Raw genomic sequence first — 44,552 nt, 5'->3', positions numbered from 1 at the left:
ACGAGATTTAGAAATGAGATGATTTATGCCGGGCTTAGGGATGTTTTCTTTGAAAAGCTGAACGAGTTCAAGATTACTCACAGGCGCTTTAGATAATATTAACTTTCATTTGTTAACTTGGGGACCTGTCAGATTTCCTATAAATATTTCATATTGCTTACAAAATAGAAATAACAAAGTTACCAATATAATAACTCCAAATGCTTTTGTCTGTCAAGCAAAATGAACTTTTACGAGATTTTTTGTCAAAAAAAGCAGAGGGTTTATAATTTAGACCACACACACTTTCAATTTGGATATTTGCATTTCAGAAAGGGGCATTACAATGGCTGTAAGGTTAAATGGAAATGACTTTGATATCGTGGCAAAGGGAGTGGTTTTCGACAAAGACGGCACGCTTACTCAAGGGATGAAAGTATGGAAAAGAATTTTCGAAAAGCAGATGGAAGTGGCAGAAGAAATGAATTTGAATATAGAAAACGAGGCGAAAAGGATATTCGGTGTGGGCATCGAAAAATCGTACATTCCACTCGCGATCGCTTATTCTTCCGAAGAAAAGATTCTTTTGGCGGCTTCCATTTGGATTTCTCACAAGATTCCCTGGGATAAGTGTAGAGAATTGGCAACACAAATAGTTGAAAGGGCTCTGGAGAAAATGACGGATAAGGAGCTTTTTGAACCAGTTGGAGGAGCTCCAAAAGCTGTGAAAATCATTTCTAAATTTGTTCCTGTTGCCATTGCAACCTCTGACTCTCGTGAAAACGTGGAACGTTTGCTTAAAACTTGGAATTTGGTAGAAGATGTTGACTACGTGATCACTTCGCAAGACGTGAAAGCTGGAAAGCCCGCGCCTTTCATGTTGCAAAGAGTGTGTGATTTTTTCAAACTAAAATGTTCAGAAGTGGTTATGATTGGAGATAACGCCGTAGATGTGGAAATGGCTAAAAAGGCGGGAACAAAGGTCATAGCTGTTGGCAATAATTTAGAAGGATCTGATGGATGGATTGAAAACTTCAACAATCTTGAGATTTCAAAGTTTTGAATTTTTCTCTTACACGCGCCAAATGTCAAGCGGAAAGGGGAGATAAAAGAATGGATTTCTTAAGTAAAAGATTATCGCTTGGAATTTTTCCAACGCCCATTGAACCGATGAAGGAAATATCAAAAGAGTTAGGTGTGAATTTGTTTTTAAAACGTGATGACTTGGATGAATTTTTAGGATCAGGTAATAAAGTCAGAAAGCTTGAATTTCTTTTATACGAAGCGAAAAATGAATCATGTGATGTTGTCTTAACCGCAGGTGGCATGCAGTCTAACCATTGTCGAGCCACGGCGTATTTTTCAAAAAGACTCGGAATGGATGTTGAACTCTTTCTTTTTGGTCAAAGTGAAATACAAGGAAATCTTTTAATAGACAGATTGTTAGGTGCAAGGGTTAATCCTATAACACACGATGAATACGATCATATCATGGATGTAATGAATGAAAGGGCCAATGAATTGAAAAATTCAGGAAAGAGGGCTTATATCATTCCGCCTGGAGGTTCGAACGCCACAGGATTACTTGGATATGCAAAGATGGTTGAAGAGCTAAAAATGTGGGAAGAAAGAAACATGTCTTTTGATTACGTGATTTGTGCAACCGGCACAGCCGGGACAATAGGTGGTTTAGAACTTGGAAAACAAATCTACGGGGATGATTTTAAAGTTTTGGGAATAAACGTTACTAAAACCAATGCCTCACAGCTAGAAGAGAAAATGAAAAGTCTTATGAAAGACTTTAATTCTAAATATGGAACGAATTTCAGGCTTGAAGTTCCAAAAGTTGTGGATGGATATGTGGGACAAGATTACGCCATTCCGTCCGATGAAGATTTTGAAGTGATAAGAAAATTAGCGCTAAAAGAGCACGTGATATTAGATCCTGTTTACACAGCCAAAGCTTTTAAAGGTATGGAAGACCTCATCAAAAGGGGAGAAATTCCCCAAAATTCAAATGTTCTTTTCATTCACACAGGTGGAACATTTGGAATTTTCGCTTTTGCAAACCAATTAAAAGATTATCTGGAGGGGTAAGATGAAACTCTTAGAAAAGTACAAAGATCTTTTGCCCATAAGTTCAAAAACTCCCATTATAAGCTTGGGAGAGGGTTTTACCCCGCTTATTGAAACAAAGCATCTGGGGAAAATGTTTGGAATAGATCTTTTTTTGAAGTACGAAGGCACAAATCCGACTGGTTCGTTTAAAGACAGAGGGATGGTCATGGCCATTGCCAAAGCGTTGGAAGAGGGCGCAAGAAGCGTCATATGTGCTTCAACTGGAAACACGTCCGCCTCGGCCGCCGCTTACGCCGCTGCTTTTGATCTAAAGGCCGTGGTCGTTATTCCCGCGGGAAAGATAGCAATGGGTAAATTGGCACAAGCCATGATATACGGCGCAAAAGTCATTCAAGTAGATGGTAATTTCGATGATTGTTTGAACATCGTAAAAAAGGTGAGCGAAGACTATCCTGTCGTTCTGGTAAATTCTTTAAATCCAAACAGGTTGGAAGGACAAAAGACGGCTGCGTTTGAAATTGTAGATGTTCTAGGACGATCTCCGGATTATCATTTTTTGCCAGTTGGAAACGCGGGCAACATAACGGCCTACTGGATGGGATACACTCAATACCACAAAGTTGGAAGAATTTCTTCTCTTCCAAAGATGATGGGATTTCAGGCCGAAGGTGCGGCACCCATAGTGAAAGGGTATGTTGTTGAAAAACCAGAAACTATAGCTACCGCCATACGAATAGGAAATCCGGCAAGTTGGAAAAAAGCTGAAAAGGCAAGAGACGAATCGCATGGAATTATAGACATGGTAAGCGATGAAGAAATATTAAACGCTCAAAGAATGATAGCTTCAGAAGAGGGCATTTTTTGCGAGCCAGCGTCGGCATCGTCTGTTGCTGGAATTGTTAAAATGGCAAAAAAAGGACTTTTCAAAGGGGGAGAAGTAGTTGTGGCAACGCTCACTGGCAATGGACTGAAGGATCCAGACGCGGTTTTGAACGCCACTCCCAACATCGTGACAATTCCAAACGATGTGAAGGCGTTGGTGAAAGAAGTGGGATTTTGAAAAAGATAACGGTTTCGGTGCCCGCAACGGTTGCAAACCTTGGAAGTGGTTTTGACACTCTTGGAGTAGCTTTGGAATTGAGAAATCATCTTTCTATACAAGAAAGCGATGAATTTGTCGTTGTTCAGAAAGGAGAAAAAGTCAATGGAAACGACTTGGTTGTAGATATCATAAAAGAATACTTGAAAACTCATGGCTATCGTAAAAATGTGAGAATAGAAAAGAAAAATTCGATACCAATGAAGAAGGGGCTCGGTTCCAGTTCTGCTGCCATCGTTTCAGCTCTAGGAGCGAGCATGCTTTTTTTAGATGAATTTGATAAAAACAGACTTTTCGAAATGGCGGTTAAAATGGAAGGGCACCCAGATAACGTGGCACCAGCAGTTTTTGGAGGCTTGCGTGTAAGTGGAATGATCAACAACAGAAGTGTTTCTTTGCCGGTAAAAATTCCCTTTAACGTTGTGGAAGTTTTCATCCCTCCTTGTGAAATATCAACAGCTAAAGCGAGAAAAATACTGCCACAAAGTGTCTCTCTATCCGATGCCATTTTCAACATTCAAAGAGTTTCAATGCTTTTGGCTGCGGCCTTTAACGATGAAGTCGATAAATCTTACTTTGATGACAGAATTCACCAAAAGGTCAGACTTTCCTTGTGTGATGAGGTGAAAGATTTTTTTGAAGAGATCTATTCAAAAATTCCAAATCCCGTTTTTTTGTGTGGCTCTGGACCAACAATTGGAGTAATCGGACGAAGTAATATTTCTTCCCTATACATGTGGAAAAAACTTTCACTAAAGGTATCAAAAGAAGGTTTCAAAGTAGAAGGTTAAATCTTTGCGAATAGCGGAAAATTCCAAAGCGTTAGACGCAAGAAGAAAGTTCGTTGTTTTTTCAGGTTTGTGATGGAATTTTGAAAAACCATCTTAATCCCTTTGCAAAAGGGTTAGGATGTATGCAAACTAAACCAACGTTAAATTCGAATAAGAACCCAAAAAAATCATATACCTTTGATTATGAAGAGCTTTTCTTCCGAAAGTCCTCCTTTTTGGAGAGATAGCGATACATTCGAAAATCCGTTGGATATTTAAGATAATAATGTTGATGATACTCCTCGGCTGGGTAGAATTTTCCGAGCGGTAAGATTTTGGTTGCTATTGGCTTGTCGAAGATCATGGATTTTTCCAATTTTTCTTTCGATCTTTCGGCGAGCAGGCGTTGCTTCTCGGTTGAATAGAATATGGCGGTTGTGTATTGAGAGCCTCTATCTAAGAATTGCCCGTTTTCATCTGTTGGATCTATGTTTTCCCAAAAGATTTCGAGCAATTCTTCATAGGAAATCACATCCGCATCGTACCTCAACATCACCGCCTCACGATGTCCTGTGGAACCGGTTGAAACCTCTTCATATATGGGATTTTGCGTTGTTCCACCTGTGTAGCCAACTTTTATTTCGATAATTCCTTCGATCTTTGAAAAGGCGTATTCCATCCCCCAAAAGCAACCGCCTGCGAAAACGGCAATTTCTTCTTTCAATTTTTCCTCCTTTGGTTTACAATATTTTTTATGTATAAATTAGGTTTACCACGTAATATAAACATATTATTAGGTATATATAGGTAAACCACAATCAAATGCCCCTTCTGCATAAAAATCTTCTTCGTCTGGTGCGAGTTCTTTAAGCAGTCTAAGGAATTCTCCGGCGTGCACGCGCTCTTCATCTGCTATATCCCTTAAAACGTTTTGAGCTAGTTTGTTATTTGTGGACTCAGCAAGCTGTGTGTAAAGCTGGAGCGTTTCTTATTTAGCTGCGATCATGAACCTTATAGCCCTTACAAATTCTTCATCGGTAAGCATTTTGCCACTTTTAAGACCTGAAAATGGATTTTCAAATCGGCATAACATTCACCTCCTATTCGCTAATTCCATTATACTCCTTTTAAAGGCTTATACTTCCGATACCAGAAGCTACTTCCGGTACCGGAAGTGATATAATGAACACGAACAAAAAAGAGCCGAAAGTAAGAATGATGACGAATTCAGGTGATAATAATGTTGTTCGATCTTAAGCCTAAAAAGCGAAAAATCGATCTTTTCGATAGAAAAGAAGAGCTTGAAGGGGTGATGGAAGCATTCAAAAAGTTTCCAATCATCCTTATAACAGGCTTACGAAGGGTGGGGAAATCCTCTTTGATACGCGTTTCGATCGCGGAATCAAAATATTCCTCAATTTCTCTGGACGGCAGGCTTCTTTTCATGAATTCTGGCGGAAATATTCGAAAGATGCATCTTGTCAACCAAATTGAAAAAGAGTTGGCGAATTTTTCCAAATCTGAAAAACTGCGTAAATCTCTTAAAACCCTAAAAGGCATATCCATAAATGGTAATTCCGTCTCTTTAGATTGGAAAGAGATAGACATTCTCTCTCTTTTAGAAAGAATAGAGAATTTTGCAGAAAAAAACCGCTCTTACGTTATTCTCTTCTTCGATGAAGCGCAATATTTCAAACATTACGGTTCCAGAGGTGGAAAGGATCTTTTAGCACTCTTCTCGTACGTCTACGAAAATTTTGAACGAATAAGAATCGTCTTGACTGGTTCGGAAGTTGGTTTGCTTCACGATTTTTTGAGCGCGAACGATTACGATTCACCGCTTTATGGCAGAGTTTTAAAAGAGGTGCAACTACAACCTTTTTCAAAAGAGCTATCTATTCTCTTTCTGAAAAGGGGCTTTGACGAGTTAAAAATAAAAGTGGATTTTGATTTGGAAAAAGCGGTAGACATCCTTGGTGGGCTTCCCGGATACTTAGTTCAGTTCGGAGTAAGGTATTCGGAAAAGCGCGATTTTGACACGGCAATGGATGAGACGCTGAAGACCATCACAGGCATGATAAAAGGAGAGTTAGAAGAGCTCAACGGAAAAAGCCGCCGATACGTAAAGGCGTTGAAATACATAGCAAGTGGGGCAGATACATGGTCTAAGATCAAGAACACGTTCACCGCCAATGGCGATATAATTTCAGATTCACGGTTGTTCGAAATTTTGACCAATCTTGAAAAGATGTGTTGGGTGAAAAAGGAAAAAGGAGAAAAGGTAATTTACATCGTTGTCGATCCGATGGTGAGACATGTTGTTTTGTCAAAATATTGAATGGTCTCTTGTGTTGTAACTTATATTTATCGAACATTCATCCGTGAGTGCTTCGCTTTCTCAACACATTCGTGTGTTTCCCAACCTCGTTTTATGAGTCATCAGATGGAGAGTTCATAAGTGTTGGTTTGCGTTTCAAATTGGCATAAAGAACTTTCATTGAGCAAGTTGTTTTCCGATTAATTTCTTAAGACGCATAAGCAAGATTGAGATGGTAAATGTTGAATGGTGAGTGGTGAAAAAGTGACAAGGAAAGATCAAAAAAGTGGAAGCGTTTAAACGGCCCTCAGAGCGGAGAAAACACCATTTCATATAATTTTATACATGAAAAAGGAGAAAATTGTCTTAAAATCGATTTTTTGAATTTTGGACCGTTTTTTCCTGGCCTTTAAGTAAGCTGAATGGGGTGGAAACTTCTTTTTTCATCAAAATGAGACGAAAAATCCTCAAAAAATGCCTTCAAGAAAAGTTCCGAACGATCGATTTTTTTCATTTTTTACAAATTCAAAAAATTCCTTTGTTCATAAGGCTTTAGAGTGCTATAATTTTGGTGTGTGAATTTAACACAATTGCATTGTGTTAAATTCAGAGAAGGTGGATGTGATCGTAAAATCGAAAAAAGGAGAACGCTTTTTTCGAAAAACGGATATAATATCCCGAATCAAAAAAATACAAAAATATGGAAAGGACATTGAACATGAAATACAACTTCGATGAATACGTTGAAAGAAGAAACACAAAAAGCGTTAAATGGGATGGAATGGAAGAAGTATTCGGAACAGAAGACGCGTTACCCATGTGGGTGGCAGATATGGATTTTCTATCACCGCCAGAAGTCGTGAACGCTTTGATCGAAAGGGCAAAACATGGTGTTTACGGCTACACCTTGAAGGATGAAGGTTTTTATGATTCTTTTATTAAATGGGTTAAAAAGAGACATAGCTGGGAAATAAAAAGAAAATGGATAGTGGCAACGCCGGGAGTCGTCTCCGCAATTTCTTTGGCGATATTGGCTTTCACGAAGCCGTCAGATGAGATAATCTTGCAACCACCCGTATACTATCCCTTTTTCCGCGTTGTTTCAGGATTGGGCAGGAAGATCGTTTACAATCCGTTAAAATTCGAAAATGGAAGGTACACGATGGATTTCGACGATCTTGAAAGAAAGATAAACGGTAAGACGAAGATGCTTATACTCTGTAGCCCGCAAAATCCCACAGGCAGGGTATGGACTGAAGAAGAATTGAGCAAATTGGGAAATATATGCAAGAGAAACGATATTCTCATCGCTTCAGATGAAATACACGCTGACATAGTTTACAAAGAGTACAAACACACTCCAATTGCTTCCTTGAGCGACTTTGCAAACAACACGATAACCTTCATGGCACCTAGCAAAACGTTCAACATCGCTGGCTTGAACACCGCCATGACCATAATTCCAAATGAAGAACTACTGAAAAGTTTTTCCATGATGCTGGAAAATATAGGTCTCGGTATAGGAAACGTTTTTGGCATAACGGCGAGTCAAGCCGCCTACGAAAATGGGGAAGAATGGTTGGAAGCACTCTTGGATTACTTGAAAGAAAATCTGGAATTTTTGAAATCGTTTGTCGCGGAACGAATGCCACAAGTGAAGGTTGTGGAGCCGGAAGGCACCTATTTGGTGTGGCTGGATTTCCGTTCTCTGAATATGAGTGATGAAGAGTTGAGAACGTTCATGCTGGAAAAGGCCAAAGTCGCTCTGGACGATGGGTACATTTTCGGGCCTGGTGGAAGTGGCTTTCAAAGAATAAATATCGCAACACCGAGAATAATTCTAAAGCAAGGATTGGAAAGGATCGAAAAGTCGATCAAATCTTTAGGATATTGAGAGATGATTGGCTTTGAAGAGTAGACCTTACCTTCTTTTTGATGCTGGTGGGACTTTAATTTTTCCGAAATTTGACTGGATTTTGTCCTTAATTTCAAAAAAGGGAATAGAGGTAAGCATTTCCGAAGTTTTTAAAAAATTTTCACAGATGTACTATAAAATTGACGAAGCTCTAAAGGAAAAAAGAACCCCTTATGATGGCTTTGACATTGTAAAAGAGTGGTTAGCAAGTTTAAACCTTCCTGAGAGTATTCTCAATGAATTGGTTTCGAAGATAATCGAGGAAGATGAGAAAAATGGATTGTGGACTTACACATTTGATGGAATCAAAATAGCTCTAGAAATTATGAAAAAGAACGGATACCATATGTCGGTAATCTCAAATTCAGACGGTAGAGTTGAAAAGATGCTTGAAACTGCGGGACTAAGAGAATACTTTGACAGGGTTTACGATTCGTATCTGGTTGGCGTTTCGAAACCAGATAAGGGAATATTTGAATTGGCGCTTAAAGAGCTTTCACTAAAACCTCAAGACGCTCTGTTCGTCGGTGATATGTTTTACATAGATGTGCTTGGTGCCAATTCGTGCGATATACCCGCTTTACATATCGACCCATTTGGATATTACGAAAAGTGGGAAGGTGCAAGAATCAAAGGCGTCAAAGAGCTTCCCAATTTGCTTGAAAGAATTGATATGAAAGATAAAAGCTTCTTTCCGTTTAAATGAAATTATGTGGGGGAAAAGACATGAGGGAAGTTAATCCTATAAAGGATATTAAGAAAATACGACGTGTGAAGCGCCTTATGAAAAAAGATGGAAATTACCGCGATCTTCTCATGTTCACGTTGGGTATAAACGCCGGTTTAAGAATATCCGATATCTTGAACATGAAATGGAAAGACTTGCTCATGAAAGACGGAAGAGTAAAAGACGAGGTAAGGGTTAAGGAGAAAAAAACCGGTAAAACCAAGATTTTCCCTTTGAATGGAGCGGTTAAAAGAGCGATAGAAGCCTACATTGGAAATTCGAAGAACATTGAATATGGTTCCTACGTTTTTTTAAGCAGAAAAAGAACAAAAGAAGGTAAACCCCGGCCTATCAGCAGAGTTGCCGCATGGCAATCGATAAACAAATACTGTAAAATGGCTGGCATAGAGCAAAATGTGGGCACTCATACCTTGCGAAAAACATTTGGTTATCACCAATACAAAAACGGCACGGATATAGCCATGTTACAAAAAATGCTGAATCACTCAAGCCCCCAGGTAACTTTAAGGTACATAGGAATAGAACGGGAAAAACTCAACGCGCGTTACAAAGCGGTTGAACTATAGTTTACTAGGTAAATATGGGTAATAAAACATTTTATATTAGTTTACCATACTTGAGAAGTATACTAAACATGATAGATATATGCATAGATGTTCTTTTCATTTTTTGTGAACTACGCGCAAGTTGGATTATGAGAAAATTTTTTAAAACTTCTATCGTTCTTCTTAGGTTGAGTGCTTTTTTGTCAAATATTTTCATATGAATTCGCGGATTGACAGTGTTCTTACTAACAATTACATAAAGAATAAAATAAAGTTTAACTTTCTTGACTTAAAGATTTTGTTTTAGATTCTTTTGTAAAAAATGTAATTTATATGATAAAATATCATCACCTCCGAGTTAAAATTCTAAAGGTTTACATTCTGCAAAACCCATGAATTTTTAACCAATGGGTTGGAGGGGAAACTTTCCGGCCTCCCGTGTTTGGAAAGGAGAGTACTCTTTTCAAGGGGGTAATACGTGTGAGCTACACGGGCAAGCTTCTGAGGGTGAATCTCACTGACAAAACTTCGAAAGTTGAACAAATCGATGAGAAACTCTTTAAACTTTATCTTGGAGGACGTGGGTTGGCATCTAAATTTTTAATGGATGAAATCGATCCCAAAATCGATCCGCTTTCTCCGGAAAACAAACTCATCTTCGCAACCGGCCTTCTAACGGGCACCACCGCTCCAACGGGTGGAAGATATATGGTCGTCACTAAAGGGCCACTAACGGGGACGATTGCATCAAGCAACTCCGGTGGTTTTTTCGGTGCGGAGTTGAAATTTGCAGGCTACGACATGTTGATAATCGAAGGAAGGGCTGACAAACCGGTTTATATTTCCATCATGAACGGAGATGTTGAAATAAAAGACGCGTCTCATCTTTGGGGAAAAGACACGTATTTCACCACAGATACGATTCTAAAAGAAGTGGGAGATGAAAGGGCAAAAGTTTCCTGTATAGGCCCCGCCGGTGAAAATTTGGTCCTGATTTCTTCAATTATAAATGATAAGGGAAGAGCTGCCGGCAGAACCGGTGTTGGAGCGGTTATGGGAAGTAAGATGCTGAAAGCCATCGTTGTAAGGGGAAATAAAAGGCCGGAAGTGAAAGACAAAGGCCAGTTCTCCGAAGTCGTGAGAGAAAAGATAACGACGTTGCGTTCCAATGGCATAACGGGCGAAGGCCTTCCGAAACTTGGAACGAAAGTCCTTGACAGCATAATAAACGCAAATGGCTTGTACCCAACGAGAAATTTCAATAAAGGTACGTACGAATACGTCGAAGAGGTAAACGGCGAGGCTTTAGTCGAAAAAGGATATCTCATAAGAAACAAAGCGTGCTTTGGATGTCCTATAGCGTGTGGAAGGGTTGTAACCTTGCCAACCGGTGAAGAGGGAGAAGGTCCAGAGTACGAAAGTGGTTGGGCATTTGGTGCCGACTGTGGCGTTTCTGATCTCGTTTCCATAACAGAAGCGAACTTCCTTTGCAACAAACTTGGGCTCGATACAATTTCAACAGGTTCCACAATCGCTTGTGCCATGGAACTGTATGAAAAGGGGTATTTGAAAGATGAAGAGATAGGAAACGCGACAAAGCCGCGTTTTGGAAGCTCCGAAGCCATCGTCTATTACACGAAAGCGATAGCGTACCGTGAAGGGCTTGGCGATAAATTGGCAGAAGGCTCATACAGATTTGCTCAAGCGCATGGGCACCCAGAGCTCTCAATGAGCGTTAAAAAACAGGAAATACCTGCTTACGATCCAAGGGGAGCGCAGGGGCATGCCTTGGAATACGCCACTTCAAACAGGGGCGCTTGCCATGTAAGAGGTTACATGATTTCACCGGAAATTCTTGGCGTTCCAGAGAAATTGGAAACGCAGAAGCTTGAAGGAAAAGCGCAATGGGTAAAAACATTCCAGGATCTGACATCCGTCATAGATTCAGCTGGATTGTGTCTTTTCACTTCTTTCGCACTTGGTGGAGACGATTACGCCGATTTGATAAACGCGGCAACCGGTTACAACTTGAGTACAGAAGAAATGATGAAAATCGGCGAAAGAATATGGAATTTGGAAAGAATCTTCAATCTTGAAGCCGGCCTTGATCCAAAAGAGGATACCCTACCAAAAAGATTTTTGGAAGACCCGCTTCCGGACGGCCCACAAAAAGGCGCAACCGTCAAGCTAAGCGTGTTAATTCCAGAATACTACAAAGTAAGAGGATGGGACGAAAATGGAATTCCCACCGAAGAGAAGAGAAAAGAGTTGGGACTTTGAAGTTACACGTTGAATTTTACTCAACGCTCCGACTTGATTTGAAGATAAAGAAATTGGAATACGAAAGCGATAGAGAATTGACGGTGGAGCAGTTGCTCCACCGCCTTTCACTGGATGTAAATTCAGCGATATACGGTAAACTCGTAAGAGGTGGTCAACCCATAAAGGGAACCAACATCCTTATAAACGGCAAGAGCTTTTGGCATCTTAATCTGCTTGACACGCCTCTTCATGATGGAGACAAAGTGCAAATATTCCCTCCTGCGGCGGGTGGATGATGAGCTATTCGAAATACTTCGCAAGACAAATTCCAGTTATAGGAAGAACATGCCAGGAAAGGTTGAAAAAATCCAGCGTTCTGATTGCAGGGATGGGTGGTTTAGGCTCAACCGTTGCCACCATTTTGACGAGAAATGGCATACCCAGCTTGTACGTTGTGGATGATGATGTGGTGGATGAAACCAACATACATCGTCAAATTTTGTACAACATCGAAGATGTTGGAAAGAAAAAGGTTGAGATTGCGAAACAACGGTTGGAAAAAACAGGCTTCTCAACGGAAATCCATCCCATTTTCCAAAAGGTTGAAAAGAACTTTCGCATTCCAAAAGTGGACGTCGTGATCGATTGCTTTGACAACGCCCGTTCTAAAACATTGCTGAGTGAACTGGTGGCAAAAGAGTCCATACCTTTTGTACACGCTGGCGTGAATGGATACGTTGGCCAGATTTTAACGTTAAAGAATAAAACCTTATCCGATGTGCTTTCCTTTCCGGAAGATGTGAAAGAAACGCCAGCACTTTTGCAAGTGATCTCTCTGGTGGCTTCCATCCAAGCAATGGAAGTGGTAAATCTCATATGTGAAAAGCCTAACAATTTAATTGGGAAGATACTTTTCGTTGACTTGCTTGATTACGATTTCGAGGTGGTAAACGTTGAAAACGTATAAATTCAATCTCAGAGATGCAGAGGTAACATTAAAACCTGATAACGACATAGAAAAAGTGTACATAGAGCTTTCTTCGGATTGCAATCTGCACTGTGAGATGTGTTTCAGAAATTCGTTTGAGGAAAAATTTGGAAAGATGGATTTGAAGACTTTTTACAACATTTTTGACGGCCTTAAAGATATGAAAAAGATAAAAGAAATCATTTTCGGTGGGATTGGAGAGCCTTTAACAAACCCAAACTTCAAGGAGATGGCAAAGTTCGTAAAAGAAAAAGGCTACAAACTCTTGCTGGAATCTAACGGCTACCTCATAACCGATGAGATGCTGGATTTCTTTTTTTCCATATCGTTGGACGAATTCATATTTTCGGCAGAGCCGGGAACGGCTGGCCACGGCGCTTATTCGTGGATATTGAACCTCACCAAAAAGATCTCCGATCGCATCGCGCGTGAAAAGCTTGGAAAGCCGGTGGTAACCATTCAAACTGTGCTTTCCACGAAAAACGTTCACAACATAGAATCTTTTTTTCAAAAATTCGTCGACGCTGGTGCATCAAGATTCATACTTTCAAACATAATCCCAACATCTGAAAAAGAACTTTCGCTTCCGCTTTACATCAATCCAAAAACGGATATGGAGAATCGCATATCCAGAAAGATAACGGGAAAAATCAGCACGAATTTGCCATATTTTGAATTGAAAACGGAAAGGTATTGCAATTTCATACAAAACAATTCCGTGGTTGTACGCTGGGACGGTGAAGTTGCTCCGTGTTATAGGTTCTTGCACACTTACACGGAATACGTTTATGGATTGAAAAAGCAAATAAAAGCTGTGAGCTACGGGAACGTAAATGAAAAAAGCCTCTCGGAGATATGGAAGTCGGAAGATTTTTCGTACTTTCGCTTTAAAGTTAGACACGCGCTCTTTCCCTCGTGCACAGATTGCAGACTGAGAGATGGATGTGATTTTGTCACTTCTTCCGAATACGATTGTTGGGGGAATTCTCCATCGTGTGCCGATTGCCTTTGGTGGAGAAATTTGGTGATATGTCCTTGATTTGCGTATCGTAAAAAACGAAGCGCCAGCCATCAGTAAAAGCGGCGCTTCGTTTTTCGTAAAACCTTTTATATTTCAAGTGTGTCTCCACCCTTCATGACAACGCATTGCACACCTATCTTTTCAACTTCATTTTTAAAGTACTCTACATCGGCTTTTATAATGTCCCAGGTGTTGTAATGAATTGGAACGACTTTTTTTGGAAGGATGAACTTCACAGCCCTGATAGCATCCTTTTCATCCATTACAAAATTACCGCCAATTGGTAAAAACGCGACATCAACTTGTTCATCTTTTAAAAGTTGCATCTCAACGGTTAACCCGGTATCGCCCGCATGGTATAATTTTTTCCCGTCAGAATCTATTAAAACTCCAGCGGGCATGCCAGCGTAGATGATCTGGTCTCCCTCGCTTACAGATGAACCGTGAAAGGCCGGCGTTAATTTGATTCTACCAATATCAAATGTAAAAGCTCCTCCTATATGCATCGGATGCGTTTGAACGCCTTTGCTTTGAAGGTAGTTGCACAGCTCAAAGTTCGAAATAACGGTAGCGTTGTCTCTTTTTGCTATTTCGACCGTGTCACCTACATGATCACCATGACCATGTGTTACCACCACGTAGTCAATCTTTGGAAGCTCTTTAACGGATATGGGACTTTGAGGGTTTCCGGATATGAAAGGATCTATTATGAGACGCTTCCCTTTAGATTCGATCAGAACCACTGAATGGCCCAAGTATTTTACGTTCATTCAAAATCCCTCCTTTTTTCAATTTAATCATGAAACGGGGTATACAGTTACATCAGGAAACTCTTTTTCATTTTCATCGACTATGTCAAAATCAACTTTTATACGAGCCACATATTTCTTTTCCAGAAATTTCTTTGCCACTTGTGGAAAGATGGCGTAACTCAAAAGATCTTCTTCGCTCTGTGCCAACACGCCTATTTCTTCTCTTAACTTATCAAGAGCAGGTTCAAGAAGATCTGCGGGTCTAACGGTTATTGGCTTTTCATCGCCCAGAACTCTCTTCATAACATCCGGATCAATTGGAGCCGGTGGTTTTCCATACATACCCTTAACATATTTCTTTGTTTCGTTGGTAATTATCTTGTACCTTTCACCACTTAAAACGTTTAAAACCGCTTGAACTCCCACTACTTGACTGGTAGGAGTAACGAGAGGCGGGTATCCAAGCTCTTTCCTAACACGTGGCATTTCCTTCATGACATCATCATACCTGTTAAGAGCGTTCTGCGATTTCAATTGACTGACCAAGTTTGAAAGCATTCCCCCGGGCACCTGGGCTTCCAAAACTCTGGTATCTATTCCCTTTAAAGAAACATCCGTGTCTTTGTGATTTTCCCTTACCTTGGCAAAATGTTTGTTGATCATGGAAATCTTTTTCATATCCAATTCCACTTTTAAATCTTTCGCATCTCTCAACATAGTGGCAAATGGCTCCACTGCAGGTTGGCTTGTACCGTAGGCCAAAGCGCTTGTCGCTGTATCCACAATGTCAGCCCCTGCCTCTATTGCAGCGTAATAAGCCGCATCGGCAAGACCTGTAGTGAAATGGGAGTGAAGCTCAACTGGCAATGAAAATCTTTTTTTCAATTCTTTTACCATCTCATAAGCCATTGGGGCTGTTAAAAGCCCTGCCATATCTTTTATGCATATGGAATCAACGCCCATATCCACAAGTGATTTTGCGAATTCCATGTACTTTTCCACGGTGTGTACGGGACTCGTGGTGTAACTTATGGCTCCTTGAACGTAGGCTCCATACTTTTTCGCTATTTCAATGGATTTTTGAAGATTTCTCGGATCGTTTAAAGCATCAAAAACCCTTATCACATCTATACCGTCTTCGATCGCTTTTTTTATGAATAATTCCAACACGTCGTCAGGATAGTTGGAATATCCAAGAATGTTTTGTCCCCTTAAAAGCATTTGAAGTTTGGTGTTCTTAACTTTTTTTCTTATGGTTTTCAACCTTTCCCATGGATCTTCGTCCAGGTACCTCATGCAAGAATCAAAAGTGGCTCCTCCCCACATTTCAAATGCTCGATAACCAACTTCATCCATTTCTTCTAAAACCGGGACCATTTCGGAAGTTTTCATTCTTGTGGCAAGCAATGATTGGTGGGCATCTCTTAAGGTTGTATCCATGAATTCGATCTTCCTTGCCATCTTTTCACCACCACTTTTCAAAAAATTGTGAATTCAAAAACACACTTGATATTATACCATTCACTTCTTAAATCTTACTTCAAGGTGATATCATAGCTTTGAAATCGGAAAGAAAGGTGATCAAATGCCGTACGATGCGCTAATCGTTTCGAAGATAGTAAAAGAGATAAAGACCCCTACCTATCTTACAGGTGTCCATCAAGGGAAAAAAGGCACTGTAATTTTTTCTCTAAAAGAAAATGACTTGATTTTAGACGTGAACGTTTGGCCACACATTCACGTTAGCGAAAAGGCTGAAATATCAAAAGATAACCCAATTCCATTCGTTTCAATATTGCGTTCTCATTTGAAGGGTGGAATTCTCACCAAGGTTGAGCAAGTTAATTTTGACAGAGTGGTAAAATTCACCGTACAGGTAAAAAATCTCATTGGAGAGGTGGAAACATTTGAAATTTACCATGAAGTTACAGGCGCGTTTGGAAATTTGGTTTTGACAAAAAATGGAATGTGTGTGAGCGCTTTCAAAGAGGTAATATCCGAAAGAAGAATCATAAAAAAGGGTGTTAAGTATGAATTACCTCAAGAAAACAGAAAATACGTGGAAGAAATCGATTTGAATTCTTTTGAAGATCCTTCAGAGAAGCTATACGTTTTCCTGGTAAAAAACGTGAGAGGTTTATCAAAAAAGAGTGCCATAGAAATAACCAAGCGTGCCAACGTAAGCTTTGATAGCAGCTTAAAAGGGTTGGACATTAAAGAGAAAGAAAGGATACTCACAACCTTAAAAGCGGTATTTGAAGAATCAAAAACTGATGGCGCTTACGTTTCAGTTGAAAATGGGATTTCTAAGGATGTATTTGCATTCAAACCATATGGTGAAAAGAAACGTTTTGAAAGTGCTTCAATGGCCATCGAATGTTTGCTGAAAGAAAAGAGAGAGCATGGCATTTTTGAATCTAAAAAATCGGAACTCCTTAAAAGAGTAAGACATTTGGTCTCAAAAACGGAAGGCACTTTAGAAAAGATCAGAAAAGAACTCCTAAATGTGGAAAATGCTGAAGAATTCAGAAAATATGGCGAACTCATAGTTTCTCAGCTTTACTCTTTGCCAAAAAGGGCGAAATACGTTGACGTTACAGATTGGACGAATAATGAAAAGATACGTATAGAATTGGACCCTCGTTTAGACGTTTCAAAGAACGCAAATCATTTTTTCGAGATGTATTCAAAAATAAAGAAAAAAGAGGACGGAATCAAAAAAAGACTTAAAATAATGGAAAAAAGGTTGTTTTACTTTCAACAACTCCTGGACGATGTTCAAAATGCCTCTTCAATTGAAGAGATTTTTGAAATTGAAAATGAGTTGATCATCGGAGGTTTTTTAAAGAAGAAGAGAAAAAAGAGAATTAAAGCTTTAAAACATTCTAAACCTTTAGAAGTGATGTACAACGGTTTTAAGATATTGATAGGAAAAAACAACATTCAAAACGATCGCATAACGACAAAGATAGCCTCGAATGAAGATCTCTGGTTTCACGCTAGAGAAGTACCGGGCGCTCATGTAATAGTCGTAAGTGCAGGAAGGGAAATACCAGATGATGTTATAGAAATAGCGGCCTCTCTGGCCGCCGCACATTGCAGGTATAAAGATTCTCCCTGGGTTGATGTTGATTACACTAAAATAAAATACGTTTCCAAGCCCAAAGGAGCAAAACCCGGTTTCGTTCTGTACAAGAAGTTCAAAACCATCCGGGTAAAGCCTTACAAGGATTAGGTTTTTTCTTCTCTTGAATATGGTACGCCCAATGCGCTTGGGGCACCAAAGCGTTTTTTCATCTTTTCACTCGAAGTGAAAAGCATGACCAATACGGTAAAGAGATATGGGAACATTTTCATTATGTTTGGTGGAATTGGCGTTTGTGTAACTTGCAATCCAAACTGTAAAACGCTTATTCCGCCAAACAAGTAAGCGCCTAACATGGCAAGAAGGGGATCCCATATGGCAAAAATAACCAACACTACCGCTATCCAGCCCCTTCCAGCTGTCATGTTTTCAACCCACATTGAAGTGTACGCCAACGAAAGATACGCTCCTCCTAAACCAGCTAAGGCACCACCTATTATCGTGTATATGTACCTCGTGAGAGAAACGTTTATTCCCCTCGCATCGGCGGCGCCTGGCGCTTCTCCAACAGCGCGTAAGTTCATGCCGTATTTCGTCTTGTACAGATACCACCATATAAATGGTGCAAGCACGTATCCAACATATACCAAGGGGTCTCTGTTAAAGAGTATATTTCCAATGAAAGGTATATCGGCCAATAAAGGAATTTTCACGTTTACAAAGCTGACTGATTGTATTCCGACAAATCTTTGCCCCCAAAAGCCACTTAAACCAGCTCCCAAAAAGACAAGGGCAAGTCCGCTTACAACTTGATTCACCTTTAGAGTAATGGAAACAAAAGCGTGTAACGAAGCCAATATGGCCGCGGCTCCCATGGCCGCCACAACCGCAAGCCATAAATTTGATGTCGTGTACGATACGGCGAAACCCGTGAAAGCTCCGATTAACATCATACCCTCAACACCAAGGTTAAGTATTCCAGATCTTTCTGCCAATATCTCTCCAAGTGTTGCAAAGAGAAGAGGGGTTCCAGATCTTATTGCTCCAGCAAAGGTGGAAGTTAGTATATCATGACTCATGTTCTCACCCCTTTAAAGCTTATCTTGTAACGAAGCAAAGCCTCACCTGAAATAAGCGAAAACAAGACAAGACCTTCAAAAACGCTTACAAGTGAAAATGGAATCTGAAGGAAGAGCTGAATTTGTTGAGTTCCAACCAATAATCCTCCAAAAAGAAACGCGACCGCAATGGCTACAAATGGATTAAGGCGCGCCAACCACGCTACGATTATAGCCGTGTAACCGTAACCTGGAGAAAAATTCGGTTGTAAACGAAAGAGCACTCCACTCATCTGCATCATGCCACCCAGCCCAGATATAGCTCCACTTATTGCCAAAACGGCGATCGTCATCTTTCTGACGTTTATTCCAGAGTACTTCGCAGCGATGGGATTGTCACCGACAATATCCATATGAAAGCCAAATTTCGTTCTCTTTAAAAGGTAAAAGACGAAAAAAGAAGTCGCTATGGCCAAAAATATTCCAAGATTAAGACCATCAGATGTGTATTGAGGCAAAATCGCTGCCTTTGGAAATGTTGCCGTTATAGGAAAATTGTAACTTCCCTTTCCTTTCCAGGGACCGTACACCAGATAATTAACCCAATAAATCGCTATGTAATTGAGCATCAAAGTGCTGAGTATTTCATTGACTCCTAGTTTTGCCTTCATCCAGCCGGCCGCCGCTCCCCAAGCGCCGCCAAAACCTGCCGCGAAGGCTGCCAAAAGCGGGAGCATTAGCCACGGACTGGAGATACCTTTGAATAGGAAAAGAGCACCCCATGTTGCCGCAAAGGCTCCCATGTAAAATTGACCTTCGGCACCTATATTCCACAGTTTCATTTTAAATGCTATTAACACGCCAAGCGAGGTAAACAACAAGGGCATCATGGATATTAGCGTTTGCGTCAAGCCGGCGACTGTGCCAAACGGCCAAGAGGTGAGTTGAACGTAAGCATTTATCGGGTTTTTCCCCAAAGATAAAATTATGAGTCCGAGTATCGCTAAAGAAATCAAAACTGAAAAAACAGACATTAAAAACACAGAAAGTTTTGTTGGATCGTTTTTCCTTCTTTCTATCTTTAGCCTCATGCTATCCTACCCTTTCCTTTTTAATTCCAGCCATCATCAGACCAATTTCTTCAAGATGCTCCTCATCAGGTTCGCTGTAGCCAACTATTCTTCCTTCGTACAACACCGCGACTCTGTCTGAAAGGGTGAATATTTCTTCCAAATCTCCAGCTATTAAAAGAACAGCGGCTCCATTTTCTCTAGCTTTAATTAAAATCTTATAAACAGATTCCATGGCTCCAACATCCAATCCCCTTGTTGGATGAACCGCTATTATCAATTCTGGATTTAACGTTAATTCACGAGCTAAAACGATCTTTTGCATATTTCCACCTGAGAGATATTTAACGCTTAAATCAAGCGAAGAAGTGGCAACATCGTATTCTTTTACCAAAGCTTCAGCTGGCTTCTTTAACGAAATTGGATTAAAGAGATAAGGATTGAAATCTCCCTGTTTTGAAGTGAAAATCTTTAAAAATAGATTGTAATAAAGCGGTAAATTTCCGCACAGCGCTACACCTTTTCTATCTTGAGGAACATATGCAACTCCGTGATTTATACGACTATGAACGTCAAGTGGTTTTAACTTCATACCATCTATTTTGATTTCACCAGTGTAATCTCTTAAGCCATATATAGATTCAGCCAATTCCCTTTGACCATTACCCGCAACTCCAGCTATTCCAAGAATTTCTCCTTTATGCACTTCTAAACTCAATCCATTTACCGCAAATGGTCCTTTATCACTTCTCGAATACAAATTTTTCACGGAGAGTTTTAAATCCCCGGTCTTCGGAGGACTTTTTTCAACCCTTAAAACCACATCTCTTCCCACCATCTTTCTTGCGAGTATCTTTTCATCCGCTTCTTCTCTCAACAAAGTGTCCACAACTTTGCCATGGCGCATAACCGTTATCCTATCTGAAATTTCAAGTACTTCTTTTAACTTATGGCTTATGAATATCACCGACGCACCGTACTTAACCATTTCCTTTATCGTTTTAAAGAGCCCTTCTGCCTCTTGAGGAGTTAAGATTGCGGTGGGTTCATCAAGTATCATTATCTGGGAATTCATGTACAGCAATTTTAAAATTTCCACTCTTTGCTGTTCACCAGCGGATAACTGCCATATTCTGCTCTCAGGCTTCACATCCAGACCAAATTTCTTTGAAAGTTCTCTCAGTCTTTTCTTTATTACGTCTATTCTCGGAAAGAGATGAAATTCTTTAAGACCTAAAGCTACATTTTCAGCCACGCTAAATGATGGCACCAAGCTGAAATGCTGTTGAATCATTCCAATTCCATATTCAATTGCTTTGTGGGGAGACGTTATATTCGCCTTTTCACCGTTAACGTATATTTCCCCTTCGTCAGCTTTGTATATTCCATAGATGATGTTCATCAAGGTGCTTTTTCCCGCTCCGTTTTCTCCTAATAGCGCGTGAACCTCACCCTTTTTAAGGGTGAGGTTCACGTGATCATTTGCCAAAGTTCCTGGGAATCTTTTAACGATATTGGATAGTTCGAGAACGTTTTCACTCATGCTTTTCAACCTCTTACTTCTTTGGTATTTTTCCAACTACCCCTTTTACAAACCATTGAATGGAGAGAAGTTCACTATCGCTCATTATCTTTCCGGCAGGAACCCTTAACTTTCCGTTCTGATCGTATATTGGTCCTTCAAAGACGTGGAAGTCTCCACTCTTTATCTCGTTTGCCATAGCGTTAACGAGTTTTTTAACTCCATTTGGAACGAGTTTGCTCATTGGAGCAAGTCCTACCACTCCGTCTTTCATTCCACCCCAGTAAGATTCCGATTTCCACGTGCCATCAAGAACGCTCTTAACATTTGGTACGTAGAACGCATCCCAATGCCAAATAGGAGATGTTAGGTAAGCGTGAGGTCCAAATCTTCCCATATTTGGTGAATCGTACCCTATCGCGTAAACGCCTTTACTTTCAGCCGCCTGAACAGCAGCTGGAGAATCTTGATGCTGCGCTATAACGTCACAGCCAGAGTTTATAAGGGAAAGTGCGGCTTCTTTTTCAACTGGCGGATCGTACCATGAATACGTCCAAACCACGTGAACAGTTGCTTTTGGATTGACAGCTCTCACTCCAAGGGTAAATGCGTCAATTCCCCTTATAACTTCTGGTATAGCGTAAGCTGCCACAAATCCTATTTTGTTGGTTTTCGTCATAGCTCCTGCGATCAAGCCGGAAAGAAATCTTGGTTCGTACATTCTTCCAAAGTATTCTCCAAGATTTGGAGCCAGTTTGTAGCCTGCACACATTTCGTATATCGTGTTCGGATGACTCTTTGCAGATTGTACCATTTGATTCATGTATCCAAAGCTCGTTGCGTAGATGAGTTTGAATCCTCTTGAAGCCAACGAATTCAAAACGTTCAATGACGGTGCACCTTCTGGAACATTTTCAATGTAAGTGATTTGGACCTTATCTCCAAATGCCTTCTTTACCGCCACAACTCCACCTTCGTAATGAGCTTGTGTCCAACCGTTATCGTTGATTGGGCCGACGAAGACAAACGCGATCTTGAGAGGACCTGCGAAAGTAAACAGCCCTATGGCCAAAAGCATACTCACAATGACAAGAGTCTTAAATTTCATCCTAACCCCTCCTTAATAAAGTTTTAAATCAATCATTTTGGTATCTTACCAATTACTCCCTCAACAAACCAATCCATCGAAAGAAGATCCTGATCTGAAAGCGTTTGACCCGCAGCAACTTTGAGCTTTCCATTTTGATCGTATATTGGTCCATCGAAAACACGGAATTTGTGATCTTTCAATTCATTTTCCATTGCTTTAACAAGTTTTTTAACCTGTTCTGGAACGTTGTTGGTGACTGGAGCCAAACCAACTACACCATCGTCCAAACCGCCCCAGTACTTTTGTGACTTCCAGGTACCGCTCATTATTTTTTTGATATCGCTAACATAGAACTTCCCCCAGTTGAAAACCGCTGACGTAAGGTAGTAATGTGGCGCGAACTTTATCATGTCGGTATTGTAACCAATGGCGTAAACGTGGTGCTCTTCAGCGGCTTGCAAAGGTGCTGCCGAATCCGTTTCTGACTTTATCACGTCACAGCCAGCGTTTATAAGTGAAATTGCAGCTTCTTTTTCCGTGGCAGGATCGTACCAGCTGTTAACCCATACAACCTGAACCGTTGCTTTTGGGTTGACCATTCTTACCCCTATCGTGAATGCGTCTATTCCCCTTATAACTTCTGGTATTGGGTAAGCGGCAACGTATCCTATCTTTCCGTCCTTTGTCATTGCGCCGGCTATTAAGCCTGTTAAGAATTCCGCTTGGTATATTCTACCAAAGTAATCTCCCATGTTCGGAAGGGTTTTGTATCCAGAGCAGTTTTCAAATATTACCTTCGGAAATTGTTTAGCAACTTGAAATGTTTGATTCATGTAACTAAAGCTTGTTGTGTAAATAACGTTGAATCCCCTACTTGCAAGGCTCTTTAAAACGGTAATTGCTTCTGCACCTTCAGGGACACTTTCTATATATGTTACCTGTACTTTATTTCCAAACACCTTTTGCACATACTGTCTGCCCAAATCGTGTGCGTATGTCCAACCGGCGTCTCCGACCGGTCCTACGTAAATAAACGCCACTTTTAACGGAGATGCAATGGCCACCACCGCCACTAACATGACGGCTAAAAGTAAGAGTAACTTCTTCACAGAATCCACCCCTTTCTGCACTTTTATTTTTGGCCCATTAAGAAATGAGACCGTTATCTTTTGGTAAGTATTTTACCATAAAATTACCTAAAAATTATAATACTCAATAAAGAAAACACTTATTTTAACTTGATGTAAAATTATTGGAAAATACTTTCCGCTTCTTTAAACGAAGAACAAGCGCGTAGGCGATCGCTATTTTTATGGCATCTATCCAAACGAAAGGCAATACCCCCACTTCAAAAACACGTAAAGGGCTTTTCAGATAAAATAAAAGCACCAACGCTCCGAGTGCGTAAATCAACAAAAGAGAAAAAGACAAGAGCGTTATTTTCAAGATACCTTTTTTTCTCCACGCAAATGATGCCAAAAATGCGGCAAGTGGAAAAGAAAATAGGTATCCACCTGTGGGACCAAGCAAAATGGCGATACCTCCCTGAGCACCGGCAAAAACGGGAACACCGATGCTACCAAGCACCAAATACGCCAGAGAAACTTCTAAAGATTCCATGGGAGAAAGAAAAGCGGCCATGAAGAAGAAAGCGAAGACCTGAAGCGTTACGGGCACAGAACCTATGGGGATTGAAATGATTGAAAGAACCGAAATCAGTGCAAGCCATAGAGCCATTCTGGATAATTTAACGCTTTTCACTTCTCAATCACCAACCTTTGAAAATCCCTGTGTAGTTTTTTTTCCTTGTTTTCTTTAAAAAACAAACTGTAAAGATCTGTTGCTTTCACGTCTAAACTCATTTGCTCCCTTGCTAAAGGCACATTAACGCTTCGTTTATCAAGGAACTCATTGAATCTAGACAAATTCGAAATTAGTGGTATTGAACAACGATCCGAAATCTTTCTCAGCACTTTTCGCCCCCTTTCTTTGAATCCTAGCACCCTTAAATATTGTGGACCAAACTCATTTGAATCGAGTACCAAATCGCGTTTCACATCGAGCAGAGTGTAAAGTATTCTTCTTTTTATCCTTGTAAGCGTAAATCGCTTTGTTTTAACGGACGAAAGAAACGCTTCAAGCGATGGCTTATCAAGGTTATCCATCATCCTTTTTGCAATTCCTTCGTTAAAACCGTAAAGCGTTTCCATTCCATCTCTTGAGAGCATCAACATCTTTATCTTCGCAATTTCAAAAAAATTTTCCAAAAAAAGCGGTCCTCTTCCCTTTTTGAATTCTTCTTCTAATATATTCACAGAAAAGGAAGGCATGCCTTTCAATTCTCTCTTTTCAAATATGGCCCTTCTTATCGCGGTGGCACTTGGAATAGGACTTGCAATGCTATTCGAGTTGTAAGAAGCGCCAATTCTTCTTATTGTGCCAACTTTTATTTTAGAGTTTAATTTTTTTAAAGCGACTAAGTATTCCACACCCAGTATGTTATTTGATTGCTTTATCTCTTCAGAATTTACATCAGGTATAGATTCACAAATTGCGTACCTTCTTGCGTTTGGAAAAGAAAGTCCCTCCTTTAGATGTTTTTTCAACCTTTTACGGTATTCTTCCGGTTCATCAATAATCAAATCTGCTATTTTAGAAAGCGCACTTATGTTGTTGCTTTCTGAACCAAAAACCACATCTGTAATGATATTCATGGCATTTAATGTCCAAATCGAACCTGTGGCAAATCCGCTCGCATCTTGAATGGCGTAAATAGTTGGAATTTCGAAGACCACATCAACACCAGCTTTCAAAGCCATACGAGTGCGGGCAAATTTATCCACTATTGCCGGCTCTCCACGTTGCACAAAATTTCCGCTCATGACCGCAATCACGTAGTCAGCTTTGGTCATTTTTATTGCCGATTTTAAATGGTGTAAATGCCCGTTGTGGAGTGGATTGTATTCAACAATTATTCCAAGAACCTTCATTTCTTTTCCTTACTCCCAAGATAAACATCCAAAAGGTCTAAAAGAGAAAATGCAACCATTACTGCCGAGAAACCAAATATTATGAACCCTAATGTTATCAACAACGAACTTGTAGATATAGATTGGGCACCGAAAAATTCAATTCCAATCCAATTGGCTCCATAAGAAAGTATTTCAAATATTTCTAACGTGAGCGCTATGGAATTGGAAATAAAGGCAATGGTAGAAAGAACATATCCAACGTAATCATCTACCAGCCTCTTAACAGACGAAATTTGGATGGCCACTCCTCCTATTGCCATGGAGATCAAAATGGTGAGAATTACGCGAGAAAAATAGACGTAAGTTCCAAGAAGTTGAACAATAGATTGTGAAGTCAACAAAACAGTTCCAAAGGTGACAAGCAATATACCTGCCGTAAAAAGTTCAGTCTCTCCAACGAACAAATTCAAAAATGTCTTCCATCCTTTTAACTTTTCTTTTCGCACGATATCACCGTATTTCAAAATCCTTGTAATCGGTAAATGGGACTTCTACCTCTTCAACACTTTCAACTCTTGAAAGCGTTGGACCGCTTTTGAGGTAACGGCTAAACTCTCTGAGGTTTTCTTCGCTAGCTTGAGCAACAACTGTCACGCTTCCATCTACTTCATTTTGTACAAAGCCTTTTATTCCTAGAGTACGCGCCCAATGGTAAACGAATGCCCTAAAACCTACCCCTTGAACGAAGCCATGAATTCTGTACATCACAGTCTTAGTCATCTTAGTCATTAAGATCACCCCATAATCGTTTTTAGATCAGCCATCCTACTATCAAGCCTATTACTGCCCCTATTAAAGCCTCCTTTGGCGTATGACCAGATGAAATATCAAATTTTTCGCCTGTCATTTCTTGGAGTTTTTCAGCGTGGTGCCCAACTTCCCTTCTCAAATGAATGGCATCTGTTATCACAACGGCCGCGAAAATAAGTGCCACGGCAAATGCGGGTTTCGAGAATCCATTCCACTTTCCAATTGAAGTTGCGAGTCCTATAACCGTTGCAGTATGGGCGCTTGGCATTCCACCTGTGGAAGCGTAAAGATGAAAATTCCAATTTTTGTGCTTAAAGAAGTTTAAAAATAATTTAATTGTCTGTGCACTTACCCATGATACAATTGCGGCCCATATGTAAACATTTTCAAAAAAATCCTTAAGGTAATGCATTCAAAATCACCACTTGAATTTATGAAAGCCTTATTCTACTCGTTAGCTGGTTCTCTACTATTATCTCACCTTTTTCTTCTTTTACGAGCACGTAATTCAATTCCACCTTTTTATGGAATGTGATTCCACCAAATTTTCCCTTTGATCTTTCCACTAAAGGGCGCCATGTGCCAGTATTGGCGTAGTATCGAACTCCTTTCGGTGTGGGTATGACATAAAAGCCGGGCTGATGATTGTGACCAAACAAAATCAATTTGAGATTTGAATAATCGACTTCTGGGACTTTATTTGTGTATCCAGCCATATCTTTTTCTGAAAGCTTCCATTGCGGGTTCCATTGAGCATTTAACAATTTTTCCGCCCTTCTCTTTAGATAATTCGTATCCTTTATTTTGAAAATCATGTCCACGAAATTCACGATTTTTCTGCCAAAATCAAACCATCCAGACTTTTGAGTGAAAAAGTCGCTCATCCAATAAGTGTAAGGAAATTTCACTTTTATCCATGATTTTGCTTCTTCACTTTGAAAAGCCTTAGAAAAACTTTTCTTCCAGGCACTTGTAAGATCAACCGGTAATTTGTAAAGATACGTTATGTACTTGAGCCAATCCACGGCATGAGAAATCGGACGAACGTTATCGTAATCTCTTACCACTTCTTCAGGTAGGTTTAAAGAACGCAAAAAAGGTTCAAAATCATTCATAACGCGTCTTGTTATGTAATCTCCTATCGGTGGAATGAGCTTTTTCTTATCCGTTAAAACAAATGAATTACTCACATCGTATTGATTTCCGTGTTGGGCAAATATGCCGTTTTTTTCATCATAGTAATAAGGAGCTATTTTAACGTTTTCAGAGTCTATTTTCTTTAAGAATTCTCTTCTGAGAAGTTCGTTGGGAACCAAATAGTAATCATGGTTCCCAACGACGTATGTAACTTTGTGTTTGTGCGCGAATTTTTTCAAGCAATCAAAGAAGAGTTTGTGCTTTTCATAAATTGCCTCTATCACTTCTCCGTTAAGTGATTCACACACGACTGAAAAATCAACAAGACCAAGATTTCTTACAAAATTACTTTCCAGTATTTCTAAACCATCGCCTAATATTATCAACTCAGCTTTTGAATCCGCTTCATCTATTCTATCTAGAAGAAGTGAAAACTCTTCATCAAATGAAAAATCATCACTGGCAGTGCCATCTCCAACGTGCAAATCGCTTAAAAAGAGCTTTAACAAGCTTGATCACCTTGATAGCTCTTCTACAATGTGCGAAATTTCTTCTTTAGCTCGATTAAGGGTTAAAAGCGCATTTTCTTTTTCATCAAATTCCATGACCATTATGTAGAATTTCACTTTTGGTTCTGTTCCCGAAGGTCTGCAATAGAACATTAAATTCTTTCCAAACTCGAATTTCAAAACATTCGACGGTGGTACACCATCCACACCGTTAATGTAATCCGTCACTTTGGTTAATTCGTAATTGACCAGTTTTTGAGGAGGATTTTTTCTAAGTGAATCTACTATTGCCCTTATTTTTCCCATTCCTTCTTCCCCTTCAAAAACGGGCGCAATTTGAGTTTCAAAGTAGTAACCGTACTCTTTGTAAAGTTCTTCCAAAGCGTCTACCAAGGACATTCCCTTTTTCTTGTACTCCGATGCCATTTCGCACGTCAACATTATGGCTGTTGCGGAATCTTTGTCGTAGACGAAATCTCCTATGTTATAGCCGTAACTTTCTTCGTATGCGAAGATCACATGTTTGCCCGATGATCTCAGATCATCTGCCGCGTTGCATATCCACTTGAAGCCCGTCAAAACTTCAACGACGTCTACGCCAAAACTTTTTGCCACTTTTGTAAACATCTTAGAAGAAACTATAGATTCTATCGCAACCGGATTAGATGGCATACCGTTTTCAGAATACTTCTTTGCTATAAAATGAAGGAGCAAAATACCCATTTGATTTCCGTCTATCCTCACAAACTCACCGTTGTGTTTTACCATTACGCCCATTCTATCAGCGTCTGGATCCGAAGCAACAATTATGTCCGCGTCCATCTTTTTAGCGTCTTCCAATGAAAGTTTGAATGCTTTCGGATCTTCAGGATTGGGATATTCAACTGTTGGGAAATCTCCACTGGGTATTCCTTGTTCTTTTTGAATGTAAGGGTGAAACCCATCTCTTTCCAACAAGATTGGCACTATCTTTCCTCCGGTTCCGTGAAGAGGTGTGTAAACGATCTTCAGATCTGGATCTACACTGTTGAAAGATAAGGAAAGCGCTTTTTTAAAATACGCTTCATCCACTTCTTTTAAAACCATCGTGACAAGCCCTTTTGTTTTCGCTTCGTCCAATGGCATTCTTTTTATTTCGCCAAATGATTTTATGGCTTTGTATTCGTTGATTATTCCTTCATCGTGTGGAGGAATAACCTGGGCTCCATTTGACCAATACGCTTTGTATCCGTTATACTTTGGCAAATTATGACTTGCCGTTATCATAACACCAGCCGTGGCGTGAAAATATCTGACGGCAAATGAAAGAATAGGCGTTGGTCTGAACTCCTCAAAGAGGTAGGCTTTTATACCGTTAGCGGCAAATATTTCTGCCGTTTCTTGAGCAAACTCTTTTGACATATGCCTTGTATCGTAGGATATGACGACGCTTTTATCGCCATGAACACTCTTGTTTATGTAATTGGCAAATGCTTGCGATGCTCGACCAACAGTGTAAATGTTCATCCTATTATCGCCTAAACCTATTATTCCTCTCATTCCTCCGGTACCAAATTCAAGTTCTTTGTAAAATGCATCTTGAAGTTCTTCGTCACTTTCATTTTTCAATTTTTCTTTGTCTTCCGCCGATATTCCAGGATCATTCAGCCATCTTTCGTATCTTTCCCTCGCGATATTTTCCATATCTTAACACTCCTTTCGTTCAATGCTTGACATATATTGATATTATATTGTACAATAAAAATCGCGTGCGGGTGTGTAGCTCAGTGGGAGAGCGCTTCCTTCACACGGAAGAGGTCGTAGGTTCAATCCCTACCACACCCACCAATGATCGTAGCCACCTTAAAAGGGTGGCTTTTTTCGTGTTACAAGGCGTAGAGTGAATTATCAAAGAACGAATTTTTCCATTGTTTAATGACAAACAAGTATATCATAAACCCCACATATCACGCCGATGGTCGGTAATCAATGTGACGATTGAATTTGAAAAGTAACTCGCAATTCAGCAACACATTTGTGTTTATTAAACTGTGTGCGATGCGTTATTAATGTTATAATGCCTTTACAAAAGGCATAGAACATACCGAAAAAGCGAATCTATTCTGATATAACTTCGAAAAAAATTGTCTTTCATCGCGTACAACGTGAGTTAATGACTTTTCAACGATTATAGGTGGTGTACTTGGATGAAAATTGATGCTTTATCTGTTTGTGATATGATAAACCTCATGTACGATATGGAAACTTCTGAATTTTTAACAATGGTAATTCATTCCTTTGATGTGGCAAAAATATCAACTCTTATGATGAAAAGAATAGATCCGTCAGCTGAACTTATCAACATTTACATTACAGGTCTTTTTCATGATATAGGCCTCATAAGTTTGGCCGAAATAAAGCTCCCTGGGGCTCTATCAAAAATAAAATCTTCTCCTTCATCATGGGGCACTTCGTTTCAACTGGATAATTTTCTTAACGAGATAGACAATGATTCCATACACGGTATTATTTCTTATAAGATCCTTGAGAAGATGGATCTGCTTCCAAAAGAATACCTTTACGCGGTTTTAAATCATCATGTTCCACTTGGTGAGCTAGATGGAAGTGAACGTGAAATACTCCTGACCAACATCATAAACGTTTCCGATATCGTCTCGCGCACTCTTCGCGAAAATGTTGAAGGAAATTTGAGTGAATCTTTAATAGCTCTTGAAAAAGTCGTAGATGATTATCCCATGGTCAAAGATGTGAGAAAAGCGCTTAAAGATATTATAATCTCTCCATTGGAATTTGGATACATTCTAGATGATAAACCTCACAACGAGAAATTCTTCAAATGTAATGTTGAAATTGACATACAAAAGTACATGGAGTTCCTTAAAGCTGCAGTTTTAATGGTTGATCTTCGTTCTCCATTTACCGTAAGACACACATCTGGAGTTGCTAAACTTTCAAAAAATTTGGCTGAAGAGCTGTTAAAAACGGATTTTGATGGAGATATGATGTATATATCTGGCTTGATGCACGATATGGGAAAAATTAAAGCCCCACTTGATATTCTCCATAAACCAAGCAAATTGAACAAATATGAATACCTTGCAATGAAATTACATGCGGTTGAGACGTACAAAATGTTCTCAAAGTATCCAAAATTTGCAGAATTCACGGCCATTGCCTCACTTCATCATGAAAGACTGGATGGTTCTGGATACCCCTGGGGATTGAAAGCAAGGGATCTAAGTATGAGGGCAAGAATACTTCAAGTAGCCGATGTGTTTACGGCATTAACTGAAGAAAGGCCTTACCGAGGTAGACTCAGCTCATCGGAAGCCATCAGAATAATAGAAGACATGGTGAACAAAGGAAAATTGGATTCTGTTGTTTTTGAGACCTTACGCAGCATGGTTAAAAACGGATTTAAGCTTAAGCTATCCGATATAGTTATAATGGATTTTTTCGAGGAAATGGAAAACATTGAAGAAATTAAGGAAATTCTGCACTTAAATAGCCATTGAATAACTTTCTCATGTGAAAGTGAACAAATCGTCGTACTTCATTTCAAACTACCCACTATGGATTGATTTTTCTTGATGGCCATTATCCCTCAAATAAGGAAAAACGTTTCTAATATATGATATAATTGAAAAAAATGACAAGGGGTGAAGAACTTGTCTCGTTCTTTTTATGTCACAACTCCAATTTATTACATAAACTCAGATCCGCATATAGGATCCGCTTACACGACTATTGTTGCAGATGTGGTTGCGAGATACAAACGCATGATGGGATATGACACGTTTTTCCTGACAGGCACAGACGAACATGGTCAACATGTTTTAAGGGCCGCACAAAAAGCCGGAAAAGATCCCAAAGAATTCGCCGACGAGTTGGCATCAAGGTTTGTTAAGCTCTGGAAAGATTTAGGTATAACGAATGATGCTTTCATTCGAACTACCGATGATTTCCACATGAAAACAGTTCAAGATTTCTTTCAGAAGATGTACGACAAAGGAGACATATACCTTGGAAAATACGAAGGGTGGTATTGTGTTAACTGTGAAACTTTCTGGACGGAAAAAGATTTAGGTGAAGAGAAAGTTTGCCCTACTTGCCACCGCCCGTTAGAGCATATAGAAGAGGAAAATTACTTCTTCAAGCTTTCAAAGTACACGGAACCTCTTTTAAAACACTTCAAAGAGCATCCTGATTTCGTAGAGCCCGACTTCAGGAGAAATGAAATGCTTAAAATACTCGAAAGCGGTTTGGAGGATGTAAGCGTTTCCAGAACCTCTTTCGATTGGGGCGTGCCAATTCCTTTCGATCCGAAGCATGTTGTTTACGTGTGGTTTGATGCTCTCATAAACTACGTTTCCGCCATAGGATACGGTAGGAATGAGGAAATGTTCAACAAATATTGGCCGGCAGATGTTCATTTCATAGGAAAAGAGATAAACAGATTTCATTCCCTTATATGGCCCGCTATGCTCATGAGTGTTGGATTGCCGCTGCCGAAAAAGATCTTTGCCCATGGTTGGCTTACCGTAAACGGGGAAAAGATCTCCAAATCAAAAGGCAACGCTGTGGATCCAAGAATACTCATGAAAGCGTATGGAATAGATGCGTTGAAGTATTACCTTTTGAGAGATATCCAGTTTGGGCATGATGGTGATTTCTCGGAGGATAACCTTATAACAAGGATCAACGCGGATTTGGCAAATGATTTGGGAAATCTCGTGCACAGAACGCTGGCGATGATATCTCAAAACTTTGACTCTTTGCCAACGCCGAAAAATGAAGGCGAACATGATGAAGAGTTAAAAGACCTGACTTTAAAGACGATAGATGAATATTTCAAATTCATGGATACTTTTAAATTCACACAAGCCCTTGAAAGCATTTGGAAGCTTATAAGATTCGGAAACAAATACATCGACTTGACCGAGCCGTGGTTGTTAGCGCGCGATGAAAGCAAAAAAAATAGGTTAGCCACGGTGCTTTACAACCTTTCAGATGTTATAAGGAATGTGTCAATCATGCTTTCACCCATCTTGAGCAACACCAGCGAGGAAATATTCAAAAGGATGGGGCAAACGGCGAAAAGCATGGAAGATCTTGGTTGGCACAAAACGCTTTCAAACACGCCAATTAAAGTGGAAAAACCGCTATTTCCCCGAATAGATACAAAAAAATGGAAAAAGGTGATAATTATGACAGAAGAAAAGAAAGAAAACGTTGAAAAAGTTTCTGGCTCTTCAAAGCCTCAAGTAACGATAGATGACTTCGCAAAGCTGGATCTTCGCGTTGCCAGGATAGTGGCGGCTGAAAGAATTCCAAAATCGGAAAAGTTGTTAAAGCTCCAGCTTGAAGTTGGAGAGGAAAAAAGGCAAATAGTTGCCGGAATAGGAAAAGTGTACACTCCAGAATCTTTGATCGGTAGAGAGATAATAATCATATTCAACCTCAAGCCGGCAAAACTCATGGGTGTGGAATCAAATGGAATGTTAATGGCGGCAAAAGACGGAGAAAAACTCAGACTTTTAACCGTAGATGGGTATGTAGATTCAGGTGCCAAAATATCGTGAGGTGTGAAGAGTGAGTGAAGAAATAATCAAGAAATCGATTTCCGATGAACTCGTAGATTCTTACATAAATTATTCGATGAGCGTTATCATAGGTAGGGCCATCCCAGATGCGAGAGATGGCCTTAAACCTGTTCAAAGGCGAATTCTCTACGGAATGTATCAACTTGGTTTGAATTACAACGGTTCAACGAAGAAAAGTGCCAGAATAGTTGGAGAAGTCATGGGTAAGTACCATCCTCATGGCGATATGGCAATATACGACACGTTGGTAAGAATGTCACAGGATTTCACAATGCGTTATCCCCTCGTACATGGTCAGGGAAACTTTGGCTCTATAGATAGAGATCCACCCGCCGCTATGAGGTACACGGAAGCCAAACTTTCCAAGATGGCGGAAGAAATGCTTGCAGATATAGAAGAAAACACCGTCGACATGATTCCAAACTTCGATGAATCTCTTAAAGAGCCTGTGGTGCTTCCGGCTAAGATTCCTCAATTGCTCATGAACGGAGCCTCTGGTATCGCTGTCGGAATGTCAACTTCAATTCCACCACACAACCTGGGTGAATTGGTAGACATGATGGTGAAGATCATAGATAATCCCGATCTGAGTGTTGAAGAAGTTGCCAGGTTGTTGAAAGGTCCAGATTTCCCAACCGGCGGAATCATAATGGATAGTGGTGCCATCAGAAAGATATACGAAACGGGAAGAGGTTCTATAGTTGTAAGGAGCAAAACGCACTTTGAAGAGGTTAAAAACAGAACTCGCATAATAGTCACAGAAATTCCGTACGGTGTGTCTAAAGCTGGCTTGATAGAGAGCATCGCCGATTTCGCGAAAAATTCTAAGGAAAACTTCATAACCAACATTCGTGACGAATCAGACAGAAAAGGTTTGAGGATCATGATAGAGCTCGCAAGGTCTGCCAATCCAAACGTGGTGCTCAACAGGCTTTACAAGCACACGCCGTTGCAAGTGCATTTCGCAGCGAACATGCTCGTAATAGATCACGGAAGGCCACGCTTGATGAATTTGAAACAGTTAGCGCAGGCGTTCATAAACCATCGCTTTGAGGTTGTAAAGAGAAGAAGCGAGTACGAATTGGATAAATACTCGCGACGTGCGCATATAGTGGAAGGGCTTATAAAAGCTTCAAAAGCCATCTCCGCAGTTATAAGCGTGATAAGGGGAGCAAAAGATCCGGCAGAAGCCTCGGAAAAATTGCAGGAGGTTTTGGGTGTTTCTGAAGAGCAATCAAAGGCCATTTTAGACATGAAGCTCCAGCGTTTGACATCTCTTGAACATCACAAGTTGGACGACGAATACAACACCCTTATAGAAAAGATGGCAAAGTTGCAAACAACACTTGGGGATTCAAAGAAGATAATGGAAGAGGTAAAGAACGAGCTCTTGGAAATAAAACAAAAATACGCAGATGAAAGAAGAAGTGAGATCAAAGACGATTTAGAAGTCATAAACGTCGAAGATCTTTTAACGGACGATGAATTGGTCGTCACCGTTACCCATAACGGCTACATTTCATCGACGAAATTGGATACGTATAAAAGCCAAAATCGTGGAGGAAAGGGTAACTTCTCTTTGAGGACTCGTGAAGAGGATTACGTTGAACACGTCTTCATAACCACACGTTTAAGCTACACGATGTTCATAACAAACTTCGGGCGCGCTTATTTCATAAAGAATTACATGATTCCTGAAAGTAACAAAGGAACAAAGGGAAAGCTCATTTTGAATTATTTGAACCTATCTCAAGGAGAAAAAGTTAAATCAATACTTTCTCCAGGCACAAGTATAGACGCAACCAAAGATCTACTCATAGTGACAAAACGTGGCAGGATAAAACGCACATCGCTTGGTGAGATATCCATGAGAAGCAACGGCATATACGTGATAAAACTTGAAGAAGGCGACGAAATAGTAGATGCGGAGCTTTCAAATGTGGATGACAAAAAATCCATCGTGGCCCTCGCAACGTTAAAAGGTAAGATAATCTCTTTCAACGTGGAAGAAGTTAGAAGAATGGGTAGAACGGCCATGGGAGTTACTGGTATAAAACTTAGAGAAGATGACGTGGTCGTTTCAATGATAGTTTCAAATTCCAACGATGCCCAGGTGCTTACCATAACGGAAAACGGATATGGAAAAAGAACGAAATTTGAAGATTACAGAATTCAACATAGAGGCGGATACGGTGTCAAGAATTTGAAGATGACGGAAAAAACCGGTTTGATAGTTGGCGTTAAGCCCGTTAACGATGAAGATGAAATAATAGCCGTTACCGCCAATGGTAAAGCCATTCGATTTAAAGCAAGCGACGTTTCCATCACAAGTCGCGTGACCATGGGAGTAAAATGCGTAAGCCTAGATGATGAAGACAAAGTTGTGGCATTCGCCGTGGCCAAGGATTGATTTGAAATGAAGGTTGCTTGCGTAGTCGAATACGATGGAACAAATTTTCACGGTTCGCAATACCATCCAACGGTGCGCACGGTTCAGGGAGAACTCAACAAAGCCATAGAGGTCATATTCAAAAGGCATTTGAAAACGGATATGGCCGGAAGAACGGATGCGGGGGTACACGCGAATTACCAGGTGTTCTCCTTTGACAGGATAAATCCCCGCATGAGCGAAAAAAACGTAAAAGAAGCTTTGAATTCTGTATTACCGGAAGACATGAGGGTAAGAGATGTATGGTTCACAGCTGATAACTTCTCCCCAAGAGTGGCCGCCGTTAAAAGAATATACCAATATTTCATATACAACAGGAAAGAAAAGGATATATTTTTAAGAAAGAGGGCATGGTGGTTCCCGTACGAATTGGATATCGAAAAGATGAGGGAAGCTGCCAGCTATTTGGAAGGTTACCATGATTTCACGTCGTTCGTTTCCAAAGACAAACACGACGATAGGAGCCCGATGAGAATTATTTACAGAATAAGGATCATCAAAATTTCCAGGTTTATAATGGTAAGGGTAGAGGGAAAGTCTTATTTGAAAAGAATGGTTAGAAATATAGTTGGAACTTTGGTTAAAGTTGGAGTTGGAACGTGGAAACCTTCCTATGTGAAAGAACTTTTGGAAATGAAGGATAGAAGCAAAGCGGGGGCTACGGCTCCCGCACATGGTCTTTATCTTTACAAAGTACTGTTCGATGAGAAATTTTCCAAGGAGTGAGAGTTTGAAAAAAAGGCTTGACGAACTCTTGGTTGAGCGTGGCTTTTTTCATTCCCAAAGCCGGGCAAAGGCTGAAATTTTGGAAGGGAACGTCATTGTGAACGGTCAATTGGCCGATAAGGCTGGAAAAAAAGTCAACGATGATGTTGAAATTCAATTGAAGAAAAAGAGTCCCTACGTTTCTCGGGGAGCACATAAATTGTTAAAAGCCATAGAAGAGTTCAAAATAGATTTGAAAGGAAAGGTATGCGCCGATTTTGGAGCATCAACGGGTGGTTTTACGCAGGTTATGCTTGAAAATGGAGCACAAAAAGTTTACTCCGTTGATGTGGGATACGGTCAATTTTCATGGAAGCTAAGAAATGATCCGCGTGTGGTGGTAATGGAAAGAACAAACGCGCGTTTTTTGAAAAAAGAAGATTTCAGCGATGAAATAGACTTCATAAGTTGTGATCTTTCGTTTATATCTTTAAGACTCATCTTGCCCGTTGTAAAAGAGGTTCTCGTGAGTAAGGGTGAAAGCGTTTGTCTTGTTAAACCGCAATTTGAAGCCGGACGCGAAAATTTGAAAAAAGGCGTGGTAAGATCAAAAGAGGTTCATACGAACGTGCTGAATGGCGTGATAAGCTTCTCGCGCGGAATTGGCTTTTCTGTAAAGGGGTTAACTTTTTCCCCTATAAAAGGGCCTGCTGGAAATGTGGAATTCCTACTTCATCTTAAAAACACACAAGGAGAAGATGAAGAGGTGAAGCCAGAAGAAGTTGTGAAACGCGCGTGGGAAGCGTTACTGGAGGGATGAAAAATGTCATTTGTTGGCAAGTTGTTCGATCAAAACAAAAGATACATAAAGAGCTTTTCTAAAATAGTTGAAAAAGTAAACGCTTTGGAAGGACAGATGAAAAAGCTGAATGATTCGGATTTTCCGAAGAAAACCGAAGAATTCAAAGAAAGGTTATCCAAAGGCGAAACGCTAGATGAACTGATGCCCGAGGCATTCGCTTTGGCAAGAGAAGCGGCAAAAAGGGCGATAGGTTTAAGACCTTTCGATGTTCAAATTATGGGTGCCGTTGCTCTGCATAGAGGAATGGTTGCCGAAATGAAAACTGGCGAAGGCAAAACTCTTGTGGCAGTCATGCCGGCATACTTAAACGCTCTAAGCGGAAAAGGAGTTCACATCATAACCGTTAACGATTATTTGGCACGCAGGGATGCCGAATGGATGGGACCCGTATATGAAATGCTGGGACTGAAAGTTGGTGCCATTCAGTCGGAAATGAATCCGGATGAAAGAAGAGAAATGTACAATCGTGATGTGACTTACGGTACCAACAACGAAATGGGTTTTGATTATTTGAGGGACAATTTGGCGTACTTGCCCGAACAGCGTGTCCAAAGAGGTCATAATTATGCAATAGTTGATGAAGTGGACAGCGTCCTTATAGATGAAGCAAGGACTCCTTTGATAATTTCTGGGCCTGCCGGCACCTCTTCAAAGCTTTACAAGATGTTCGCATCACTGGCAAAAAAATTCTCCCCAGAAAGAGATTTCAAGATAGATGAAAAGTCAAAAACGGTGAGCCTTACTGAAGAGGGAATTAAAAAAGCAGAAAAGCTCTTAGGAATTAACAACCTTTACGATCCGCAGAATATAAATTACAACTTTCACCTTTTAAACGCTCTAAGAGCTTTGCACCTTTACAAAAGAGACGTTGACTACCTCGTGCGTAACGGTGAAGTTCTCATAGTGGACGAATTCACGGGACGTGTTTTGGAAGGAAGAAGATACAGTGAAGGTCTGCATCAAGCCATTGAGGCAAAAGAAGGGGTTAGGGTAAAAGAAGAAACCGTAACTTACGCCACGATAACGTTGCAGAATTACTTTCTTATGTATAAAAAACTCGCCGGAATGACCGGAACCGCTTACACTGAAAAAGAAGAATTCGATCAAATTTACAACATGGAAGTCGTAATTATTCCAACGAATAAGCCTGTTATACGTAAAGATATGAACGATCTTATCTTCAGGACGGAAAAAGAAAAATTCGATGCGATAGTGGAAGACATAGTTAAGAGGCATGAAAAAGGCCAACCTGTTCTCGTCGGTACCATTTCCATAGAAAAAAGTGAAAGGCTAAGCCAGATGCTGAAAAAGCGTGGCATTCCCCACGAGGTTTTAAACGCCAAGCATCCAGAAAGAGAAGCGGAAATAATAGCTAAAGCTGGGCAGAAGGGTGCAGTCACGATAGCCACCAACATGGCTGGCAGAGGAACCGACATAAAGCTTGGGGAAGGAGTTAAAGAGCTTGGAGGACTTTATGTTTTGGGCACGGAAAGGCATGAGGCTAGAAGAATAGATAACCAGTTAAGGGGTAGATGCGGGCGCCAGGGCGATCCTGGAGAAACTCGATTTTATCTTTCAACTGAAGATAATCTATTGAGAATATTTGGCGGAGATAAGATGAAAAGCCTTATGAATACATTGAAAATAGGTGAGGGAGAGCCAATTCAACATGGGATGCTGAGCAAGTTGATAGAGCAAGCCCAGAAAAAAGTTGAAGGTATGCATTTTTCAATACGAAAACATCTATTAGAACTCGATGCGGTTTTAGACAGACAAAGAAATGCCATTTACTCGCATAGAAATTGGATCCTTGACGGGACAGATGTGGAAAGTCACCTCATGGATATATTTGAAGATGTGGTGGATAGAAGGATCCAAAAATACTGTTACTCTAAGATAGCGGATGAATGGAATATAGAAGGCATGATAGAAGAACTAAAAGGCATCTTCCCATTCATAGATTTGAATAAAAATCCCATCGAATCAAGAGAAGATCTCAAAGAAGAGCTGATGAAATCGATCAAAGAAAATTACGAGTTGAAAGTTAAAGAAATAGGCGAAGAACAATTCGCCAACATAATAAAGTACGTCATGCTCAAAGTCATAGACGAAAGATGGAGAATGCACCTTCAAACCGTTGATCATCTTAAAGAATCCGTGAATTTGAGAGCTTACGGGCAGAAGGATCCGGTCATAGAGTTCAAAAAAGACAGCTACGAGTTGTTCGAAGAAATGGTAGACGGAATGTACGATGATATTTCCTCGATAGCGTTCAGAATAGTTGTTGTCGACGAACAAAAAGAAAGGGAAGAAGCGAAGAAGACGTTTGCCATCTTGCAAGCACAACACGATGAATTTTCTTCTCCTGTTGGAGGAAACGGTTCAAAAACATCTAATAAAGTGGGATCAAGTGGCAAAAAGAAGAGAATGAGAGTAAAGAGATAAAACTCGAATACACGCTTGAAATGCAAGAAGTTTAAAAACGCAAGGATGGTGATAGTTCTTGATCAGTTACGAATTAAGAACCAAGATAGAAGACGTCCAAAAAAGGTTTAATGAGATAAAGAAATTTTTTGATGAAGAAGAAATGAAAAAAGAGATAAAAGAGTTGGAAACGCAAAGCGCATCTCCCGATTTTTGGAATGATATGAAAAGTGCCCAAGAAACTTTGAAAAAACTGAATTTGATAAAGAAAAAATACGAAAAATTTCAGGTTATAAAATCAAAGATAGAAGAACTTGAAATTGGGATAGAGCTCTCAGAAGAGGGAGATGAGTTCGTAGAAAGTCTTGAAAAGGGAGCAGAAGAAGCGCAAAAACTTTTAGAGAGCTTTGAAATGCTAATGATGCTCAATGGAAAGTTTGACTCTTTGAATTGTTATTTGTCCATACACCCTGGAGCTGGTGGAACGGAATCTCACGACTGGGCGAACATGCTTTTAAGAATGTACACACGTTGGGCAGAAAAAAATGGTTTTGAAATAGAGGAAATAGACATACAACCAGGCGACGAAGCCGGGATAAACAGCGCAACCATCTTGATAAAGGGAGAAAACGCTTATGGGCTTTTAAAACATGAAAGAGGCGTTCACAGGCTTGTAAGAATTTCACCATTTGACGCTGCGAAAAGAAGGCACACTTCTTTTGCGTCCGTCAACGTCATCCCTGAATTCAAAGACGAAATAGAAGTTGAAATAAAAGATGAAGATTTGAAAATAGACACCTATCGTTCTTCAGGAGCGGGAGGGCAGCATGTTAACAGAACTGATTCCGCTGTCAGGATAACCCACTTGCCAACGGGTATAGTTGTAACCTGTCAAAACGAAAGGTCGCAAATTCAAAACAGAGAAGTCGCGATGAGAGTTTTAAAGGCAAGACTTTATCAACTGGAATTGGAGAAACGTCAGGAAAAACTTCAAAAAATTCAGGGTAATTTAAAAGAAATAGGTTGGGGAAGTCAAATAAGATCGTACGTGTTCCAGCCTTACACAATGGTTAAAGATCACCGCACCAATCACGAGACTGGCAACATACAAGCTGTTATGGATGGTGAGATAGACGACTTCATATATGCGGAACTTGTGTTCTTTGCAAAAAATAACATGGATTTTGATATTTGAGATTTTCTTTGCGATAACAGCTTTTAGCCTTCCAATTTACATATCCGTGCAAAATGGAATAAGCGAAAAGTACACGATAAACGTTAAAAGCTGGAGTGAAGAATTCTGGGATTCTCTGGAGAAAATGTGGGGGGTGTATCCAACACGCCCAATTTATATGATGATCGCAAAGGGGAATTTTGGCCCAGAGATGGGCTTCACTGTTTCCTATCCAGACAGTTTTCGCGTTCTGGTTGATATGAATTTTCCCTCTCAAACACGTGCAACAGTTGCACATGAACTGATGCACGTGTTTCAATTTGCCTGGATAAAAAGATACCATCATCTTATGCCGTTATGGGTTATGGAAGGATTGGCAACCTGGTACGGTGGAAAAGAGGGAACCTACACCAGTCCGCTTGGCGAAAATCCCTTTCTTTTTTGGAGTGTTGATCCTTTGAAATTAAAAAATTATCCAAACGATGAAGCGTCAAAAGGGGAGTATTACTCAGAAGTATACGCGCTGTTCAATGCCATGGATGAAAAATGCGATTTTGAAAAAAACCTTCCCGTCGTCTTGAACGATGTGCGAAATGGCAAGAGTTGGGAGGAAAGCTTTTCGGATGTGCTTGGAGAAAATTTCAATGAATTTTATTCAAAATGGAGAAGAGAAAATCTCTTCTTCATATCTTTGAAGTTCGCATCGTTTTGGGGAATATGGACAGGGCTTCCATTGATTTTAATAGTTTTATTTCTCTTGAAAAGGAGTAAGAAAGGTAAAAACGAGGAACGGATTGATGATATAACGTCTCTTGAACAAAAGTACGGAAAGGATTATTGGAAAGGTGGAGATTCTTGAAAAGAATTACCATACTGTGTGGGCAAGGCAGTAAGAGTTACGGTGAAAGGCTTACATACCTTCAAATGGTAGAAGTGTTAAAAGATAGGGATATAAAAGCCGATTTCCCTGTAACATTTAGAGAGGCTTTAAAATCTGTGATTTTTTCTGATGGAGTTATATTTGCCGGAAGACGCGTAGTGGAAAAAACGGATCCTCTTGATGTTTTATCCGTGGCTTTGGAATTTGGAAAGCCCATTTTCTTTTTTGGTGTAAGTCTTGGAGAAATGAGAAAAGAAGGGCTTAAGAGATTTTCAACGATACTTATGAGCTCTCTGGTAAAAGGATTTTTAACAGATCCTTCTTCAACAAGGTGGGCCAAATTTTGGGCAGGTGAAAGAATTAAAATGGGGACGGACATATCACACGTATACCTGCTTGAACATTTTGAAAGGGAAAAAAGTAAATTTGCCGTTTTTGCGCCACGGTTCAATGGCTCACTAAGAAAATACAAAGAACTTAGATGGTTACCCGCTTTGGACGCGAGAATAATAGTTACAAGTCCTGAAGATTCACGAGCGGCAGTAGATGTCTCAGAAAATTTGAAAACCGAAGATGTAGTGGTGGTTTCCAGACTTGAAGATATAATGGAAGTTATTTCCAATGCGAAATTTGTCATCTCAGAAAGATTTCATGTTTCTCTCACAGCGGAAAGTTTTGGAGTGCCTTTTATTCACGTTGGAAGAAGGGCTATGAGATATTTTGGAAATAAATTTGAGAGAAATTTTTCTCAACCTGATGAGGTGGAAATGGCACTTTCGTTTTCAAAAATCACGGATGAAATTCCATCTTATTACGCAGAATTCAACGAAAGGGTAAAAAAGAAATTCGAAGAAATGCTAAAAAGTTTAAATGATTTTTTTGTGAGATTGTGAGAGGAGGAATTGGTATGATTTCAGATCTTGTTTACCTAATGACAAGGATGTTTTCAATGAGAAGGTGGAATAATAAGCCAACTGTTGAACAAAATAGTGAAGCTTCGAACAGCGGTTTTATCCTCCAAACCGCACATCTTCTTGGCATGATGGAAAAAATCGATGGAAAAGATGTGGATTTCAAAAAATTGATCGTTCGTGGAGTGCTTAAAGATATGCCAAAATGCATACTCTCTGATATATCTCTGGAAACTAAGAGAACCATTCAAAGGCTTTCTCCTAATCTTTGGGAAGAAGTCTACAAAGGAGCGGTTGAAGACGTTATTCAAACGGTACCCGATGAATGGAAAGAGGAGTTTGAAGATGCCATTATAAATTCAAGAGACGACTCATTAGAGGGAAAGATCCTCGAAGCGGCTGACACTTACGCCGCTTTCGTTGAAGCGGATGTGAATAGCAGACTTTTTGGTGAGTATTTCTCCGAAATTAGAGATTCCATAATGGAAAAGATAGAAGAAATGAAAGTCGATTCTTTGAAAAAATTGCTTTCAAATGAAAATTTAAAGAAATACCTAACAAGGGTGAGAGGTCTTATGCATGCGGTACGCTGGAATCAACATTCTCGCACAGTCCCAACAACTGTTTCTGGTCACACACTCTTCGTCGTTTTTGTAGCCTATCTCTTGGCCCTTGAGGATGGAAAAGTTGACGTTTTAAATGTATTGGAAAGGGCACTTTTCCACGATGTTCCAGAAGCGCTTACGGGAGACATAATATCACCTACCAAGAGGCGTGTTGAAGGTTTTGAAGAGGTTATAGAAAAGGTTGAATCTAAGATGGTGCATGAAGATCTTTTGCCGTTGATTCCAGATGAAGTTGCACATCACTATGCTCCACTTATGTTAGAACCATTTGGAGGTGGAAGGGAAGGAAAAATAACTCGTGCGGCGGATTTGATAGGCAGCTTGATAGAATGTAAAATAGAGCTGGATAACGGCGTTCGAGCATCAATATTTGAAAAAGGTTACGCTGGTATAAAAAAACAACTGCTTGGTATGAATTTAGATGTCGTTAGGAATCTGATAGCAGAACTTTAAAATGGATAAATTTTAATGCACAAAAATATTTATCGAAACTGGGGGAAAGAAGGAAACATCCTGTGCCTCCAACTTTGTTATTTCGCACCTTGCATGGCGTCTTCATATGTTTTGACAGAAACTTCAAAAAAAGGGGGAAAGGGGAACATATTTGACATGCTAACACATCCGTATGTTTTCCAACCTCGTTTTTATGAGTCCACAGATGGAGAGTTCATAAGTGTTGGCAAGCGTTTCAAAGCTGGTAAAGACTTATCATAAAATAGCTTCGTTGCCACTTCTTATACAACTAGGATAAAATAACTTTGGCAATACTTTCCCACAAATGGACAAACTTTTCTCATTTGCAAAACAGCTCTTTCGCTTCTTCTCCTCCCAAGCCTGGGAGGAGAGGGCCAACGAAGTTGGAGAGGAGGGTTCATTTTCTACGTTTCTACATTGATTCCGCCAATTTCACAGAGTGCGAGGGGAGCAAGATTGCATAATTGCAATGTCTTTTTCGTTTTTCCGACCAAGACGAAGCCGTGAACAACGTTAGGTAACGGGGAGGGTTGATTAAAATACCATAAAAAACCTTGAAAAATTCAGTTTCATTTGAAGTGCTTCGACGCCCAAGTTATCACTTCGTTTCTACCCCCTACGCCGGCTTCGCCGTCACTTCCCCCATAAATGGGGGCAGACTCACCATGTAAAATTATTCCGTTGTCAAGTCGGGTGTTATAATTGATTTGCATGTT

The 44,552-nt window shown here is 40.1% G+C and carries 38 protein-coding genes, 1 tRNA gene, 1 pseudogene and 1 riboswitch; of the genes and pseudogenes, 24 read left to right on the top strand and 16 right to left on the bottom strand.

Features of this window, described 5'->3' with window-relative positions:
- The first annotated feature begins 325 nt into the window (after positions 1–325).
- The 4 genes from ACXJIN_RS00200 to thrB are packed head-to-tail and all read left to right on the top strand — an operon-like array spanning position 326 to position 3,948.
- Complete coding sequence (locus tag ACXJIN_RS00200; RefSeq protein WP_456398469.1) at positions 326–1,042, top strand: HAD family hydrolase; 717 nt, start codon at positions 326–328, stop codon at positions 1,040–1,042.
- A 50-nt stretch (positions 1,043–1,092) separates the two neighbouring features.
- A complete protein-coding gene (locus ACXJIN_RS00195) occupies positions 1,093–2,076 on the top strand; it encodes a 1-aminocyclopropane-1-carboxylate deaminase/D-cysteine desulfhydrase (RefSeq protein ID WP_456398467.1) in 984 nt (327 codons plus the stop codon).
- A gap of 1 nt (position 2,077) precedes the next feature.
- Complete coding sequence (thrC, locus tag ACXJIN_RS00190) at positions 2,078–3,118, top strand: threonine synthase (RefSeq protein ID WP_456398465.1); 1,041 nt, start codon at positions 2,078–2,080, stop codon at positions 3,116–3,118.
- A complete protein-coding gene (gene thrB, locus ACXJIN_RS00185) occupies positions 3,115–3,948 on the top strand; it encodes a homoserine kinase (protein ID WP_456398463.1) in 834 nt (277 codons plus the stop codon). Before thrC ends, thrB begins: the two co-directional genes overlap by 4 nt.
- Positions 3,949–4,129: 181 nt before the next feature.
- On the opposite strand, the gene msrA is transcribed toward thrB, so the two are convergent.
- Entirely contained in the window at positions 4,130–4,651 is a 522-nt protein-coding gene (gene msrA, locus ACXJIN_RS00180) for a peptide-methionine (S)-S-oxide reductase MsrA (RefSeq protein ID WP_456398461.1), read from the bottom strand.
- Between the two features lie 69 nt (positions 4,652–4,720).
- Positions 4,721–5,020 (bottom strand): annotated as a pseudogene (locus ACXJIN_RS00175) (ferritin family protein).
- 150 nt (positions 5,021–5,170) lie between these two features.
- Between ACXJIN_RS00175 and ACXJIN_RS00170 the strand changes: the two are divergent.
- The 8 genes from ACXJIN_RS00170 to ACXJIN_RS00135 all read left to right on the top strand — a co-directional run bounded on the left by ACXJIN_RS00170 (position 5,171) and on the right by ACXJIN_RS00135 (position 13,741).
- The gene (locus ACXJIN_RS00170; protein WP_456398459.1) at positions 5,171–6,265 is read left to right on the top strand and encodes an AAA family ATPase; all 1,095 of its coding nucleotides are present in this window, start codon (positions 5,171–5,173) and stop codon (positions 6,263–6,265) included.
- A 697-nt stretch (positions 6,266–6,962) separates the two neighbouring features.
- Positions 6,963–8,138: a MalY/PatB family protein gene (locus tag ACXJIN_RS00165; protein WP_456398457.1), complete on the top strand. Its 1,176-nt coding sequence runs from the start codon at positions 6,963–6,965 to the stop codon at positions 8,136–8,138.
- 13 nt (positions 8,139–8,151) lie between these two features.
- The gene (locus ACXJIN_RS00160; protein WP_456398456.1) at positions 8,152–8,865 is read left to right on the top strand and encodes an HAD family hydrolase; all 714 of its coding nucleotides are present in this window, start codon (positions 8,152–8,154) and stop codon (positions 8,863–8,865) included.
- 20 nt (positions 8,866–8,885) lie between these two features.
- Positions 8,886–9,473, top strand: coding sequence for a site-specific integrase (locus ACXJIN_RS00155; protein WP_456398454.1), 588 nt, complete (start codon positions 8,886–8,888; stop codon positions 9,471–9,473).
- Positions 9,474–9,791: 318 nt separating this feature from the next.
- Positions 9,792–9,921: riboswitch (molybdenum cofactor riboswitch) on the top strand.
- A gap of 11 nt (positions 9,922–9,932) precedes the next feature.
- Complete coding sequence (locus tag ACXJIN_RS00150) at positions 9,933–11,732, top strand: aldehyde ferredoxin oxidoreductase family protein (protein WP_456398452.1); 1,800 nt, start codon at positions 9,933–9,935, stop codon at positions 11,730–11,732.
- On the top strand, positions 11,729–12,010 hold the full coding sequence (locus ACXJIN_RS00145) for a MoaD/ThiS family protein (protein ID WP_456398451.1): 282 nt from the start codon (positions 11,729–11,731) through the stop codon (positions 12,008–12,010). Before ACXJIN_RS00150 ends, ACXJIN_RS00145 begins: the two co-directional genes overlap by 4 nt.
- On the top strand, positions 12,010–12,681 hold the full coding sequence (locus ACXJIN_RS00140; RefSeq protein ID WP_456398450.1) for a HesA/MoeB/ThiF family protein: 672 nt from the start codon (positions 12,010–12,012) through the stop codon (positions 12,679–12,681). Before ACXJIN_RS00145 ends, ACXJIN_RS00140 begins: the two co-directional genes overlap by 1 nt.
- Complete coding sequence (locus ACXJIN_RS00135) at positions 12,668–13,741, top strand: tungsten cofactor oxidoreductase radical SAM maturase (protein WP_456398449.1); 1,074 nt, start codon at positions 12,668–12,670, stop codon at positions 13,739–13,741. Before ACXJIN_RS00140 ends, ACXJIN_RS00135 begins: the two co-directional genes overlap by 14 nt.
- A 68-nt stretch (positions 13,742–13,809) precedes the next feature.
- Here the strand turns inward: ACXJIN_RS00135 and ACXJIN_RS00130 are convergent, their stop codons facing one another.
- Positions 13,810–14,493: a metal-dependent hydrolase gene (locus ACXJIN_RS00130; RefSeq protein ID WP_456398448.1), complete on the bottom strand. Its 684-nt coding sequence runs from the start codon at positions 14,491–14,493 to the stop codon at positions 13,810–13,812.
- A gap of 27 nt (positions 14,494–14,520) precedes the next feature.
- Positions 14,521–15,936 carry a pyruvate carboxylase subunit B gene (locus ACXJIN_RS00125; RefSeq protein ID WP_456398447.1) on the bottom strand — a complete coding sequence of 472 codons (1,416 nt, stop codon included), beginning with the start codon at positions 15,934–15,936 and terminating at the stop codon, positions 14,521–14,523.
- 124 nt (positions 15,937–16,060) lie between these two features.
- On the opposite strand from ACXJIN_RS00125, the gene ACXJIN_RS00120 reads away from it, so the two are divergent.
- A complete protein-coding gene (locus ACXJIN_RS00120) occupies positions 16,061–17,710 on the top strand; it encodes an Rqc2 family fibronectin-binding protein (RefSeq protein ID WP_456398446.1) in 1,650 nt (549 codons plus the stop codon).
- On the opposite strand, the gene ACXJIN_RS00115 is transcribed toward ACXJIN_RS00120, so the two are convergent.
- The 12 genes from ACXJIN_RS00115 to ACXJIN_RS00060 all read right to left on the bottom strand — a co-directional run bounded on the left by ACXJIN_RS00115 (position 17,707) and on the right by ACXJIN_RS00060 (position 29,411).
- The gene (locus ACXJIN_RS00115) at positions 17,707–18,639 is read right to left on the bottom strand and encodes an ABC transporter permease (protein WP_456398445.1); all 933 of its coding nucleotides are present in this window, start codon (positions 18,637–18,639) and stop codon (positions 17,707–17,709) included. The genes ACXJIN_RS00120 and ACXJIN_RS00115 overlap by 4 nt on opposite strands.
- Positions 18,636–19,709 (bottom strand): ABC transporter permease, encoded by a 1,074-nt coding sequence (locus ACXJIN_RS00110; RefSeq protein WP_456398444.1) that lies wholly within the window; start codon positions 19,707–19,709, stop codon positions 18,636–18,638. The genes ACXJIN_RS00115 and ACXJIN_RS00110 overlap by 4 nt, the downstream gene beginning before the upstream one ends.
- 1 nt (position 19,710) lies before the next feature.
- A complete protein-coding gene (locus ACXJIN_RS00105; RefSeq protein ID WP_456398443.1) occupies positions 19,711–21,231 on the bottom strand; it encodes an ABC transporter ATP-binding protein in 1,521 nt (506 codons plus the stop codon).
- 13 nt (positions 21,232–21,244) lie between these two features.
- Complete coding sequence (locus ACXJIN_RS00100; protein ID WP_456398441.1) at positions 21,245–22,318, bottom strand: BMP family ABC transporter substrate-binding protein; 1,074 nt, start codon at positions 22,316–22,318, stop codon at positions 21,245–21,247.
- A gap of 32 nt (positions 22,319–22,350) precedes the next feature.
- Positions 22,351–23,409: a BMP family ABC transporter substrate-binding protein gene (locus ACXJIN_RS00095; protein WP_456398440.1), complete on the bottom strand. Its 1,059-nt coding sequence runs from the start codon at positions 23,407–23,409 to the stop codon at positions 22,351–22,353.
- A 124-nt stretch (positions 23,410–23,533) separates the two neighbouring features.
- Positions 23,534–24,061, bottom strand: coding sequence for a biotin transporter BioY (locus ACXJIN_RS00090; RefSeq protein ID WP_456398439.1), 528 nt, complete (start codon positions 24,059–24,061; stop codon positions 23,534–23,536).
- Complete coding sequence (locus ACXJIN_RS00085) at positions 24,058–25,290, bottom strand: nucleotidyltransferase (protein ID WP_456398438.1); 1,233 nt, start codon at positions 25,288–25,290, stop codon at positions 24,058–24,060. The genes ACXJIN_RS00090 and ACXJIN_RS00085 overlap by 4 nt, the downstream gene beginning before the upstream one ends.
- Positions 25,287–25,778 carry a hypothetical protein gene (locus ACXJIN_RS00080; protein ID WP_456398437.1) on the bottom strand — a complete coding sequence of 164 codons (492 nt, stop codon included), beginning with the start codon at positions 25,776–25,778 and terminating at the stop codon, positions 25,287–25,289. The genes ACXJIN_RS00085 and ACXJIN_RS00080 overlap by 4 nt, the downstream gene beginning before the upstream one ends.
- A 4-nt stretch (positions 25,779–25,782) precedes the next feature.
- Positions 25,783–26,061 carry an acylphosphatase gene (locus ACXJIN_RS00075; protein WP_456398435.1) on the bottom strand — a complete coding sequence of 93 codons (279 nt, stop codon included), beginning with the start codon at positions 26,059–26,061 and terminating at the stop codon, positions 25,783–25,785.
- A gap of 22 nt (positions 26,062–26,083) precedes the next feature.
- Entirely contained in the window at positions 26,084–26,494 is a 411-nt protein-coding gene (locus ACXJIN_RS00070) for a divergent PAP2 family protein (RefSeq protein ID WP_456398433.1), read from the bottom strand.
- Positions 26,495–26,513: 19 nt separating this feature from the next.
- Positions 26,514–27,728: a metallophosphoesterase gene (locus ACXJIN_RS00065; protein WP_456398432.1), complete on the bottom strand. Its 1,215-nt coding sequence runs from the start codon at positions 27,726–27,728 to the stop codon at positions 26,514–26,516.
- A gap of 6 nt (positions 27,729–27,734) precedes the next feature.
- Entirely contained in the window at positions 27,735–29,411 is a 1,677-nt protein-coding gene (locus tag ACXJIN_RS00060; protein ID WP_456398430.1) for a phospho-sugar mutase, read from the bottom strand.
- A gap of 69 nt (positions 29,412–29,480) precedes the next feature.
- Between ACXJIN_RS00060 and ACXJIN_RS00055 the strand changes: the two genes are divergently transcribed.
- From ACXJIN_RS00055 to ACXJIN_RS00005, 11 genes are all read left to right on the top strand, one after another.
- Positions 29,481–29,555, top strand: a tRNA-Val gene (locus ACXJIN_RS00055).
- A 359-nt stretch (positions 29,556–29,914) separates the two neighbouring features.
- Positions 29,915–31,243, top strand: a complete 1,329-nt coding sequence (locus ACXJIN_RS00050) for an HD domain-containing phosphohydrolase (protein ID WP_456398428.1) — start codon at positions 29,915–29,917, stop codon at positions 31,241–31,243.
- A gap of 153 nt (positions 31,244–31,396) precedes the next feature.
- Positions 31,397–33,310, top strand: coding sequence for a methionine--tRNA ligase (gene metG / locus ACXJIN_RS00045; RefSeq protein WP_456398427.1), 1,914 nt, complete (start codon positions 31,397–31,399; stop codon positions 33,308–33,310).
- Between the two features lie 10 nt (positions 33,311–33,320).
- Positions 33,321–35,741 carry a DNA gyrase subunit A gene (gyrA, locus tag ACXJIN_RS00040; RefSeq protein WP_456398426.1) on the top strand — a complete coding sequence of 807 codons (2,421 nt, stop codon included), beginning with the start codon at positions 33,321–33,323 and terminating at the stop codon, positions 35,739–35,741.
- Positions 35,742–35,747: 6 nt separating this feature from the next.
- A complete protein-coding gene (gene truA, locus ACXJIN_RS00035; protein ID WP_456398424.1) occupies positions 35,748–36,506 on the top strand; it encodes a tRNA pseudouridine(38-40) synthase TruA in 759 nt (252 codons plus the stop codon).
- A 4-nt stretch (positions 36,507–36,510) separates the two neighbouring features.
- Complete coding sequence (locus tag ACXJIN_RS00030; RefSeq protein ID WP_456398422.1) at positions 36,511–37,305, top strand: TlyA family RNA methyltransferase; 795 nt, start codon at positions 36,511–36,513, stop codon at positions 37,303–37,305.
- A gap of 3 nt (positions 37,306–37,308) precedes the next feature.
- The gene (secA, locus tag ACXJIN_RS00025; protein WP_456398420.1) at positions 37,309–39,792 is read left to right on the top strand and encodes a preprotein translocase subunit SecA; all 2,484 of its coding nucleotides are present in this window, start codon (positions 37,309–37,311) and stop codon (positions 39,790–39,792) included.
- Positions 39,793–39,850: 58 nt separating this feature from the next.
- Positions 39,851–40,966: a peptide chain release factor 2 gene (prfB, locus tag ACXJIN_RS00020; RefSeq protein ID WP_456398419.1), complete on the top strand. Its 1,116-nt coding sequence runs from the start codon at positions 39,851–39,853 to the stop codon at positions 40,964–40,966.
- Positions 40,935–41,804 (top strand): hypothetical protein, encoded by an 870-nt coding sequence (locus ACXJIN_RS00015; RefSeq protein ID WP_456398418.1) that lies wholly within the window; start codon positions 40,935–40,937, stop codon positions 41,802–41,804. Before prfB ends, ACXJIN_RS00015 begins: the two co-directional genes overlap by 32 nt.
- Positions 41,801–42,718: a polysaccharide pyruvyl transferase family protein gene (locus tag ACXJIN_RS00010; protein ID WP_456398417.1), complete on the top strand. Its 918-nt coding sequence runs from the start codon at positions 41,801–41,803 to the stop codon at positions 42,716–42,718. Before ACXJIN_RS00015 ends, ACXJIN_RS00010 begins: the two co-directional genes overlap by 4 nt.
- 14 nt (positions 42,719–42,732) lie before the next feature.
- Positions 42,733–43,815 (top strand): YfbR-like 5'-deoxynucleotidase, encoded by a 1,083-nt coding sequence (locus ACXJIN_RS00005; RefSeq protein ID WP_456398416.1) that lies wholly within the window; start codon positions 42,733–42,735, stop codon positions 43,813–43,815.
- Positions 43,816–44,552: the final 737 nt, after the last annotated feature.

Source organism: Mesoaciditoga sp. (assembly GCF_054006115.1).
Note: the sequence above shows the minus strand (reverse complement) of the source record. Positions and strands in the feature narration are given on the sequence as shown.

Bases quoted from the DNA above. Each gene is read 5' to 3' on its own strand.
- ACXJIN_RS00155 (WP_456398454.1), top strand. From the start codon at position 8,886: ATGAGGGAAGTTAATCCTATAAAGGATATTAAGAAAATACGACGTGTG.
- ACXJIN_RS00050 (WP_456398428.1), top strand. From the start codon at position 29,915: ATGAAAATTGATGCTTTATCTGTTTGTGATATGATAAACCTCATGTAC.
- ACXJIN_RS00060 (WP_456398430.1), bottom strand. From the start codon at position 29,411: ATGGAAAATATCGCGAGGGAAAGATACGAAAGATGGCTGAATGATCCT.
- ACXJIN_RS00140 (WP_456398450.1), top strand. From the start codon at position 12,010: ATGAGCTATTCGAAATACTTCGCAAGACAAATTCCAGTTATAGGAAGA.
- ACXJIN_RS00195 (WP_456398467.1), top strand. From the start codon at position 1,093: ATGGATTTCTTAAGTAAAAGATTATCGCTTGGAATTTTTCCAACGCCC.
- ACXJIN_RS00005 (WP_456398416.1), top strand. From the start codon at position 42,733: ATGATTTCAGATCTTGTTTACCTAATGACAAGGATGTTTTCAATGAGA.
- ACXJIN_RS00125 (WP_456398447.1), bottom strand. From the start codon at position 15,936: ATGGCAAGGAAGATCGAATTCATGGATACAACCTTAAGAGATGCCCAC.
- ACXJIN_RS00070 (WP_456398433.1), bottom strand. From the start codon at position 26,494: ATGCATTACCTTAAGGATTTTTTTGAAAATGTTTACATATGGGCCGCA.
- ACXJIN_RS00100 (WP_456398441.1), bottom strand. From the start codon at position 22,318: ATGAAATTTAAGACTCTTGTCATTGTGAGTATGCTTTTGGCCATAGGG.
- ACXJIN_RS00075 (WP_456398435.1), bottom strand. From the start codon at position 26,061: ATGACTAAGATGACTAAGACTGTGATGTACAGAATTCATGGCTTCGTT.
- ACXJIN_RS00085 (WP_456398438.1), bottom strand. From the start codon at position 25,290: ATGAAGGTTCTTGGAATAATTGTTGAATACAATCCACTCCACAACGGG.
- ACXJIN_RS00120 (WP_456398446.1), top strand. From the start codon at position 16,061: ATGCCGTACGATGCGCTAATCGTTTCGAAGATAGTAAAAGAGATAAAG.
- thrC (WP_456398465.1), top strand. From the start codon at position 2,078: ATGAAACTCTTAGAAAAGTACAAAGATCTTTTGCCCATAAGTTCAAAA.
- truA (WP_456398424.1), top strand. From the start codon at position 35,748: ATGAAGGTTGCTTGCGTAGTCGAATACGATGGAACAAATTTTCACGGT.
- ACXJIN_RS00115 (WP_456398445.1), bottom strand. From the start codon at position 18,639: ATGAGTCATGATATACTAACTTCCACCTTTGCTGGAGCAATAAGATCT.
- ACXJIN_RS00110 (WP_456398444.1), bottom strand. From the start codon at position 19,709: ATGAGGCTAAAGATAGAAAGAAGGAAAAACGATCCAACAAAACTTTCT.
- ACXJIN_RS00105 (WP_456398443.1), bottom strand. From the start codon at position 21,231: ATGAGTGAAAACGTTCTCGAACTATCCAATATCGTTAAAAGATTCCCA.
- ACXJIN_RS00200 (WP_456398469.1), top strand. From the start codon at position 326: ATGGCTGTAAGGTTAAATGGAAATGACTTTGATATCGTGGCAAAGGGA.
- ACXJIN_RS00165 (WP_456398457.1), top strand. From the start codon at position 6,963: ATGAAATACAACTTCGATGAATACGTTGAAAGAAGAAACACAAAAAGC.
- secA (WP_456398420.1), top strand. From the start codon at position 37,309: ATGTCATTTGTTGGCAAGTTGTTCGATCAAAACAAAAGATACATAAAG.
- ACXJIN_RS00130 (WP_456398448.1), bottom strand. From the start codon at position 14,493: ATGAACGTAAAATACTTGGGCCATTCAGTGGTTCTGATCGAATCTAAA.